This is a genomic window from Streptosporangium sandarakinum, from assembly GCF_050942225.1.
In the GTDB taxonomy this organism is placed as follows: domain Bacteria; phylum Actinomycetota; class Actinomycetes; order Streptosporangiales; family Streptosporangiaceae; genus Streptosporangium; species Streptosporangium nondiastaticum.
In genome coordinates, this window is the sequence record NZ_CP192035.1 from 1 (window position 1) to 55,865 (window position 55,865).

Below are 55,865 nucleotides of genomic sequence, written 5' to 3' on the forward strand. Positions count from 1 at the left end.
ATGCCCGAAAGCGGCGTGTCGAATCCGGGTGATACCCGCCGAGCCATGCCGGACAACTCCATACCCGACCCGTCCCACGAAGGCGGGCATCCCACGCTGACCGCCGCGGCGACATGGGCGCTGTGCGCGCCCCGTCTCGGCGCCCGCGGCCGGGTCCGCCTCGCCGTCCGCGGTAAGAGCCGCGGCTTCGCAGGCCGGCACGAAACCGCGCTGACGGTGCGGCAACCTGCGTACGCCGCGGCGGTGTACGTCTACGACGCCGGCGTGACGCGGCTGCTGGTGGGCGACATGGACCCCAAGCGGGCCGCCGCGAAAGGCGCCGCCCGTCCGGCAGTGCTCGCCGAGGAGGAGACTGCGGACTTCGCGGCGCTCATCGCAGCGTGCGGCGGCGACTGCTTCACCGACGTCTCCCCGGCCACGGGCGGCCGGCACGTGTACGTGCCGTGGGCGGCGGGCATCTCCCTCGGCCCGATGCGGCGCCTCGCCGAAGCGCTCGCCCGCCGCTACCTGTCGTTCGACCCGTCGCCGATGATCAACGCCCCCGAGGGGCTGGTCGCGCCGCCCGGCTCCTGGACCGGCGGCCGGTTCCGCGAGCTGACGGACGACGTCGCTTACGTCGACTGGGTGCTGGGCCACCCGAACGGGCCCGGCGTGTGGTCGGCGCTGCTGGACGCGCTCCTGCCGGAGCTGGAGTCGCTGGAGCGATCCCCCACCCCTGCGGTGGCCACCGCCACCGCCACCGCCTCCTCCGCCGCCCCGTCCCCTGAGGTCGTCCAGGCGGCGGCGTGGGCCGTCGTCGCCGACGAGGACGGCGCGCCGATGTGGCGGCGCCCCGGCGGCGCCCTGCCCGCCCTGTCGCCGCTCATGGACACCATTGCCCGCACCGGCCGCTACGACCGCGGTGCCGGGCCGGGACGGTACGCCTCCGACTCCGAAGCCCGCATGGCCGTCCTCGCCGCCGCCGCGTCCTGCGGGTGGCGTCTCACCGACGTCGCCGCCCGGCTCCACGGTGGCCACTGGCCCGGCCTCGCCGGCTTCTACGCCCGGTACAAGGACGACGCGACCCGGGCCACGCGGCTGCACGCCGACTGGAACAAAGCCGTGCCCTGGGTCGCCGGGCGGGAAACTGGCCGTGAGATCCACACACGTGGGAGAACACACAGCGGGGGAAAGGAGGTCGTCGTTGAAGGGGTGCCGCTCCTGCTGAAACCCCCGGCCTCTCCCATGGATCCGGTGGAAGCGTTGCGGCAGAGCCGCCGCTGGTACTCCGCGGTCCGAGCCGCAGAACGCTACCGGTGGACCGGCCCGGCCGGCATCACGAAACGACGCGTCCTGCGAGCGATGGTGAAGGCCGCCCAGTTGTGCCGGAGCATGGTCGTCGGGTTCGGGGTGCGGGAGACCGCGCTGCTGGCCGGATTGGACCACTCCACCGTCGCCAAGACCCTGCGGGCGCTGCGGGACGAGCCCGACCCGTTCATCGACCTCGTCGCTGAGCACCACTACGACCGGCCCGACATCTACCGCCTCACCATCCCTGTGGCGTACGCGGAGGCGGCGGCGTGGCGGCAGTGGCAGCCCGGCCGTCTCGGCGGGATCCACCCCGTCTTCCGCGACCTCGGCGGCCCGGCCGCGCTCATCTACGAGCACCTCACCACCGAGCCGATCCGCACCTTCGACGTCCCCGGCCTGGCCGGTGTCTCACAGACGGCGGCGAAGACCGCGCTTCGAGCTCTCGCCGAACACGGCCTCGCAGAACGCGTCCCCGGCGGCTGGGTCCGCGGGCCGGCCGACCCGGGTGACGTCGCCGAGCAGCTCGGCGTCCCCGAGCGGGTGGACGCGATCGTCGCCCGCTACCGGAGTGAACGCGCCGCATGGCGGACGTTCCTGGAGATCCTCGAAGCCGGATACGCGCCCAGTCTCGACACCGACCCCGTCGACGATGGCGGGTCCTTCTACGCTGGGCCGCCGCCCTGGGTCGGTGCCCACCCCCACGCTCCGCCTGCCCTGGTCGGCGCGATGCCCGCCAAATCCTAGATCAAATACAGGTGATCGTCCTACCGCTGGGTCATGCCCGCTGGTGAGGCCATGCCGCCTGCCCTGTTCGACGTCCTCGACCCGGTCGACGCTGCCGCGCGCCTGCTCACTGACCACTACGCCACCGGACCCGGCCGAGAAAGGTCAGCTGACGGTCCTGAGCGGGGTACGGCGCAGCAGTCCCGCCCGGTAGATCTCCTCGACGACGGCGCGGACGAGTTCCTCGCGGGAGGAGAGGTCGGGGAGCTGGTCGGCGATGCGTTCACCGAGGTCGAGGGCGAGGCTGAACGCGGCGGCGTCCGCGGGGGCGGGGCGGACGGTGCGAGGTGGTTCGCCGCGGTGGCGGACGGGCCGCTGGAGGCGGTTGTAGGCGTCGACGGCGAGGCGGCGCCCGCAGTTGCGGCATTCGTAGCGGCCGTCTTCCTGCCATTCGACGGGGTGCGCGCATCGGCGTGACATTCGTTCCTCCGTTCGCCTATTGGCACGATTCACGGCTCCTTGTTCGATTGTGAACGGCCAGACAGGGCGTCGTCAACGGGGGTTGACGGATGCGCGGGGCTCTTGAGACGTAAGCGGCGAAGTGTGCTTGTCTCCCCTGCGGCCGGTGGATCACGTAAGCCTCTGGCGACTCATGGTGAACTGGAGCATCTAATAAATCTCCTGTAATATTGAGTCGTCGCCGGGTATTGCGGCCCCGTGTGACGTTCGACGCCCAGGAGAAGGGACATCAATCCGTGACGGTTGACCTGACCATCGACCATCTCAACGAGACCTGCCGCCGGATGCGCGTCCTGGCCGACCGGCTGACCATCGCCGTCCAGCTCGGCGACACCGTCGAGATCGAGGAACTCCTCCTCCCCCTCGATCACGTCGAGCAGCGCGCACTCGCGATCGTGTTCGCCAGCCTCCGGCGGAGATCCCGCCGCCTGGACGACGGGATCATCGACCGCGTCGCGATCGACCGGGTCCTGTCCGGTGAAGGCGACGGGATCGTCCTGACCCGCAGCGAAGAGATCGAGCTGGCCAAAGACCTCATCATGGCGGGCGGCTCCCCCGCCAAGCTGTCCGAGCTGGCCGCCATGAACAGCGCGAGGGCCACCAAGCGGTGGGCGGAAGCTCAGGAAGCGCTCGCCTACGAACGCCACCGCGACGCCGCGACAGGCCAAACGCCCGCCTGGATCGCTGACGACCCCTACCCGGGCGCCCCGGACGGCCCGCACTGGCAGGGGTGCGAGCGCAGTCACCCCCGGTGCGCCTACCTCCTCGGCGTCGCCCACGGCCGCGCCCAATCCACCCCCCGCGAGGACACTATGAGCACCCCTGACGGATACGACTACGGCGCCGTCGACACTCGCGAGCGCACGCAGGAAGCCGAAGACCGGCGCGCCCTGCACGGCGCCGCCGTCGACGAACTGGGCGACGTCCGATGACCACCGTCGACGACCAGCCCGCCACCTACTCCGACACGCTTCCCGCCCTGGACGCGGGTTTCTACCCGAGGGCGTGGACCATGTGGGCGGCCGTCACCGCCCTGTCCTTCGCCGGGCTGGAAGCGGCCGCCCTGCTGTCCGACCCCGGGCCCAAAACCCTGTCCGCGCAGCTTCGCCGGCGACGCCGCATCAGCGGAGCCGCGATCGCCCTCGGCGCCGCCTGGCTGGTCCACCACATCGTGTGGGCCGGAGAGGAAAAGAGCAGATGAGAATCGTCGTTCTCCTCCTGGCCCTCGCCCTGACGGCCGCAGCCGTGCCCCTCACCATCCAAACCGTCCGCTGGCTCATCAACCAGGCCAAGGCCCGGCGTGCCCTGATCCGCTATCAGCGGTTCGTCGATGACCTGCACCTCCTCGCTGACGAACACGCCAAGCTCGACAACCCCTTCGCGGTGATCGTCCTTGACGAGATCCGCATCTTCACCTCCTACGTCCCCTCGAAGGGAAACCGATGAGCACCATCAAGAAGACCCTGGCCATCGCCGCTGTGGCGCTGTTCGCCTCGGCCTGCTCGATTACCACCGACACCAACGAGGTCGGCCTGGACTACGACTACGACTCCTGGTCGGGCGAGAAGGTTCTTGAGGGCTGTGTCCCCCCGGGCAACCGGGCCTGGCAGGACATCAACGACCCCGGCTTCGCCTACCCGGCCGACCAGCGGTCATTCGACTTCTCCGACTCCCAGGGCGCCGAGTCCAAGCCGATCACCGTGGTCTCGAAGGACAACCTGGAGATGAGCGTCGCAGGCGTCGCGACCTTCTACCTCAACCAGGACTGCAAGACGCTCCAGGCGTTCCACGAGAAGATCGGTCAGAAGTTCGCCGCCAACACCGACGAGGGATGGGCGCGTCTGCTCGGCGTCTACATCAAGCAGCCGCTCGATCGGGCGATGGACGCCGCCGCGAAGAAGTACGACTGGAAGCAGCTGTTCGCCGATCCCGCGATCAAGCAGGCGTGGGAGACCGAGGTCGCGACGCTGGCTCAGCAGTTCATCAAGGAGCAGGCGGGCTCGGAGTTCTTCTCCCAGTTCCGGTTCACGTTGCAGCAGCCGCAGCCGCCGCAGAACGTCCGTAACGCTCTAGCTGCCGCGCAGGAAGCGGTCGAGCAGAACGCGGCGCAGAGGAACAAGAACGAGCAGGTGAAGACGGAACTCCAGTCCATCAAGGAGCTGGTGAGCGTGCTCGGCCCCGAGGGCTACGTCCTGTACCAGGCGATGAAGGACGGCAAGGTCCAGATCGTGCCAGTGCCGATCGGCAGCAACATCAACGTCACCCCGAAGAACTGACCCCGGCGTGCCCCGGCCTGGCCGACGCCGGGTCGGGGTACCCACCCCCCGCCCCACCGAGGAAAACACCGTGCTTCGGACCTGCACGGCCGAACCTCGCCCGGAAAGTGAGCCCCTGTGCCCCTCACACCGAACCCCTACAGCCCGTACGCCACCGCGGCCGCCGACGCCCGCCACGTGTTCTTCGGCTTCCTCGGCGCTGACCCGCTGCCGAACGTCCTCGGCGTGACCGCCTGCGACGCCCTGGCCGTCGTCCCCGCCGAGCCGCTCACCCTCACCGACCCGGCCAACCCGTCCGTTGGCCTGTGCCCGGAGTGCGTGGCCGCCATGAGCGGCCGCACTCTGCGCGTCCGCCGCCCTCGGGGTGAGGTCACCGACTGCCGGTTCTGCGAGGCCGCCACCTCCCACGGCGGGGTGTGCGCCTTGTGTCGGCAGGAGCTCCACGACGAGTGGTGGCCGATCCGCCCTGCCTCTGACACGGTGCCCGAGGGCACCGTGCCGACGCGGATCGCCAGGCCACGCCCTGGGGAGATCGAGGCTGGGCAGCGGCTACCGGACGGGGCCCGGCTGGTCGACGACACCACCGTGTTCGCCAACCCGTTCACTGTCGAATGGTCGATCGACACTGGCCTGGCCGCCGATGAGGACGACGCCCGCACCTACGTCGTGAACGTCTTCGAGGAGTGGCTGACCGCGCCGTACGCCGACACTGAGTGGCCGCGCCTGGCTGAGCAGCGCGCGAAGGTCCTGGCGCTGCTGCCGAGCCTGAAGGGGCGGCCCCTGGCGTGCTCGTGCGACCTCGGCAAGCCATGCTGCGGCGACGTCCTGCTGCGGCTCGCCAACCCCTAACCCCTGCACAACCAGCACAAGGAGCACCACACATGTCCCAGCCTGACGAGACCGAGGACTCGCTGAAGACGGTGAAGGAAGTCGCCGCTCAGCTGAGCGTGTCGCCGATGACCGTCTACCGGCTCATCCACTCCGGTGAGCTGCCTGCCGTGCAGCCGACGCCGCGCACGACTCGGATCCGGCAGAGCGCGGTGGACGCGCTCCTCGCGGAGTCGGCGGTCACCACCGATCCAGGCGAGGACGAATAGACCCGGCCGGCCGGGGGCGGCGCGGAGCAACCCCGTCGCCCCCGGCCGGTCACCAACGAAGGAGGGCGTGATGAATCTGCTGGAGGCGATGAACTCCAGGCTGTCGAGCATGTCAGCTGAGGCGCAGGCCAAGCTGGTCAAGACCATGAAGGAGAAGGACCTGCGAGACGACCACATCGTGCCGCGGGCCCGCGCGCTGGGCTACTTGGTCTACTGGACATGGAACAGCAAGCACTCCCCCGCCGGGTTCCCGGACGTGTTCCTGCTGCACCCGGTGACGGGTGCGGTGATCGTTCGGGAGCTGAAGATGGCGCGCAGCGGCGCCAAGCCCACGGCCGAACAGCAGAAGTGGCTGGACGGGTTCGGCGTGGCTGGGCTCAACGTGGCCGTGTGGACCCCGGCGGATCTGTTCTCCGGAGAGATCACCCGTGTCCTGGTCGAGGGCGCGCAGCGGCGGTAAGTTTTCACCCTAAGACGGTAGGCCCCTTCGTAAATAGCCTGTAATATGTGGGAACTGAGCCCCGTTTGGGGCCCCACTCTCCGAGCGATCGGGAGGGTTCCCACATCACAGGAAGGCGCCCCACCGCCATGAGCACAGCCACCACGATCGAGAGCATCCGCGCAGCCCACGAACGCGCCGTCGTCCTACAAGGCCGGCGCAAGACCGAGGCGGCTCCCCGCAACCTGGCCGGCATCGTCCTCATCCGCCGGCACCACCTGGACGCCCTGGACGTGTACGAGCTGATGGGCGTCTCCCGCACCATGGGCGATCAGGAGATCCTCGCGCACGCCCCCGTTGACGAGCTGCTGCCCGAGATGGACGAGCAGCAGGCGAGGGCCATCATCGCCGAGCAGCGGACCGCACTCGACACGGTGGTCACCGAGCAGGAACAGCAGGTGGCCGCCCGCCGGACGGCCATCACCCGGCTGGCGGTCGGCGACGTCGACGGGCGCCAGTGGAAGCCGGGCGAGATCGCCAAGGCGACCGGGCTGACCATCCAGCAAGTCAAGGCCGACATGTGGCGAACCGTCGCGCAAGTCGCCGACCTCGTCTCCTCCACCACCACCCGAGTACAGGACGCCCTGGACACAGCGGCCCGGGACGGCAAGGAGATCCCGCCGCACATGGGCGAGCCCGCCCTGTACGACCCGGCGGCGTTCAAAACGTGGTGGGAGGAAGGCCGGTACGGGTGGCTGTCGGCGTTCGCGCTCTCCTCGGACCTCGGCGCGGACTGGGCCGAGGTTCAGGAGCTGCTGAGCATCGCGGAGGAGATCGGCGACCTACCCGAGCACGAGGACGTCGACGGCACGCGCCTGTTCGAGCCGAAGGCGTTCCGGGCATGGGTGCGCAACCGGCAGGACGACGAAGCTGAGATCACGTCCGGGTGGGCCGGGGCGACTGCGCTCGCCTACGAGCTGCAGGTGCCGACGCTTCGCCTCCTGGGGCTGCTGACGGCCGCGAAGAAGACGCGCACCGTTCCCCGGCACAAGGCGGGGCGGAGGGGGCGCCTGTACGAGGTCGACGCGTTCCGGCAGTGGTGGGCGGCCCGGTCCGGCCCGGCCGCGGTGGATGAGGGATGGCTGCCGTTGGGTAAGGTCGCTGACCAGATCGGCGAGCCGGAGCACGCGGTCACGGCGTGGGTGAAGGACGCCGAGCAGCGCGGCATCCCCCTGGCGCCGAACCGGCCCGGCGCGCGAGGCCGGCTGTTCGATGTCGCGGCGTTCCCGGCCTGGTGGCAGGAGACCCGCACCCGCACCCGGGGCGGCACCCTCGCCACGGTGGCCGAGCTTGCCGGGCTCGCCGGAGTCGACGTCAAGGCCATCACCCGCGGACTGGCCTTCGCCGAAAAGCACGCGATCGAGCTCCCGCCGTACGAGGACGACGCCGAGCACGGCCGCCAGTTCGCCGTGGAGCCGTTCACCATCTGGTGGGTCTGCCTGGCGGCCGCCATGGCCCCTGGCGAACCACGGTTCTTCGGCGTCACCGAGCTGGCCACAGTGGTCGACCAGCCAGTGGATAAGGTCAAGCGGCAGATCAAGGCGGCCGGTGAGCGCGGCCGGGTGCTGCCGCCACACCGCCTCAACGCCCGCGGTCACCGTGAGTTCGAGGCCGAGGCGTACAAGGCGTGGAGGAACCTGATCGAGCGGTGACCGCGTAGAACTACGGCAGGGATCTCACCCGCGAGGATGTGGCTTGCCGGTGATCCGCTCGATCCGCTGCTTCTCAAGCTCATCGGGTAGCTCCGCATACCCGGACGGGTCGGTAGGGGGCAGGTTCCTGAGGGTCACCGGTAGGACATCGACGTTGTTCTGGGCGCACCATCCACGCGCCCACCTCAAGATCGCTCCCCGTCGTAGCCGCCACTCCCCGGAGAACTGGGACATGAAGTCCTGCGCGAAGGCGGCGGTGATTTCCGGAGAAGGCTTTTGCCCGAGCGCATCGGCCAGGACCGCCCATGCTGAGGCGCGAGGCCCGCCACCGACCCAGCCCCACGCGAATTTTTCCCGCTTGAGGGAGGGGCTGTCGGCCGGCGGGAGCACTCGCAGAACGATCACCCCGCTGCGCTGGGTTGGGCCGAACTCTGCCCTTTCGACCTCGATCCGCGTCTCGCCCGTCTCCGGGTCCTCCACTCCGTGATACGTGCGGTCTTCGTCGTACGCCCACTCGGTCATGGGGGCCCCTTCCGATCGCAGGTCTACGAGCAGACAGTACGACTTCTCGGCCCCGGGCGGGCGAACCGCCCAGGGCCGTAAATATGTCACTGGCGCGGTTTGCCGTAGATCCTGAAGTGCCGTTCCTTCTTGAGGGCTTCAGGCAGCTTGCCGTAGTCGGATGGATCGATCGGTGGAAGCTCAGCAACGGCCGCCGGTAGGACATCGATGTTGTGCTCGGCGCACCAGCCGCGTACCCACCTCAGGACTGCCCCGCGCCGCAGTCGCCACTCGTCGTCGGTGAGCTGGGACACCACGTCTGTCCGGAAGGCTTCGAGGAGTTGGGCGGAGGGCTCTTGCCCAAGAGCGTCGGCCAGGATGGCGGATGCCGTGGCGAGAGGGCCGGTACCGCGGTAGCCCCATTCGAGCGCTGATTCCTTAAGGATGCCGACTGGCCTGATCAGCCGTAGAACGATTACTCCCTTGCGCTGTGTCGGGCCGAATTCTGCTCTCTCGGCTTCGATCCGCGTCTTGTCCGTCTCCGGGTCCCTGACTCCGTGATAGGTGCGGTCTTCGTCGTACGCCCACTTGGTCATGGGGTCCCTTCCGATCGCAGGTCTATGGCCTGAGAGTACGACGCGGGGAAACGACTGGCCCGCCCTTTCTTGACCCGGGTGGACGTTAACCGCCCGGGGCAGTTGCATGCGTGGTCGTGGGCTCGCGGACGGGGGGCGTCGAGCGCCTGCCGTTGCGGGCGCTGATCGGCGTACCCGAATGTCACCCCCGCCGGCCCTGCTGGGGTGGACCATGCTGACCCCCGCTCAGGTGCCCGAGGGGGATCAGCGGTCCCTGATCGCCCGGCAGATGTTCCACGACCTGATGGACATCCCTCCGGAGGAGCGGCGGCTTCTGCTGGAGGACCTGACCGAGGACGAGGCGCGGCACCTGTACGCCGCGGCGTTCACCGTGGCCGGCACCTCGTTCGCGATCTGGGTGGACGATCCGGTCGGGTTCTGTGAGCAGGTCCTGGGCGCCGCGGTGTGGTCGACTCCGCGGCGGTTCATGCAGGCCCTCACCACGCACAAGCAGGTCGCCGTCCCGAGCTGTTTTGGGAGCTCAAAGACATTTTCTTGCGGACAATTAGTTCTCTGGGCTTCTCTCGTCCACCCCGTGGGCACGACGACCGTGGTGACGCTCGCGCCGCTATGGCGGCAAGTCGCCCGCCAGCTGTGGCCCGAGGTGCGGGCCGCGCACACCCGCGCCGGCCTGCCGGGCACGATCGACATGGCGCAGTACAAGATGCCCAACGCTCTCGGGCTGGACACGGTGGTGGCGTACGGCATCGCCGCGGCGCCGACAAACGAGGCGGCCGTACAGGGGATACACGCGGCCAACCTGTTGCTGGTGGTCGAGGAGGCCGGCGGCATTGCGCATGCGATTGGTGACAACCTCGCGGGTCTGCTCGTCGGTGACGGCGCCCGGATGGTCGCGATCGGCAACCCGCCGACCGACGAGCCGAACACCTGGTTCGAGAAGCTGTGCCGCGACCCTGAGGTGCTGACCATCCCCATCAGCGCGTACGACACGCCGAACCTGACGGGTGAGTGGTTCGGCGAGTGCGCGTCATGCCCCGGCGGCGGCCACTCCCCCGCCAAGCACATGGTGGACCGGGCGTGGATCGAGCGGACCATCCGCGTCCACGGCCCCCGCAGCAACTACGTGCGCGCGAAGATCGAAGCGAAGTTCCCCAAGGGCTTGGCCAACGTGGTCATTCCCGCGGACTGGGTGGAGCTCGCCGTCCACCAGGAGGAGCCCGAGACCGGCATCCGGCTGTGCGACCTGGGCCTGGCGGATGAGACCGCTGAATGGCGAGTTCATGAAGGCGCCTGGGTGCGGCTCGGCGTCGACGTCGCCGCGGACGGCGGCGATGAGCTCGTCGTCGGCCGGATCGTCGGGGACCTGATGACGATCGAGCACACCAGCAGCGGGCCGGAGAACGCCGACCCCATGCAGGTCGCTGGACTCGTGCTCACCCAGATTCACCGGGCCGAAGCGCTGCGCCTCCGCCTGGGTACGGCCGCCCGGGTGCGGGTGAAGGTCGACGCGATCGGCATCGGGTGGGGTGTGGCCGGCATCCTGGCCGCGTGGGGGCGGGACGGGGTACACGACGCTGAGATCATCGCCGTGGTGGTCAGTGAGGCGACCGGGCGGGAGCCGGACGAGGCGACGATGAGGCCATGGCGTAAGCGGGACGAGATGTGGGTCGCGGGCCGCGTCTTGATCCAGCCGGACGCCGCTACGGGTCTGTGCCGGGTGCGGTTGCGGGTCGATGAGATGACGCAGGCGCAGCTCGCCGGGCCGAAGCTGTCGACCAACAGCAGCGGATATTCGGTGGTGGAGCCGAAGAAGGATCAGAAGGCGCGCGGATTGAGCAGCCCGGACCGGGCGGAGGGCCTGTTGCTGGCGCCGTATGAGCCTGCGGTGGACGAGGACGAAGCGCGACTCCTCGTATAGGTTTACAAGCCATCCGAATTGTTACCTGACGAACAGTTTCCGGCATGTAAAAAGACGCACCTCATGTGGGCTTTACCTCACCGCTGACTGATCGTTACGGTGCTAACCGGGTCCTCCGGGAACGTGAGGCGCCCAAGCTTCTCGTGCTTTCCACGTGCACTGTCTGCTCTGACCACCTCTCATTGGGGCCGCTCATCACTCGCCAGGTGATGCCGGGTGAATGAAGGTGTCAAGCGCGGTACACCCAATGTCTCTCAGGGGAGGAGATACATGCCTGTCGAATATCCGCCTGGCCACGCGTGGCATTACGCGGTGTTCATCCCGGCACCGTCGCCCAGCCACGCCCGCATGACGCACCAGAACCCTTATCTCACGCTCCCTGACGACTACGTCGACACGCCGGACTGGTCGCTCGGCATGGTGTTGGAGATCAAAGAGGTTCTCTGCGTGAAGTGCCGTCTGCCCTACGGCCAAGCGGTGTACGAGCCGGCCTGCGCAGCCGACTCCAACCCTGATTACCTGCGCGGTGGCAAGCGGGACCGGGCCTGGCGGCGTTCCGCGCCGCCTGGGCAGAGCGCGGCTGAGGTCGCCGCGCGGCGCCGCCTTGAAGACCCCGCCCTGATGCAGGGCTCCCGTATCGCGAGCTTCTGAGCCGGTCAGAAGACGTAAGCCTCGTTGGCCCCTACCGTGCCAGCCAGCCAGCCCCGCCGGGCTGGCCCGCACGGATAGGGGCCTTTGCGCATGTACGACGACCTGAACGAGCACCCCGGGCATCCGCAGCTGACGGGGCGGCACCTGATCGAGCTGCTCGGCCTGGTGCTGATGGTGGTCGGCGCGGCCGTGACGACCACCGCGGTGTTCTTCCTCCACCCGGGGGCCGGGTGGGTGGTGCTGGGTGGGTGGCTGTTCGGGGCGGGCGTGTTCGCGGCCAGCGGCCGATAACCGGGGAGTGCGAGGAGAGGGGGCGTTGGTGGCGCGTCGTCGTTTTCTGCCGGGGCTGCGGGGCCTGGTGGAGACCAAACAGTGGGGGTCGTCGGTCGCGCCGCTCGCGGTGTTCTCACCCATGAGCGATGCGGCCCGGCGGGCATGGCCGGTCGAACGTGCGGTGGCCGAGGGCTACGAGCGCACGGTGTGGGTCTACAAGTCGGTGGACGCGATCGCCTCCCACCAGTCCCGGCTGGACTTCCAGCTGCGTGACGGCGACGACGTCATCACCGATCACCCGCTGTGTGACCTGCTCAACGACGGTAAGGCGAACCCGTTGGAGTCGGGCCGTCAGTTCCGTAAACGGCTGTCGATGCAGATTCTGCTGTCACCTGCGGGGGCGTTCGTCGAGGTTACGCCGTCGAACGCGGGGGCGCCGATCCGGCTGGATCTGCTGCCGCCGGGCCGCACGCGGCCGGTGCCGGGCAAGGGCGCCGACCTGCTCAGCCACTTCGAGACGATCGCGCCGGACGGCCGCCGTATCGCCATCGACCCTGAGCGGGTGCGGTGGTTCAGGGACCCGCACCCCTTGGATCCGTTCCGTGGTATCACCCCGCTGGAGGCCGCGGGGCTGAGCGTTGACCTGGACTACCTGTCCCGCCTGTACAACGTGGTGTTCATCCGCTCGGACGGGCGCCCGGCGACGGTCGTGAGCGTCGAGGGCAAACTGTCGCAGCCGGAGGCCGACCGGATCGAGGCCCGGTTCGGGCGCGGCCCGATGGAGGCCGGCAAGGTCAGCGTGATCAACGGCAAGGTGAGCGTCGCCGACCTCGGCGCGCACCCCCGCGACATGGCGTACGGCGAGGCCGCGTCACGGTCCAAGGAGGAGGTGCTGACTGCGTTCGGTGTCGGCGAGTCGGTGTTGGGCAACGCCTCGGGCCGGACGTTCGACAACGCTGAACAGGAGCTTTACAACTTCTGGACGATCACCATGGAAGCGCACATGGGGATTGTCACCTCAGGATTCGACCAGGACTCCGACGATGGGGTCGTGGGCGAGCTCGACACCTCGAAGGTGGAGGTGCTGCGCCGGGTCGCTGCCGCCCGCCGCGCGGAGATGCGCGAGGAGGTAGCCGCCGGTCTGGCATCGCCGGAGGAGTACCGGAAGGTCGCCGAGTACGAAGAGGTCGATCTGCCGCACACCCGTGCCCTCTACATCGCCCAGGGCAAGACACCGATCCCCACCCGGGAAGAGGACGCGGTCGCGCTCGGCCTGGCCGCTCCCGAACAGGAGAATGCGCCGCCGGCCGGGGAGGACGGCGGCCCGTCGGCGGACAGCGACCCGGCCGCAGCGGAGGAGTCGGCGCCGGAAGGTGACCCCGGTGCCGGGCCTGCCGTCGACGGCGACCAGCCGCCGACCCCACCGGCGGGCGGAGAGATGGGGGATGCTCTGGCCCGCCTGCAGAGCCTCCTGGACACCGAAACGAAAGCTCTGCCCGGCGTCGACGGTCCTTCCGCACCGGAGCAGGAGGATCCGCGGGGCCGGTTGGAGGAAGACCTGAGCGAAGCCTTGGCCGCACTGATGCGGCGCCTGGTCAAACGCACCGCCGCCCGCGTCGACTCCCCGAAGGCCCGTAAGGGAACCCGGCACTGGCAGCCGGAATACCCGGCTGACACGAGGGTTGGTGACGCTCCCCTGGATGTGGCTCGGATCGTGGATCCCGCCCAGTGGGAGGCTGAAGCCGAGACCGCGCTCACCGAGACCGCTACGGCTGGGGGCGCCGCCGCCGCGGTGGCGCTCGCCGCGGCCGCCGGCCTGGGAGCGGCGCCGGCCGGAGTGTCGGCGGTGGGGGCTGGAGCCGTTGCCGACGTTGTTACCTGGCTGGCCGCCGGTGCCGCCCAGGCCGCGCAGGCCCTGGGCGCGCGGATCGCCGCCGTGGACGCCGCGAACGGTGACATCGTGTCCATCTCCGCGCAGGTCCATGGGGCGCTCCCCGAGTTGGAGGCGTGGGGGGCGCGTACGGCGGTCGCCGCGGCGGCCAGCATCATGCACGCCGCTGAGACGGCGGCCGCGCTGGAACTCGCCGGCCCGAACGGGGTGGCCACCGCGACCTGGATTACCCGGCGGGACACCTCGGTGCGGCCGACGCACGCGGAGGCGCATGGGCAGACCCAACCGGCCGGTGGCCTGTTCCGGGTCGGCGATGTCCGGCTGCGGTGGCCCGGGGACATCGCGGGCCCGCCGGAGGAGGTGTTCGGGTGCCGGTGCCGGTTGCGGTGGACGATCGTGCGCAGCCGATGACCGGGTGACAGCCCACCACATCGCCCGTACTTGAACGCAGTCGCCGCGGCATTCAGGCGCGCGGCGTGGCCGTGTGCGCCCTGACCTGGGGTCAAAAGACGTAAACCGCCGAAACCTGCACCATCCGCCTCGAACACCAGACGGGGCCAGGGCCAGGGGTAGGGGGCGGCAGGGTGACGAGCACGGGCGGTTGGGAAACCAAGCTGAGGCGAGCCGCGTGGGAAGCCGACGAGCACCCTCGCGACCGTAAGGGCCGGTGGATCGAAACCGGCGCCACGGTCACCGTGTGGGGCGGCGGCCGGGGCACGGTCGTGGGGAACGTCGGCGGCGGCCGGCTGGAAGTGCGGTTCGAGGACGGCTCCACGGCGCGGGTCCACCGTAACTACCTGACGGTCGAGAAGTCCGCGGCCGGGGCGAAGCCGACCGGCCGGGCCGAAGCCCGCCCGAAGCCGCTGAAGGTCACCAAGCCCAGCGCGGACGCGCAGGACTACACCCCTGCCGCGCGAGACAGCCGTACGAAGGTCTCCGACCTGGTCCCGGGCACGGCGGTTCTCCTCTACGGCGAGGACGAAGAGGGCAACGACGTCGCCCGCGTCGGGGTCGTGCGGAGCGTCACCCCTGATCCGGAGCGCGGCCAGCGGGTCGAGCTGGGGGCCGGTGGCGACACCACGACGGTGTACGCCGGGGGTGATGAGGCGACTGCCCGGCCGATCCCCGCCGAGCAGCTGCAGGCGCTGAACGCGGCGATTCGGCAGGGCGACGCGGGCGCCGACCGGATGGCGCGTGACCTGCTCGCCGCGATCGTGGACGCCGACGACCGGGAAGCCGAGGGCGACAGCGACGACCAGGAGGCCGAGCGGCCTGCGCCCGCCGCCAAGACGCCGGCCGCGCCGCAGACCGTCGTTCCCGGCGACCTGGAGCGCGGTGACCGGGTCACGTTCGACGTCCCGGTGACGGCGGCGAACGCCGAACGGTTCGCCGGGACCGGAGCGAAGAACCCGCCCCGGCTCGGCGCGACGGTGACGGTGCGCGGCGTCGTCGAGGGCGTCGAGACCGACATGTTCGGCGGGTCCCGGGTCCACCTGCGCCGCGACGGCGCCCAGTGGCAGAGCACGGGCGGCGGCGGCCGCCTGGACGGCGACGGCCTGGAGTGGCTGCTGGATGAGGACCATGCCGTTCACAAGACCGGCAAGGCCGAAGCGCCCCAGCAGACCCGCCGCGGTGGGTCGGTGCAGACCGCGCCGCAGGGGGGCCTGTTCTCCGACGCGGAGGTGCCTCGCGGGCGTGAGGAGCAGGGCACTGAGGACATGTTCGCCGCGCACGAGCGCGACCAGCAGGCCGAGCAGGACAAGCCGCGGCCGCCCGCCCGGCCGGGCGGCGTCGAGGCGGACATCCGCGCCGCCTACGACCGGCTGGCCTCTCAGCCGGGCGACTGGGTCGGCCTGGCGCGGCTGCGTGCCGAACTGGGCGACACCGGCACGGACGACGCGCGGCGGCGCGAGGTCGACGCCGCCCTGCGGCAGATGATCCACGCACCGGACGTGAGCCTGGTCCCGGAGAACAACCAGAAGGTGCTCACCTCCGAGGCCCGGGACGCGGCACTACGCCGCGGCGACCAGGACATGCATCTGATCGCTATCGGCGACCACGACGCGATCGAGACGGGTCGAGCGGAGCGCAGCCGGAACCGGGCTGCCGAGCACACCCGCCGCGCTCAGGAGGCGCTCGACGCCGGGGACTACCAGGGTGCGCTGGACGCCATGCATGAGGCGGAAATGGCCGACCCCTCCTCGGTGTCGGGCCCGGAGTGGGAGGCCCGCCGCCAGGAGGCATTGCAGGCGCTCGCCGACGCGTCCCGCGCGCACCTGGCCGACCTCACGGATGAGGAGCTGGAGCAGCGTCTCGCTGATGCTCGCCGCCGCCTGGACACGCTGGACGGTGAGGAGTGGGAGAGGGCCCGCGACGACATCGACGACATGGTCGACGAGCAGCACGCCCGGACCAGCAATCCCCGCCGTGCCGCTGGGACCTCCCCGCGGCGCGATGCCGCCCCGGACGGGAACGAGCAGGGGCGGCAGCCCGCCGAGGTCGCACAGCCGGAAGACACCCCCGCCCCAGAGCCGGACCGTGCGGTTCAGGGTGAGGAGCGGGCCAAGGAACTGTCCAAGCAGTCTCGGGAAGCGTTCGACGCCGGCGACTACGGCCGCGCTCTGGCCCTGCACGACGAGGCCGCCGCTGCGTGGCCGGAGATGCGCGGCAGAGCGCGGCAGAGGTTTGACCGCATCAGATCGTTCATCGAGCAGAAGAAGGACGAGAAGGATCGTCAGGAGCAGGCCCGGCTGCTGGTCAACCAGGCGGGTGAGGCGGTCGATGCAGGTGATCTGGACCGCGCTGAGGCGTTGATTCGTGAGGCTGAGCAGGTCGATGGACGGGACCGTAGCGATCTTCGTGACCTCATCGCGGACAAGCGGGTAGAGGCCGAAGCAGCGCCGGACAAGATGATGGGCGAATCTTCGCCTATTGACACAGAACGCGATCAGTCTGCTACTGTTCGTAGTACAATGCGCGCCCCCAAGACTGGGCAGGCGCAGAACGACCCCGACCAGGACGAAGGAGCGCGACCCAGTGAACGAGTACGGGAAGACCGCGATGAGGCACTGGGAGACGTACCGGCCGACCGCCCTGGCCGAGCTGGAGAACCCGACGCAGTTCTTCGAGGAGCTGGGCGAGCGGGTGGCGCAGCGGATCGCGGACCTGTGGCCGGAGATGGCCGGGGACGGGAAGCCGGACGAGAGCTTCCTGGAGACGATGGGCCGCAACCGGATGGCGATGGCCCAAGCCCGCGAACTGGTGATGGCCGAAGAAGTGTTCCTGCCCGCGGAGCCGGGCCGGGAGGACGAGGAACTTCCGCCCCTCGCGTAACGCCCAAGCCCGCGCAGGGCCGGTTCCGCCCCCAGTCTCAGGAGGATCTGGCCCCGCGCGGTGAGCGGGCCAAGGCCCGCGCGAACGTCGAAGCGGTCAAGACCCTCCGCGCGCTGCAGGAGGAAGGGCGCCGCCCCTCCGCCGAGGAGCGGCAGGCGCTGGCCCGCTGGTCCGGGTGGGGCTCGGTGCCGGTCATGTTCGCCGACCGGCCCAAGCGGGCCGGCTATAAGACCGACGCCGCCTACGAGCGGGCGCTGGCCAGGTGGGAGTCGTTCTCCCCGGAGCGGGACGAGCTGCGGTCCCTGCTGGACGACAAGGAGTGGCGGGCCGCCAGCCGCAACACGCTGAACGCCCACTACACCGACGCCTCGATCGTCGACGCGGTGTGGGAGGCCGTGAAGGGTCTCGGGTTCGACGGCGGCAACGTCCTGGAGCCCGGCTCCGGTGTCGGCACGTTCATCGGCCTGGCGCCGCAGCGGGCGCACATGACCGGCATCGAGCTGGACCCGACCACCGCGGCGATCTCCAAGGCCCTGTATCCGCACGCCGAGGTTCGCAACGAGTCGTTCGCCGACACCCGCGCCCCGGAGGGGGCGTTCGACCTGACGGTCGGCAACGTCCCGTTCGGCGACTACAAGCTGACCGACCGCGAGCACAACGCCGGCAAGCACAGCATTCACAACCACTTCATCCTCAAGAGCCTGGCGCTGACCCGGCCGGGCGGCCTGGTCGCCGTTGTGACCTCCCGCTACACCATGGACTCCGAAGGGTCGAAGGCCCGCGAGGAGATGGCCGCCACGGCTGATCTCGTCGGCGCCGTGCGTCTGCCGTCCGGCGCGCATCAGCGGGCCGCCGGTACCGACGTCGTCACCGACCTGCTGATCTTCCGTAAGCGGGCCGAGGGTGAGGAGCCCGGCGACACCTCGTGGGTGGACTCCGTCCCGATCGACGTCAACGGCCACCAGGTCCCCGTCAACGCCTACTTTGCCCAGCACCCGGAGCGGGTCCTGGGTGAGATGACGACCGGGCGCGGCCAGTTCACCGACCACGACCTGATCGTCAAGGGCGACCGGGACGCCGGCCCGGCGATGCGCGAGGCCCTGGCGGCGGTGGTCGCCCAGGCGAACGCGGCGGGGAAGGGCTACACGCCGCAGGGCGCGACGGATGCGGCGAGCAGCGACACCGAGGGGCTGGGGTTCCAGCCGCTCAAGCTCGCCGATCGGGCCCGCGAGCACGAGGGCTACATCAGCGTCACCGACGACGGGACCTTCACCCAGGTCGTCGGCGGCCAGGTCGTGCCCGTCGACGTGCACCCGTCGCAGGCCGAGCAGCTCACCGCCTACGCCGGGCTGCGCGACACCGTGATGCAACTCCTCGACGAGGAGGGCGCCAGCAGCGGGGACACGCCCCGGCTGCGGGCGCTGCGCCAGGAACTGAACACCCGGTACCGGGCCTACACCTCCCGGTGGGAGGCGATCTCCAAGCCGCGTAACCGGATCTTCACGCCGCCGGAAGCCTCGGCGGCCGCGAAGGCCGAAGGCCGCACGGTCGACGACTCCGAGAAGGTCCTCACCGCGACTGCGCTGTTCCGGCAGGACCCGGCGTCGGCGGCGGTATTCGCCCTGGACCGGTGGGATCCCGACACCAAGACCGCCCGGCCGGCCGACATCCTCAAGCAGCGCGTCGTCGCCGTGCGGGAGATGCCGACCAGCGCCGACAGCCCGGCCGATGCGCTGGCGATCGTCATGGACCGCTTCGGCGGTGAGGTCGTCCTGTCGGAGATCGCCCGCCTCCTCGGCGTCGACGAGGACGAAGCGCGGCGCGAGCTCGGCACCAGCGTGTTCGAGGAGCCGCCCCCGCTGGGTAAGCCGCGCACCGGCCGGCTGGTGCCGGCGGCGGCGTACCTGTCGGGCAACGTCCGCGCGAAGTTGGTCGAGGCGAGGGCGGCGGCCGACGACGATCCGGCGCTGGCCGTCAACGTCGCCGCCCTGGAGAAGGTCCTCCCCCGCGACCTGACGCCGGGTGAGATCGACGCCCGGATGGGGGCGCCGTGGATCGGCGAGGGCGTCGTCGCGGAGTTCCTGCGCGACATCCTCGGCACCTCCGACGTGCGGGTCGAGCACGCCGGCGGCTCCACATGGGAGGTGCAGGGCCCCAAGTGGGGTGTCGCGGCGACGTCGACGTGGGGCACCGAGGACCGGCCCGCCCCGGACATCGCTCAGGCGATCCTGCAGCAGCAGACCATCAAGGTCACCCGGACCGTCAAGCTGCCCGACGGCAGCAAGAAGTCGGTTCCCGATCCCGGGGCGACGCTCGAAGCGCAGCAAAAAGCGCAGGAGATGTCGGAGCGGTTCTCCGAGTGGGTGTGGGAGAACCCCGAGCGGGCCGAGCGGCTGGCCCGCATCTACAACGACAAGTTCAACAGCATCGTCCTCAGGTCGTACGACGGCATCGAACCGGCTCTCCCCGGCCTGGCCGCCGGGTGGACGCCGCGCGAACACCAGAAAGCCGCCGTCACCCGCATCCTGTCGGAACCCTCGGTGCTGCTGGCGCACGAGGTCGGCGCCGGCAAGACCGCCGAGATGGTCATGGGCGCGATGGAGCTGCGCCGCACCGGCATGGCGAAGAAACCCGCCATCGTGGTGCCGAACCACATGCTGGAGCAGTTCAGCCGCGAGTTCCTGGAGCTGTACCCGCAGGCGAAGATCCTCGCCGCGGGCTCCAGCGACTTGACCGGCGACAAGCGGCGCGAGTTCGTGGCCCGCGCCGCGACCGGCGACTGGGACGCGGTCATCCTCACGCAGCGCGCGTTCGAGGCGATCGACATGCGGCCCGAAGCGCAAGAGGCGTACATGAACGAGGAGCTGGACAAGCTCCGCGCTCAGATCGCCCGCGCCAAGGAGCGCGAGGGTAAGAGCCTCACCCTCAAGCGGCTGGAGAACGCCCTCCAGAAGGCTGAGGAGAAGCTCAAGGCCAAGCTCGACGGCAAGAAGGACGAGGGCGCGGTCTACTTCGAGCAGACCGGCATCGACTACCTGATGGTCGACGAAGCCCATCACTACAAGAACCTGCGCACCCCCTCCCGCATCGAGGGCGCCGGCATCGACGGGTCGAACCGTGCCAGCGACCTGCACATGAAGCTGCACTACCTGCGCAGCCAGTCGACGTCGGGGCGAGTCGTCACCCTGGCCACCGGCACGCCGATCGCCAACAGCGTGACCGAGGCGTTCACGATGCTGCGGTACCTGCGGCCGGACCTGCTCGAAGCCGCTGACATCGATGACTTCGACTCGTGGGCGGCGACGTTCGGCGACATCGTCACCGACGTCGAGCTCAATCCGGATGGCAATGGGTTCCGGCAGAAGTCGCGGTTCGCGAAGTTCCGCAACGTCCCCGAGCTGCTGCGCCTCTACCGGGTCAGCGCGGATGTGAAGACCGCCGCAGACCTGAAGCTGCCCACCCCGCCGGTGCGGAAGGACGCCAACGGCAACCGCGGCGAAACGATCGTCATCCCCGCCTCGGAGGAGCAGCTCGCCTACATCCAGGCGCTCGGCGTCCGCGCGGAGAAGGTCCGCAACGGCGCGGTGAAGCCCGACGAGGACAACATGCTGAAGATCTCCGGGGACGGCAAACGCGCCGCCCTGGACATGCGGCTCCTCGACCCGAACGCGGACGGCACCGGCGGGAAGATCGACGTCGCCTCCGACAAGATCGCCGAGATCTACGCGGAGACGAAGGACCTCGAATATCCGGTCGCCGGTGGCGGCCCCGACGACGAGATGCACCCGGTCAAGGGCGCGTTGCAGATCGTCTTCATGGACCAGGGCACCCCCAAGCCGAAGGGCAAGGGGAAGAAGAAGCCCGCGGACGGGGAGACTGAGGCGGTCGCCGGGGATGGGGACGTCTCCACGTGGGCCGCCTACGACGAGATGAAGCGGCAGCTCGTCGCCCGGGGTGTGCCCGAGGAGAAGATCCGCTACATCCACGAGGCGAACACCGACCAGCAGAAAGCGAAGCTGTTCGAGGACGCCCGCAACGGCAAGATCGCCGTGCTGATCGGCAGCACGGAGAAGATGGGTGTCGGCACCAACGTGCAGGCCCGCGCCGTGGCCCTGCATCACATGGACTGCCCGTGGCGGCCGGCGGACCTCGCCCAGCGGGATGGCCGTATCGAGCGGCAGGGCAACCTGAACGCGAAGATGCACTCCAAGGACGTGCGGATCCTTCGCTACGTCACCGAGGGAACGTTCGACGGCTACTCCTGGCAGACGGTGGAGCGCAAGGCGAAGTTCATCGCCCAGCTGCAGCGCGGCAACCTCGACGTGCGGGAGATCGAAGACGTCGGCGACGCTGCCTTGTCCTTCGCTGAGGTGAAGGCGCTGGCCACCGGTAACCCGTACCTGCTGGACAAGGCCAAGGCCGACGCTGACCTGAACCGCCTGGAGCGGCTGGACCGGGCATGGGGCCGCAACCAGGGATCCCTGACCCAGCAGGTCGGCACCCTGGAGAGCAACATCTCCATGACCGGCGACTTCATCGGCCAGTGGGAGCGGGCACTCGCCGCCCGGGTCGATACTCGCGGCGACGCCTTCACCATGACCTTCAACGGGCAGGCGGTCAGCAAGCGCGCCGATGCGCACACTCCGCTGGAGCAGGCCGTGCAGGAGTTGCGCGACGCCCGCCCGTTCATCGAAGGGCAGCGGGTCGTCATCGGCCAACTCGGCGGGCACGACGTGATCGCCGAGACCGGGCGGGAGTCCCGCGGCGGCAACAGCTTCCAGGTGGTGCGGGTCGGATTCGACTGGCCACGCGGCACCTCCTCCTACCTCTTCAAGGACCTCGGTGAAGGGTCCGGCCGGCGCCTCCTGTCGCAGCTGGAGAACCGGCTGGGCGCGCTGGAGACGCAGATCGACGCCGGGCACGCCCAGATCGACAACTGGGAGACCGAGCTTGGCCGGGCCCGCGCGGCGATCGGGCAGCCGTTCCCGCAGGCCGACAAGCTCAGCGCGGCGCGCACACGGGCGCGGCTGCTGTCGGACGTGATCAACGCCCAGACCCGCCGGGATGAGCTGAAGGGCAATCCCGACTCCGACGAGTACAAGGCCGCCAGCGCCGAGGTGCAGGTGTTGGAGGCCCGGCTGGAGGAGTCTCGGCCGGCGGAGGTGCGTGACCCGGCGGCCGACCCCGACCCCGATATCGCGCCGGTCGTCGTGGACACCACCCCGGTTCTCGGCAGCGATGGCGAGGCGTTCACCGATCCGGGCGACGACGAGGCGGAGCAGGAGCGCAGGGAGCGGTCCCGGCGGGCGGCGGAGAACCTGTCGCAGCAGGCGCGCACGGCCGTGGATGAGGGCGACTTCGAGGGGGCGCTGGCGCTCATCGACGACGCCGAGGAGCTTGACCCGGATGCCCGCGACTGGGATGCGATCCGCGACATCGTCCGCGAGCAGCAGTCGGCGCCTGCCCGTGATGAGCAGCCCGCCGGGGATGTTCCCGACCCGACCCCGGACGACCAGGACGCCCAGGACGCCCAGGACGACCAGGACGACCGGGATGGGCAGGCGGCCGCGGCACCGGCCAGGGCCGGGCAGCGGCGGCGCTCAGCCCCGCCGCAGCGGCCCGGCGCCCGGCCGGCCAGACCGGGCAGCAGCGGCCGCGCACGAGCGGGTGACCCGGAACCCGATAGCACCGCCCCGGACGAGCGGCCCGGTGGCGACCCAGTCGATGGGGCCGCGCCTGCCGGGCGGCCGGACACCGCACCCCCGGCGCCGACGCCGCTCAGGCCCGTCCCGGCCAGCGAGCGGGAGGCCGCCCCCGAGGGGCAGGTGTACGCCGACCAGGTGCAGGCCGGTGACACGCTCTCCGCGGCGCCTTTGGCGTCGTCGGTGGACCCGGGCCGCCGGGTGGGGTCGCGGGGCACCTACGTGCAGCCGGGCGGCCCGGCCCGCATCCGGCCGCAGGGGGCCGCCACCCGCACCGTCACCGATGTCGTTCCGACGTCGGGCGGACAGCGGGTGAAGATCACCTTCGATGATGGGACGACCCTGTCCCGTCTGGCTGACGAGCTACTGACCCGGGGCGAGCCGGCCGAAGTCCTCGACCAGGACGGCAACCCGATCGGTGAGTGGATGTCGCACAAGCTGATCAAGCGCGGCGACCGGATCAGCTACCAGGTGGCCGGGCAGGACCTGCCGTCCACCATCGACCGCGAGCAGCTCGGCGTCGGCGCCTACGAACGGGTGACCGTGACCGGTCAGGTCGTGCGCCGCCAGCCCGGCATGCCGTCCGGGGAACTCGTCGACATCACGGTGACGCGGGCGGACGGGACCAGCGTGCCGATCGACGGGCAGGCGCGGACCCGGTGGCCGGCCCGCGTCATCCGCCTCCACCCCACTGCTGGCCACGACCAGGACCAGCGGCAGGCCGAGGAGGCGGCGCCGCCGGTCATGCCCGAGGACCTGGCCGAAGGTGACCGGCTGCCCGAGGTGCCGGACGGCCCGGCCGGTGTGGTGGAGGAGACGACCACGACCCCGGACGGGGACACGACGCTGATCACGGTCCGCGGCGACGACGACGCCCGCCACGTCCGCGGTACCCCCGCCGGCGAGCCGGTCGCCGTCGACGACACGGCCCGCCCGGAGCCGGCCGTCGACGAGACCGAACCGGACGGGCTCACGGTCGGCGACTTCTACCTCGACGAGGACGGGCAGACGTTGCGGGTCGCCTCCGAACCGGAGGTCGATGGGGACCGGGTCCGGTTCGACGTGACGAACCTGGATGGGCTCACCACCGAAGTGGAGATGGACCGGCGGGTGCTGCTGACCCGGGTGTCTGGGCCGCAGGCCGCGCCGGAACCTGACCCGGTTGTCGAGGAGCCGCCCGCGCCGGCCGCTCCGCCCGCGCCGACGGTTTACGTGCCGGTGGAGGCGGTTCCGGACGGCACGGCCACGGGCAAGGTACGGCTACGCACCGACCAGCGTAAGCGGACCCTCGGCCTTGATCTGGACGCTGAGGGCGCGGACGTCGATCCGGAAGTGGGGCAGGCGGCGGCCCGGTTGCGGGCCCGTCAGCCGCTCACAGCCTCGCAGATACGGGCTCTGGCCGATCACCTGCGCAGCCTCGCGGCGGATGAGTCGCTGCCGGGGGCGCGGCGCCGCTCCTACGGGCGCACCGCCTCCTGGGTGGATGCCGCCTACGCCCGCGTATCCGGGTTCCCGGCGCCGCCGCACGACCCTGGCCGCGCTGCCCCGGAGAAGGCGTACGCCGGCAACCTGGGCATGGGCGACGTGATCGCTCTACCGGACGACACCAACCCCGACCAGGTGGTGTTCGGCACGGTCACCGTGGTCCGGAAGGTGCGCGGCTTCAACCTCGTCCAGGTGCACGTGCGCCTCGACGACGGCACCGTGGCCCAGAAGGTCCTGCCCGACAAGGTCGACATGTGGGTGATGCCTGACCTGCCCGACGACGTCGACGTGCCCCCGGCCGGCGCGGCCGATCCGGACTTCCCGCCGATGGAGCACATCACCCCGGACCGGTTGGAGGTCGGCGACGCCATCGCCCACCCCATCGACAACGGCCGATACCCGTACTCCAAGGTCGCGTCCATCACCAAGACCTCCCCACCGTTCGCCGACGTCGATGAGTGGCGGGCCGTCCTGGAGGTCCTCGACGATGACGATCAGCCCGTGGCCCGGGAGACGGTCACCCTGTCCTCGCGGGGCCGCCCGTCGGTGGTCCGCACCTGGCGCGGCCCCGCGTCCGAAAGCCAGCCGTGGGACGCGGTCATCGACAACAGCAGCGGCGACGGGATCATCACCTCCGAGCAGCTGCGTGTCGGCGACCGCGTGAGCCTCCGCCGTGCCCAGGGGGAGACCTCCGGAACGGTCGAGATGATCGCGCCCGTCGTGGGAGAGACCGGCCCCGTCGGGGTCACCGCCGTTCTGCGCCTGACGGACGGCGAGATCGACATGGTGCCCCTCATCGATGGGGACGGCACCGAGATCCTGCGCCTGGCCAAGGGAGCCGACAACGCTGAGGCGCTGATCCACGCGCAGATGGACCGCGACCACCAGCGGGAGCGGCAGCGCGCCGTGACCCGAGCCCTGGCGGACGCCGAGACCGGCCTGTACCGGGACGTCGCCACCCGCATCCTCGGCGAGCTCGACACCGTCCCTGTCGCCCCGGCCCGGGACCGCGACGGCGACGAGGTGTATCAGCAGGCGCTGACCCTGCTGGAAGGCGTGTTGGAGCAGCAGCCGGAAGGCCTCGCCGACCGGGCCGCGGCGGCGCTCACCGACGATGCGGGGCAGGCGGCCGTGCTCGCGCGTCGTCTCGCCCCCACCATCGGGGAGATTCGCGACCGCGCCGCGGCGAACATGGTCGCAGCGATCGGTGAGATCGACCCGATGCCCGGGGAGACGTGGGATCGGGCGCTGCGCCGGGTGATGCGGCAGTACCGCGACACCCCGCCGTCTGCGTCGCTCGCGCGGGCGGGCAAGGCGCTGGCTGCGGCTGACCTGGGCGACGTGGACGCGCCGCTTCCTGAGGTGACGGTCGACGCGGCGGACCTGCCGGGGCGGCTGGCCGCCTACCGTAAGGCGCTGCCGGAGGACCTGGCCAACCTCGGCCGTAAGCAGGTCAACCGGTCGGTGTTCCGGCCGGCCAGCCTGGAGGACCTGGAGGCCGGGCGGGTGCCGGAGCGAGACACGATCACCGCGTGGGTGGACGACGTCGCGGCGGACGGCGGCCCCGGCGAGCACGCCATGCGGCACCTGGCCGTGCTGCGCGCCGCCGGCGCGGACCTCGACGCCATCTACCGGGCCCGGTATGAGGCCGCCGACCCCAAGGGGATCGTGGCCGACTTCGACGCGGTCAGCGAGCGGGCCCGCGAACGGATGGCTGAGGCGTTCGTCGCGGACCGCAACCTGCTCGCCGCGAAGAAGGCCACGCGGACGCAGGTGGCCGAGCAGTTCGGCTACCCGTCGATGCGGGCGCTCACGGCGGAGGCGTCACCGCAGGTGAAGCGGAAAGCGCAGAAGGCATGGGAGGAGGCGTACGCCGGCGAGCTGGCGGCGCGTGATGAGGCACTCACCGCCTACCGGGCCGCGGCCGACGACGTCTTGGCCAACCTGCGGGCGCGCCGCGAGGCCCGCCGCCAGGCGGCGATGGAGACGCTTGCGTCGGTGCGTGACCTGGGCGGGGAGGGCCTGACGTACCGGGGCACGGGGACGTCGTTCCCGCTGTCGGAGCAGAACCGGCTCGCGGAGGCCATGCGGATCGCTGAGGCGTCCTACCCGGCCGACTGGCTCACCCTCGCCCGTGAGGCCGGGCCGGTGCGCGTCGAGAGCGGCCGCGGCTACTACAAGCCGAGCGATGGGGTGTTCATCCCGGAGATCGCGCTGCCGTGGGAGGCCACACCGAACGACGTCCCGCGAGACGGCAGGTTCGTTGAGGAAGAAGCGACGGGGTCGCAGTTCGTCGGCGGTAACAACGCCTCCCGGGGATCGGTGCATGAGCTGGGCCACCACATGGAGACGGTCGTGCCGGGCCTGCTCGCCGCCGAGCGGGCGTTCCTGTGGGATCGCACCTCCACCGGCCCGGTCGGGGAGCGGGAGCGCCACCCGCTGAAGGAGACGACGAACGGCACCGAGCCCGTGCACTACCGCGACGGTGGATTCGAGTCGCCGTACTCGGGCCGCGAGTACGGCAGCGACCACTACGAGGTGTTCACGGTCGGTGTGGAGTCGCTGATGGGCGGCTCCCATCACCTGGACGACGACCCGGACTATCGGGCGTTCACCCTCGGCGCGCTGGCGCTGCTCGGCACCGGCCACGATGGGCCGCGCCGCTCCCCGCTGACCGGCGTGAACCTGTCGGAGCTGTCGGAGGAGGAACTTCGGGCGCTGCTGAGCCGCGTGTGGGGCAACCCGGACGAGGTCGCGCAGGTCATGGCCGCCCTGGAGCGGGTCGAGCCCGCCGACGACCCGCTGGCGGGCGTGCAGCTCGAACGGATGGACCTCGATGAGCTGGTGTCGCTGCTCGGCACCGTTGACGACGACTACAGCATCGCCCGGATCAGCGCCGCCATGGAGGCGTGGGAAGCCGAGCGGGCCGAAGCCGACGCCGAAGATCAGGCGTTCGCCGAGCGGTCCGCCCGCGTCGATGAGCTCATCGCGGATGGCATGCCGGAGATGGAGGCGTGGGCGCAGGTTCACGGCCTGTCGTACGAGCAGCTCGAACGCGACCAGCGCGCCGGCGATTCCGACCGGCTGCCCGGGGAGACGCGCGAGCAGATGGCCAGGCGCCACTACGACCTGTGGCTGCACCAGCAGTATCTGCAGGCTGAGGCCGACACCCGCGGCTACATGCTCACCCCGGAAGGGGTCGCCGCGGGCATCGACGAAAAGAGCTTGTTCTCCGGCCGGCGGGACCGGGCCCGCAAGTACGCCACCGAGGAGCTGCGCAACTGGTTCGACGCGAACGGGTGGATGAACTTCACCGAGTTCAAGGCGCAGATGCTGGGGCGGGAACGCGATAAGAAGGCGGCGGCCGCGGGGCGCGGCGCCCGGGACTTCAACCGGTAAGGGAGCTGACCAGATGAGTGAAGGCGTGTCGCGGGTGGCGCTCGGCGCCGCCCGCACCGCGGGCCGGGCGACAGGGCAGGCGGGTGAGCCGATCACCGCATGCCCGTACCCGGCGGGGCCGCTGCGGTTCGCGTTCATCGACGCCTACCTCCAGGCGGCGCCGCCGGCGGCCGGTACGGTCTCCTACGACGACGGTCAGGAGTGAGCGGCATGTTCGAGGTGCACGGGTATTTCGACAACGGCCAGGGCGCCGACGCGGTGGCGTACGCGGTCACGGTCGGCGAACCCCGCGACGATGCGGCGGACACGGTCGGGGTCGTGTCCGGCTCCCCGGGCGTGGTGTCGCTGCTGCGGATCCGTGACGGCGAGCTGGTCGAGGCGCCGCACGGCCAGGGCGGACGGCTGGATGTGAACGATCCGGCCACGGTGCTGGCGGCGCTCACCCAGTGGACTCAGGTGGTCCGGGTCGCCGGTGAGGTGCCCGCCAGGACGTAAGCATCGAAACCCGGCACCATGCGCCCTCGTGAGAATCGAGGGGGTCTGGTGCCGGGTCGGGTTCACGCTCGGCCTGCTGCTCGGCCTGGTGCTGTTCACCGTGGCGTGGGGCGCTTTACCGCAGCGCCCCGGCATCGTGTTCGTGCCCGCCGGGCCGGCGCACGGTTCCCCCTCACCGACCGCCGTTCCAGGGGGAACACCATGACGATCCACAACAGCGCCGGGGTCCGGCTCACCAAGTCCGCCGCGCTGGCGCTGACCACCCCGGTCACCGCCGACCCGGTCATCCAGGTCAACGAGAACATCTACGCCTCCGTCCGCCACGACGGCACCCCGTGGCCGGGTCAGGGCCGGGAGCTGCTGTTCCCCGCCGGGCGGCTGGTGAAGACCTCGGACTTCACCAAGCACTTCCCCGACGCGGCCATCACCTCGGTCACCCCGGCCACCGGCCCCGCGGCGGGCGGCACCCCGATCACCATCAAGGGCAGCGACTTCACCCCCGGCGCGACGGTGACGGTCGGCGGCACCGCCGCCACGTCCGTGGTCGTGGTCGACGACAAGACCATCACCTGCGTCACCCCCGCCAAGGCGGCCGGTGCGCAGGCGGTCGCCGTCACCACCGATGCGGGCACGGCCACCAAGGCCGGCGGCTTCACCACCACCTGATCGTGGAGAAGGTGTCGTGGGTCCGCTGGGGTATCCGGTTCACAGCCACCCCAGCGCAGACCAAGGCGCTCGCCACGCCTGTCCGCCGTGTTCCGTCCGCCGGCCGAACCCCGGGCGGAGCGTGGCAGGCCCGGGACTGGCACGGCCGGTGGATCCGCATGGGCGCCCGCGTGCAGATCATGGGCCGTAACCGGTCGGGAACGGTCACCGGCACTGACGAGCGGCGCGGCGTCACCGTCAGGTGGGACGACGGCGGCTCCGGCACGATCGCGCCGAACCTGCTGCGTGTGGTCGCAGCGCCGACCGGCCCGCCACCCCCACCAGGAGGCAGCGGCGGCCGCGGCCGCGGCGGGGGCGGGGGCGGGGCCGGGCGGGGACGGCCGCCGGGCGGGCCGCCGGGTGGGCCGGAGGGCGGCGGCGGTGGCGAGGAGGAACCGCCGGTGCCGAAGGCCCGCGACCTCATCCCCGTCCCTGGCCAGCCGTGGGACAAGGACAAGGCCGAAGAGGGGATGCGGCAGCTGCTCGAAGGCCGCGACTTCGCGGGCTACACCATCGTGGTCGCCGACGTGTCGGGCAGAGTGATGCCGAACGGAGAGTCCTACCTGTACTTCACGGCCGGCATCCACAAGAACGGCACGCCGGTCGGCACCATGTCCCGCCGGTGGAACCGCGACCCTGACGGCACCCTGTCGGCATACAACGACTACCAGGAGCTGGAGCCCGAGCACCGCGGGAAAGGCTTCGCGCCGGTGTCCGGCCGCTACCTGGAACAGGTGTACAAGGACTCAGGGTTCGACCGCGTCGAGGTGTACGCCTCCCTGCAAGACGGCGGCTACACCTGGGCGTCCTCCGGATTCGACTTCGTCTACGAGCACGAGGCCGAAGAACGGCTGTATGCGTTGCAGGAGGAGATGGAACGCCTGCAGAGGAGGGTGAGCCGGTGGACCGGCCCGACCGATGCCCCCGGGTATGAGCGGATGGTGTCGGAGATCGCCGCCGCCGAGCAGATCATGCAGCGCTGGCAGAGATTCGAGTTCGGCGACCCCGGGTTTCCCACGGCACGGGAAATCAGCCAGGTCGGGCGCCGGCCCGGGGAGAGCATCCGCGAGCGCACATGGTTGGGGCTGCGTGCCATGAGAGGATCGTCATGGGACGGAGTGAAGAAACTATGATCATCGGTAGAGACGCGGATCGCGTCTACAACGAGATGTACGGCCGGTGGGTCGAGGCGCACGGCACCGACCCGGACGACGACCCGGAGTTCCTGCGCGCGTTCCGCCGAGCGGTCGGCCAGGACCCGGAGACGGGTATCTACCTGGAGACCTCACCCTGATCTGAACCGCCGGCAGGGGGCGTGGGCTACGGCTCACGCCCCCTGCTGCGCTTTGCCCGCCAGGACATAAGCGGACCGACCTGGCATCCTCCCGCCGATCACCGCATCGGGGGGAGACCGCTGTGACCGTGACCTACGCCGGGCCTGGGCCGGGCGCGCTGGAGTACAAGGCCGCTACACCGGCAACCGGGGTTATCACTACCGGAGACGAAGGCGTCGTCGAGGCGCTGGTGTCGATCACCGGGGTGGAAGACTCCGTGGGCGACCTGATCGTGCCGGGCGCCTACCGGCGGACCCTGGCCGAGCGCAGGCCGAAGGGCATCTTTTCGCACGACACGAAGGTCTGGACCGCCCGCACGGAGGCGATCGAGGAGCTGCTGCCGGGGGATCCGCGGCTGCCGAAGACCACGAAGGACGGCAAGCCGTGGCCGCGCGACGCCGGCGCGCTGTACGTGAAGTGCCGGTTCAACCTGGCCACCGACGACGGCCGCAACGCCTACGAAAACGTCCGCTTCTTCAGCGAGACGCACGAGTGCGAATGGTCGATCGGCTACACGGTGCCGAAGGGCGGATCCCGTAAGGCCCGCGGCGTCCGGCTGATCCACGACCTGGACCTGTGGGAGTACTCGCCGGTGCTGTTCGGGGCGGCGCCACTGTCGTCCACCCTGAGCGTGAAGGCCGCGCCGATGGGCGACACCACTCCGGAGATCGGAGACGAGTGGGCCGACCTGCTCGCCGACATCGACACCGGCGCCGATGCAGGGGACGACGGTGAAGGGCCGGGCGCGGCGGGCGGCGAGGTGAAGGACGCCCGGCTGAACATGCTCCGCAACGCCGGACTGCCCATCCCGATGTCGTTCGAGGAGGTCCGCGACGCCATCCGCTCGGCGGTCACCGCGTGGCTGCGCGAGCAGGGCATCAAGGGGTGGGTGAGTGTGGAGGCCACGTTCGCCGACCAGGCCATCGTGTGCGTGAGCCGCGAGGATGACACCTCCCTGGCCTACCAGGTGCCCTACACGGTCGACGTGGGATGGGTCGACATCGGCGAACCCGTCGTGGTGACCGTCGAGCGGGCCGGCCACATGGACGAGGACGCAGCGGCCGCCGCCGTTGAGGACGTCGCGTACGCGCTGAAGCAGTCGAGCGAGTGGGAGACCAAGGCCGGGCGGGTCCTGTCGGACGCGAACGCCAAACGACTCATCACCGCCGCGCGGACCCTGCGGGAAGTCCTCGCCGCCGCGGGCATCGAGTGGGACGACCACAAGACCCCGAAGGAACCGCCGCAGGACGAGCAGCCGCCTCAACCGCCGTCGATCATGCCGGACTCCACAGCGCCATCGGCGATGCCGGCGGAGTTGAAGGAGCTCACCCCGGAGGAGATCCTCGCCGGCCTGGAGGTCATGGCGGCCGCGGCGGTGCTGACGTGAACCTCCTCGACATGGTGCGGGGCCGCACCCACCGGCAGAACAGGGTGATCGGCGAGCTTCAGGAGTGCGTGGCCGAGCTGCGCCGCGACCTGCAGACCGCTCACAGGTACGCGGCCCGGTTGGAGGCTCAGGCCCGCGCGGTCAACGCCGACCAGCTCGCGGCGGAGAACGCCGAGCTGCGCGCCGAGGTGGCTGTGCTGCGGGCGCGTAGAGGCGTGGTGAGCCGCGAGGAGCTGCTGCGGCTGCAGGAGACCAACGCCCGCCTCCAGTCGCGCCTGGACGCGCTGGGGGCCGGGCGCGTCACCATGTGACTCCTCAGCGGTTGATGCCGAGTTCGTCCAACGCGGCCAGGACCTTCTTCAGGCCCTGGCCGCCGGACCTCGCCGGGACGGCCCACCGCTGCTGAGTGCCGTCTGCGGACAGGTAGGTCAGGGTGCCGCCCCGCTCGGGGACGTCGAACGTGATGACGTAGGCGGCGTAGTCGCCGGCCTGGATGTCCTGGGAGATGGGGGTGTTCACCCGGCCGACCCATGGCGGCTGCCCGCCCTCGGCGGAGGTGATGGTTTCGCCGCCGCCTTCCCAGCGGAACCCGTGGCCGGTGAACGGCGCCGAGATCTGGTCGGCCTCCCCGGTGGCGGTGACCTTCACGCCGACCGCGAGGAACATGCCGTTCTTGCTCTTGCCGTACTGGGCATCGCCCGGGTGGTAGTAGACCCCGACCGGGGTGATCTCCAGCGGGTTGCCCTTCTCCCCCTGCCCGGTCGCGGGGGTGGCCCATGCGAGGCGGCCCGATTTCGCCGGGGACTTCACGATCGGCGCCGGCGTGGCCGCGCCGGCGGCTTCGCCACCCGGTTCGGCGGAACAACCAGCGACGATCAGCGCCGCCAGCAGCAGCGCGGCGGTACGGCGGACAGCCATCTGCGCCCCTCTCAGGGATCGTTCCAGGCCCCCCGACCACGGCAAACGCCCACCATAGTGGACCTTGAAGGACGTTAGAAGGGAAATCACCTACCTTGCCGCCTTGATCACGGGGCGTCCCGGTGCTGACCGGGCGAGCGGATCACATCCGAATCGAACATCAGCATCAGGGGGAAGGCAGATGACTGCCACCGCATCGCGTGAGCGTGTCCGCGAGCTCAAGTCCGCTCTCCAGACCGCCGCCGCCGAGGTCACCCGGATCGGCTCCACCTTCCGGGAGGAGGCGCCCGGCAAGTTCGTCATCCCGGAGGCGCAGCGCAAGGACTACCTCGCGAAGATCGACGAGGCCAACCAGATCCGCGACCTGCTCAACGCCGAGGAGAAGGCCCTCGGCATCTACGAGTACCTGAACGCGCCGGCCAGCACGCCGGTCGCCGGGATGCTCGCCGCCGGTCAGGGCGGCCCGCAGTACAAGTCCCTGGCGACCGCGTTCCTGGAGTCCCCGGCCTACAAGGCGATGCGGGAGAACAACTTCCACGACCCGCGCGGCCTCGTCAAGATCGACCAGGGCATCTACTCGTTCGAGGGCATGTCCACCAAGGACATCTTCACCCTGTCGGCGGGTCAGCACACCGGGCCGGCGTTCGGCCACGCCCAGGACGTCGGCATCAGTGAGCGGATGCGCCGCCCTAACCGGGTGCGCGACCTGTTCCCGAGCGAGAGCACCACGGCGAACATCCTGCACGGCATCAGGCAGACGGGGTTCATCAACAACGCCGCCCCCGTCCCCGAGCGGCGCGCCGCGGACGGCGTATCGGCGCCGACCGGCGGCCTGACCGACGTGTTCGGCCGCGCCCCCCGCTCCCGGCTGACGTTCGAGCCGTACACCGCGCACATCGCGACGATCACCCACTTCGAGTACGTGCACAACAACACCCTGGCCGACGACTCCAGGATCAGGGGCATCATCGACCGCGACATGATCGACGGCGTCAAGCTCGTCGAGGACTACCAGGTGCTGTTCGGCAACGGCCAGGGCGAGAACCTGCTCGGCATCACCCAGACGCCCGGCATCCAGATGTACAGCGGCGTCTCCGGGGAGAAGAAGACCCGGCAGCTCCGGCGGGCCATGACCCTCGCGATCCTCGCGTACCACGACCCCAACGGCGTCGTGATGCACCCGAACGACTTCGAAGAGATCGAGCTGGAGGAGGACAGCAACGGCGCCTACCGCGTCGCCGTCAGCGTCGCGATCGGCGCCGAGAAGCGGGTGTGGCGACTGAACGTCATCGACACCCCGGCCATGCTGGAGAACCGCTACCTGCTGGGCTCCTACGGCTACGGCGCCAAGCTCTACGACCGCGAGTCCGTGTCAGTGCAGGTTTCCTCGGAAAACGCCACGAATTTCGAGGAGAACGTCTGCACGATCAAGGCGTCCGAGCGGGTGGGCCTCGCGGTGGACAGGCCGGAGTCATTCGTTTTCGGTACCTACGCCGAGTGAGCACCACGGCGATCGGAGGCGGGGCGGCCGACGCTGCCCCGCCTTCCCCGCTTGACGTCGGCGTGCATCGGCTGGAGGTCATGCACCTGAACCGGGCCGGCGTGACCGGGGTGCTCGACTTCGGGTTCGGTGTCACCGCTGCGATGCTGTTGAACGTCGCCGTTCCCGGCCGGCCGGGGATCGGCCCGGTACGGCAGTGGGTCGCCGAGCACGGCAACGTCGTGTTCGTCCGCCCTGACCCGGGCCGGCGCCGGGGCCGACGGGCGGCGACGCTCGTCGAGGCTCCCGCGCCGTCCTACGCCTACCAGGCTGGGCAGGTCCGTGTCGTCGACGGAGACACGCTGGACGTCGATCTCGGTCTGCCCTACGGGTTGCAACTCGCGGTGAAGCTGCGGCTGGCCGGGGTGAACACGCCGGAGCTGGCCACAGCGCCCGGGGCGGCCGCGGCCGCGTGGGTGCGCGACTGGGTGGCCACTCGACGCGGCGGCATCGTGGTGCGGACGGTGAAGGACCGGCGGGAGAAGTACGGCCGCTACCTGGCCGTCGTGGAAGCAGGTGGGGTGAGCCTGAACCAGGAGCTGGTGGCCGCCGGGGTGGCGGCGCCGTACGACGGCGGAAGACGTTAACTCAATCCCCCGTCATACTCCGCGCCATGTCTACCTCTCCCCCAGACGGCACTGCCCTGGCCAGGGAATATGCCGCCGGAAAGAGCATCCGTGACCTGGCGCGGACCTACGGCTGCTCCCAGCGGGTCATCTTCGACCGGCTGGCCGCCGCCGACGCTGTGCGCATGCCGCGGAGGTCGCGGCGCTTGTCCGCCGGGGAACGCCGAGCGGTCGCCGCCGGCTACCGCTCCGGTGAGCCGCTAGCAGACATCGCGGCCAGATTCGGCGTGAACGTCGGTACCGTCCGCCATGTCGCGGCGGCGGCCGGAACCCCGGGACGTTCGGTTGGAAGTCCTCGCGAGCTTGACTACCGGCGAATCCAGGCGCTCGCCGCGAAGGGTATGTCCGCTGAGGAGATCGCGGCCAAGGTCGGGTCCACTCCGGGCACCATCAAGCAGCTGTTGCGGCGCCTGCGCAACGCCGACCCTGCGTACCTGTCCGGTCCCAGGAAGGGTGTTAAGCGGCGCCGCGGCCCGCGCTCCCCCTTGGACCTTGACGTGGGGGCGATGGCGGCCCAGTACGCGGCTGGCACGCTGGTCGAGGAGATCGCTCGGACTCACGGCTGTTCGGTGTCTCTGGTCTACCAGCGGCTTCGCCGAGCCGGTGTCCAGCCCAACAGGCAGGGCAAGCCGCGCGTCGGCAACCGCGAGGAGATCGCGGCCGCGTATGCGGCTGGGCGGTCCATGCTGGATATCTGCGCCACCTTCGGGGTGAACAAGACCACTGCGGGGCGGCTGGTGTCAGAGGCGGAGGTGGAGCAGCGCCCTGCCGGCGCGCCCCGGGTGACGGACTGGGCCACCATCACCCAGATGGCTGACGCAGGGCACTCCTCGAAGGAGATCGCCTCCGCGGTGGGCTGCTCGACGCGGAATGTGACCCGCGTGCTTGGAGCGTGCGGATACGCCTGGATCGGGCGGCAATGGCGTCCTCCTGCCGATGCGACAGCAGCTCCGGGACGTAAGCCCGCGGAGTTGGCACCATGCGCGCCGTGACAGCATCCGTGAAGGTTCGCGCCCATGCCGCGACCATCGACATCGTCGACTCCCGTACTCCGCCGGCCGATCGCCGGGAAGGCGGCGGCTCGATCGTCGTGCCGAACGAGGTCTACGTCGACGGGGTACCGCTGTACCTGCCGCGCGGGTCGCAGATCAGCATGGACATCGGTGGCGTTATGGAGTCGGCGGTCGAGGTGACCATGACGTTCTTCGTCCGCCGGGTACGGGTCGGGTACGCCGACGAGCTCGACGGGCCACCCGGCGAGCTGCCGGACGTCGCGATGCCTGAGCAGGACAGCGACCAGGCACCCGGCGGGGAACCTTCCGCGTAGCCGAGCGCGCATGGAACGTCGGGGAGCCCCGGACCGGATCGGTTCGGGGCTCCCCTGCGTGTCAGAAGAGGGCGTCGGTGGCGGCTTCGAGGTTGACCACGATCCGCGCCTTCGGGTGCCGGTGACGGGCCCGCGCGATCCACGCCTCGCCGCGCCGGCGGGTGTTCTCGATCGCCTGGTCCAGGCCGACGCCGTGGTTCACTCCCGCGCAAATGCAGTCGCATTCGGTTTCGTGGGCGTCGTAGCAGCGCGCGTCACATCGTCTGATGCGTCCGCCGACGCCGATGATCGCGATCAGGAGCATCGGCGTCAGAACAGGGTCGGACGGCTGTAGGGCACCTCACGCCAGTCGGCGCCGTCGATCGTGTCGTAGATGATGACTTCACCGCAGGCGGCGCACCGGTAGGCGTACAGGCGCCGCACCGGCCACGCCGGGCGCTCGCGCAGCGGGCCCGGCAGCGGCCCGTCACTGGTCGGGATGAGGAACACCTCGCCTTCCAGGGGGTGGACGGTGCCGACGCTCAGCCACGGCTCCCCCGCCTTCTCACAGGCGGTGCACACGTGCGTGATGTGCGAGGTCGGCGCGAGCATGCGCCAGGCGTCCCAGACGACGCGGCGGCCGTCGTGCTCGGGGTAGTCCAAGGCGGTGGGCGTGGCGTGCGCGAGCCGCAGCACGGCCGGCGTGCTCGGGCTCATCGGGCGGCCGTGCTCTGGTCGGCGCGGTCGTCGAGGATGCACCGCCCGGAGTGCTCGGGCTCGGCGGATCGGGTGATCCACTGCCAGAACTGGCGGCCCCGGTAGGCGGGCCAGCAGGACGCTCCGAGCACGGTGGCGACGACCGGCCCCGCGCTGCCCATCAGCGCTGCGTAATCCTCCAGGCACGCGCTCCACCTTCGGCGGTCCGTGCGGCAGGTCGCGCACAGCTCGATCGGATCGGCTCCCAGCACCTCGTCGATCTCGCCTACGAGGGCACGCCACTCCCACAGGGTGACCGCGAGAAACGCGGCGATGCTCAGCGAGAAGGCCATGGCGACGGTCATGATGCTCCGTTCAGGTGGCGGAAAGGGGTCAGAACAGGGGGGCCATGCCTTCGGTGCGGCGGGCCCACCGGGTGCGGGCGGCGGTGGCCGCGTGGAGGGCGGCGTCGTAGGCCAGATGGCAGCGCTGGCACCAGGCGGCCAGGTTCTCCGGGCGGACGTCTTCGGGCTGGTGGTTGCGGTGCCCGGCGGTGAGGACGACCACCGAGCCGGTATCGGGGTGCTCCTCGCCGTGCCGGGCCAGGCACCGGCCGGGGTGCTTGCCGCACTCGCCGGCGCATTCGCATACGCCCTGCGCCCGGCCGAACCGGATGCCGTCGCTGATGGCTTTCCAGTCGGCCGGGTATCGGGCGAGATTCTCGGGGCGGATGGGCACGGCCCTACTCCGCAGGTTTGTCGTTGTCGAGCGGGAGGGACAGGTCGCCGTGGGCGGCCACGATCCGGTCGCGGCGTTCCTTCCACGCGGCGTCGACCAGGCTCCGGTCCCATCCGCTGATCTGGACCTGCCACGGATCGTCGGTGGTCTGGCCGGGCCACCAATCGATGTCGAGCGCGTCGGCGTTGCCGTCGTAGTCGCGCACCTCGGAGTAGCCATCCGGGTCGTAGTAGTTGATGGTGTCGAACAGGTGCGCGGGGGCGGCGGGGTCGCGGATGTTCCAGAGGGCGCGGATCCAGGTGCGGGTTTCCACGGGGGTGGTGTCGACCCGCCACTCCTCCACCGTGTCGGCCCGCTTGTACTGGTCTGCGTGCTCACGGTGGGCGAACACGCGGCGCACGCCGTAGGCGTCGTAGTCGCCGCCGAACGCGAGGAACACCGTGGCCGGGGCAGGGGCCGGGAGCTGCGCGAGTTCCAAGGCCGCTTCGGCGGTCTGCATGATGCGGGCGCTTTCCCGCTCGACGGCGGCCACTGCGGACTGCGCGTACAGCACGAGCTGGCTCGCAATCACCTCGGGTCCGCGGTCGGCCAAGTCGGTGATGGTCTCAGCGAACACCCTCCGAAGCCGCGCCATGTGGTCGGCGTTGTGGACGTCCGGCGGCGCCTTCAGCGTGGCCAACTCCGCCCGCAGCCGTTCGACTTCGTGGGCGAGCTCCTCGGCCTTCTCCTCAGCCGCGTGCCGCGCCTGGTGCGGGGAGAGCTTGCCGACGCGCTGCACGATCAGCGCGAACCGCTCGTACTCCCCGGCGAGTTTCACCTCCATGGACGCGGTCGGCAGTTCGACGAGGGTCTCGGAGTAGTTCGGGGACTCACCCAGCATGCCCCGGGCGCAGTGGACCCACAGGAGCGCGAGTTCATGCGGAGGGACCAGGTCCAGATTGATGCCGCCGTCCTTGGCGGTGAGGGACCGGATCATGGTCTGGTCGGCGAGGGCCTCGGCGGCGCGCTGCGCCCGCTGCTCCTCGTGCTCGGCGAGCGCGTCGAGCACGGCGTCGACCTGGCCGTCGCCGGCGTCGCAGTCGAGGGCGTGGGCGAGGGCCTGGCGTAGTTCGGTGAGGTCGTCGAGGGAGGTCTGGTCGTTATCGGTGGTCACCGGTGGACTCCGTTTCGAGGTCGGTAGCCCGCCCCCTTGGCGGGGGCGGGCGGGAAGACGGCGGGGTCAGACCGCGATGGGCAGCGGCTTGGCGCGGCGGGAGCCGCCCGAGATGGTGCGGGACGCGGGGGCGGCTGCGGGGGCGCCGGGCACGTAGTCGTCGATCCAGGCCAGCGAGCCCCGGTCGAGGACCTTCTGGGCGCGGGTGACGGTGACGTAGTTGAGCATCAACTCTTCCCGGTTGACCGGGGCGTCGCCGGACCTGGTGGTGTCGGGGTTGGGCTGGCGGAAGTCGCCCGCGACGCGGACGTTGTTCCACTCCAGGCCCTTGGACCTGTGGGCGGTGGAGATCACGATGTCGCCGGGCCGGGCCTTGGAGGCGTCCTTGACCTGCAAGGCGGCGCGGCGGATCTCGTCGGCGCCGTACTCGTTGACCAGGTCGACGAAGACCTTGAGGTCCTGGCCGAGCGGGTCCTGCTCGACGTAGTCCTGAACCTCTCCCCAGTTGGCGAAGCCGCACAGGTCGGGGTGGTCGGTCAGGCGGCCGTCCTGGAGCTGCTCAGCGGCCATGGCCAGGGACACGATCTCGGAGCCGCCGCCGACCATGGCGGGGGTGCCGTTGGCCTTGAGGATGCTGAACACCTCGCCCATGGCGGCGGCGTTGGTGCGGCACAGGACGGCGTCGGGGGCAGGGACAGGGCCGATGGTGGAGCCGACCGGCGGGTGCCCTTCGAGGCGGAGAGGGGCCTTGAGCAGTTCCAGCCACTTGTTCGCCTCCGCCGCGATGGCCGGGCCGAAGCGGAAGCTCTTGGACAGGAACAGCAGCTCATCGGCGGGGAAGGTGCGGAGGATGTCGACGGCGCCATTCCAGCCGTTGATGGCCTGGCAGTTGTGGGTGAAGATCCCATCGCCGACGTAGGTGTGATCGCGCTCGACCGTCATGGAGTAGATCCACCCCTGGTAGGGCTCGCGGGCGACGGAGATGCGGGACCACTGGCGGGCGGGGGCTTCCGTCCGGCGGGTGAGCATGGTGTTGCTGAGGGGCAGGACTTCCATGCCGTCGATCAGGTTGCAGGCGCGGATCACGGTCGGTCGGCGGGTCTGGAGATAGCGCTCACTGCTGTTCCACAGGGGAAAATCGATCCACCGGCCGTGGGCGTTGAGAACGCGCTCGGCGGCGTCGCGGTTGCCTCCGCACTTGGACCAGAAGTAATCGAGGTAGACCTGCGACATAGTGCTGTTGTTGGAGACGCGGAACGTCAGCGTCGGGATGCCGTACGTCCAGGCGGTGACCATCTCGGCGAGCGCCGCATCCTGGCGGGTGTCGTGGACACTGAGGATCCACGCGGCATCGGCCTTCTCCTGAGTGGCGCGCCACATCACGCCGATACGCTTGTTCTGGCTCTGGACTCGGCCGCTGGTGATGCCGATGCGGTAGTCGTCGCCGCGCTTCATCAGGTAGACGATGTGCTTGTCCACCAGCTCCTCGCCGAAGCGGACCACACAGTGATGGTCGGGGGTGTAGCGGGAGATCACCCCCTCGGATGTCTCGATCTTGATCATGTCGCCCTCGTACGGCTGGGCGGACACCCCGGACACCGGCGAGCCGTTGCGGTGAATGAAGCTCTTTTCGACGTTCATCGACACGACCATGTCGCCGGGTTTGATCTGCTCGATCGGTACCTGAGCGGTCTGCGCAGGAGTGCCGCTGCCGTTACGGCCCTTCTTCGCCGGAGCGGTGACGACCGTGACGAGCGTGCCAGCGGGCTGGCAGGAGTCGCCGACGATGATGCGCTGGGCGTGGGTCTGCATGTCGAGGTAGAGGGATGCCGCGACGGGGTTCACGTCCTGGCACTCGTCCATCATGATCACGTCGAACGGGAGGGCCTGAGAGCCGCCGGAACGGGCCAGCTTGAGCTGGGCCATCTTCAGGTAGTAGTCGTGCTGCCAGGTCAGGCTGCCCCGGGGGGAGCGGATGTCGGCGCGGGCGGCGTTGGCGATCGGCAGGATCACCTCGCGCAGGCGGGCGACGTCGGCCTCAGCGGTGATGCTGCGGGGCGGGGTGATGTGGTGCGGCTGCAGATCGACGTCCTCGCTCTTGCACCAGGCCAGGATCGCGCCCATGGCGAGGCGGGCCCGCGCGGCGGGGCTGAGGACGGTGTGGTCGTTGATCCGGGCCGGGCCGGACAGGCTGAGGATGGTCGCCTGGGTCTTGCCGCTCTGGCGGGGGCCGTTGATCCGGTCCAGCATGCTGCCCCACTGGTTGCGGATGATCTGCATCGCGAACGAGTGGTTGGTGTGGCAGGCGACGTTCTGCGGCATCCTGCGCTGCAGTTCGAGGCGGACGCTGCGGTTGTAGACGACGCACAGGACCCGCTTGCCGGTCAGGGCCTGCTCGGCGGTCGCCTGCAGAGTGCTGGTCTTGCCGCATCCGGCTCCGGCCTGGACGGTGATGGTCTTCCCGGCGCGGGCCGCGTCGATGATGGCCTGCTGCTCGGTGGTGGGGCGCATGTGAAATCTCCTGGGTATCCGATGCTTTAGGGGCCGCATCCCCTTCCGCTGATGTAAATATTACAGGAGATTTAACGAGTTGGGTAGTCCGGGAGATGCGTGCGGGGATGCGCTCCCAACCGGCCGCCCAAGACACAAGCAGAGATCTGTGCTTACGTCCTTCCAGCACTCGCCCGAGCAGGACCCGATCAGGGAAGGTGGTGGCCCGGTGGCCGCTCGTAAGCCCCGCACGACCGCCGCTGACCAGGCAACATCCAGCGAGGGGGCCGCTCCGCTGACGCCCCCGGAGGTGGATCAGCCGGTTGTCACCCCCAGCGGTGACACCCCGGCCGTCCCGGAGCAGGCGCCCATGGTCAGCCAGGCCGCGCCGCTCGCGCCGCCGGCCGGGCCGGCCGCGCCGCCGCCGCCGGTCAGCCCGCCCCTGCGGGTTCAGATGATCGCCACGCCGGGTGCGGAGTTCGTTGACCTGCTGTGGGACAACGGCGAGCTCGCCGACCCCGACGCCCTGTTCGAGGACCCGGGCGCCCAGTACGGCTACGTCATCGTCGCCAAGCCGCTGATCCGCGCCTACCACCAGCCCGGCACCACCAGGACGACCAAGCAGCTATGGCGGCCGCAGGGGTGGAAGGTGCCGCGTGACAACGCCGAGCAGATCAAGGCCGACCTGACGGCCATCCGCGCCGCCGCCGCGGCGGACTGAAGACTCGCGGCCCGCCGCACGCTCACAGCGCTCGCGCCGGCCGACGCCCCTGGGGGGAGGCGCCGGGCCGGCCGCTGGAGCCGGAACGCGCGGCGGGCCGCGTGAAGACCCTGGTCTGGCCGAACTGAGGAACCCGGAAGGCGGACGTGGACGGTGGGGACCCTAACGCCCTCCCCTGGGCGTCCCCGGGACGGCCAGACCAGGTCACATCCGTGAACGAGCGAGAGGGGCATGGCGGTGAGCGCTACGGTGAGACCCGAGCAGGTCGCCATGCGCGCGGGCCTGCCGCTGGAGCTGGACGCCGACGACCGGGCGGTCATCGAGGAAGCGATCGAAGACGCCTACGGCGACGTCGCCGCGCACCTGGACTACTCGCCCGTACCGGCCACGTTCACCGAGCGGGGTCTGCGGCCGAATCCGGGCGGCGCCTGGCAGTTGCAGCATGATCCGGTGATCGAGGTCGTCTCGGCGACCGCGGAGGCCGATCCGGTGAGCGGGCAGCCGACCGGCCTGTTCACGGTCGTCTACCGGGCCGGTCTCGACCCGGTGGCGGATCCGGTGTACGGGCGGGCGTTGAAGCGCTACGTCCTGGCGGCCGCCGCGGCGTCGCCGATGGTGCGCCGGCTCGCGCAACGGGTGCCCGGCGCCCGGCTGGTGGCGTCGGTCAACGTCGAGGGCCAGGGCGTCACCTACGAATCCTCAGGAGCCGGGGCTCCAGGGTCGGGGGCAGCGGGGGCGCCTCCGACCCTGGAATCCCTCGACGGGTGGCAGCGCCGCGCGGTGTCGCAGCGGCCGGGTATCGGCCCGCACCCGATGCAGACCGGTGCGGCGTGGCTGTTGTAGCGCCCAACACCCGGATAGGGATGCGGTTGCCGGTCGTCGAGCTTGACGGGCACGGCACGCCGGTCACGTCCGGCCACGGGCCCGCGCGGGACCCGCGGCCCGCCCGTGTCGTGTCCGAGCCGGGCAGCGACAACGACCTGGAGACGGGGCCCGGCCTGTGGGTGCTGGCGGTCGATCCGGAGTTCTGGCCTTTGCCCGCCGGCGCCCAGCTCGTCGAGGACGGCGGCGCCGGCCGGGTGTGGACGGTGACCTCGGCGGCACACCGGCCGTCCGACTTCGACCCTGACATCGCCTACGTCAGGGCCGAGGCGTCGCTGAGCGTCTCCTGAAGCACCTCGACCCAGACCCGGTGTACGGGGTGGGTTTCGACCTTGCCGGTGACGGTGCCGTCCGAGAAGCGGCCGAGGGCGGCCAGGAGGTACCACTCGGCTTCGGGGGCAAGGTCGATGACGAGCTGACTCCGTTCGTTGGCGTAGGGGTTGGAGACTGCCCTCAGATCGTGCCGCCAACGGCCGTGGCAGGTGAGCAGGATGACCCGCTCCCCCGTCGAGCTGGTCTGCTGGTCCACGGGCTGGGGCTCTCGGTAGGGAGGCTGCGGTGTGGTTGCCGGTCGGTTCCGCCTGATGGTGGTCATGGGGCTGAGTGTCCGTTGAGGTACTGACAGAACGAGGCTGTGGGGGAGCGGATCGGCTCAGGTGCTGGGTACGTACGCGGGTACGCGCGTACCCGCGCGCGATTGTAGAGACCATCGGAGCGGATGGGCTGGAACGACACGGTGGAAAGGGGCTGACCCCCAGGCATCCACGCTGAGGGGAGAAAAAGGAAGGGCCCCGCCACCAGGAGGAGTGGCGGGGCCTCGATGCCTGCTGGGGGGCTTACAGGTAGCGCTCGGGCTCCTCGATCCCGGCGTCCATCAGGGCGACCAGCAGCATGGTGTGGGGGACGCCGGCTTCACGCGCGTTGGCCACCAGGCGCTCCCATCGGTCGGCGGCCTCGTCCAGGGCACTCTCGGCGGCATGGAGCTTTCCGCTCATGGAGCGCAGCCGCCATCGCCAGTCGTCGCGGTCGGCCTTGGACAGCTGCGGCGCCGCGGTAGGGGAGGCCGATCGTTGCCGTCCCCGCCCCACGCTACGCGTCGTGTCCGCTTTCGCCCGATTCGATGCCTGAGGGTGCTGCGGCTCCTCGTCGTCGAACGACCAGTCACCCTCTGGGCGGCCCTGAGTGGCCGCCTGGTCGCCGTTCAGTCCCACACGGGCACCGTTGGATACCCCAGGCGTCTCAAGCGCCTCAGGGGACGCTTGAGACGCTTCGGCGGGGACGGCTCCCTTGTCGAGCTTCACGCCCGCCGCGGCGGGCGGCAGTTCACGGTTGCGACGCTGGTTCGACGTCGTCATGCGGCCACCGCCTTCAGGTAGGAGTCGCCCATCATGGAGGCGATCATCGTCAGGTCGGCGCCGGCCTTCTGCGGCGGCTCGGCGAACTCCGAGGTGTCCTGCAGACGGACGGTCAGCGGGATGGGCGGCGCCCACACCAGCGGCCCCCACGTCGTGCGGATCTCGGCGGCACGTGTCTCGTGCGTGACGACCCGGGCCCGGAAGGTGTTGATGATGACCCCGGCCACCGACGCGGTGACGCCGAGCGCCTTGCCCTCCTCCTCGGAGTCGAGGAACTCCTGCAGCCGGTAGACGCCCTGGATGGAGTCGAGCTCCGGCTCGGTCGGGATGATGATGTGGTCGCTGGCGACGAGCGCGTTGTGCAGCAGGTGGCCCAGCTGCGGCGGGGTGTCGATCAGGATGTCGTCGTAGATGTCGCGGGCCTGCGCCAGCGCGGCGTTCAGCCGCCGCCACGACCCGGTTCCCGCACCCTCGGAGGCGCGCTGCTCAAGCTCCTTGCGTGCCGGGACGACGAAGATGCGGTCGGCGAACTCGTCCTCCCACTGACAGGGCAGGGTCGCGGCGGCGAGCAGCTCGGGGCTCTTGTCGCGGATCACCTCGGCGGTGGAGAGCCGTTCAGCGAGCTCGGCCTTGGTGTAGCCGCATCGGCGCGACAGGTTGCCCTGAGGGTCGCAGTCGACCAGCAGCACCCGGCGGCCGCGCTGGGCGAGTTCCGCGGCGATGAGCAGGGCGAGCATGGTCTTGCCTACGCCGCCCTTGTGGTTGGCGACGGTTGTGACAGGCATTAGGGGTAGCCTCTCAGATCGGACGGTTGTTTTCCGCCCACCCCTTGGCCGTCGAACCGAAGGGGTGGGCGTCCGAAACCGTATCCATCTCCAGGCGCAAGGGTGAGGACGACACCCCAAATCGGGCGCAGGAAGCCGGCTGATTCTCCTGGATTCCGCCGCGCCGACCGTTGCACCATAAGAAACATGAGCATCGCGTTGGAGTCCTCACCGCTCGCGCTGGCCGCACCAGGCGTCGGCGTGCGCTGGCTGTCCAACGTCGACATGGCCGGCCCGATCCCCGCCCACGACAAGAGCTTGGGCCGGTGCTGGCCCTGGCGCGGCCGCAAGAACCCCCGCGGGTACGCGGTCATCGCGATCGGCCGGGCCCGGCCGCTGCTGCATCGCGCCCTGTACCCGATCATCCACGGGCCGATCCCGGACGGGTGGGAGGTCGACCACCTGTGCCACGACTACCGGGTCTGCACGCTCGGCGACGCCTGCCCGCACCGCTCGTGCGGCAACCCGGCGCACTGGCGGGCCGTACCGAAGACGGTCAACAACGCCCGGTCCGGCTCCCCCACGGCGGTCAACGCCCGTAAGACGCACTGCTGGCGTGGCCACCCGCTCGCCGGGGCGAACCTGCGGCTGAGAGCGGATCGGCCCAAGCACCGCGAGTGCGGCACCTGCCGGCGGATCCGCCGGTACGCCGCCCAGGCGGAGCTGATCGCGACCGGCGGCGGCCACGGCGAGCAGGGCAGCCTGTTCTAAGGCGTGTAGGGGGCGTGAGCGGCCACCATGACGGTGGCGACGTAGCGGGGGCGGCCGTCGGCCAGCGGCACATACCCGCCCGCGACGGAGGAGCCGACGTCGGTGATGACGACGTCGTCGGGTCCGACGGGCAGGGCGGGCAGCTCGGCGAGCACGCCCAGGGCGACGTACAGGATGCGGCGCAGCCGGGCTTTGCCGAGCGTGCCGTCGAGGGGGCCGAGCGCCTCCAGCCGGACGGGGACGCCGAGCAGGCCGGCCTGAAGGTTCTCGCTGCCGCCGGGTGCGTCGCTGACCAGCAGCCGCGGGTAGGGGGGTTTGTTGTCGGGGCCGACCCGCTCGGGACCGCCCAGCTCGGCGGTCACCGCAGGGTGGCCGCCAAGGTAGGGGATGATCCTTCCAAGCGGGTCGGCGTCCGCCAAGCGGCTGGTCACTCCTGTTCGGCCTTCGCGGGCTTCTTCGGCGAGGCTCCCGCCACGACCGGCGCCGACGCCGGGGCGGGCGCCGAGGCAGGGGTGGGCGGCGTGACCGGCTTGAGCGCGGCGTGGACGGTGGCCGGATTCTGCGGCTCGGCACCCTCGACGTAGCCGGCGCCGGCCAGGCGCAGCGCGTAGGGGCGCGGCAGCTCGATCTCGGCGCCGGTCGGGTAGGTGCGGGGCTCCAGGCCCAGCTCCTCGGCGTCCTCGGTGCGCAGCGGATTGGCCAGCTTGACCCTCACACGGTTCGACATGCGGTTCCCCCAGGTTGATCGGCATCGACCGGGACATGGTGCCCGAATCGGATGCTTACGTCCTGGCGAGGGGACTACCGGTGGCGGGCGGCGACGATGCGGGCCGCGCGGGCGAGCCACCCGCCGCCGTCCGGCTCGAACTCCGACTCGGCGATGCGGGGAAATCGCACGTGGACGGTGGCGCGGGCGCTGGTGCGGGTGACGAGCACCGGGATGCGGCCGACGTGAGCGGCGATCATGCCGGGCATGGGCAGGGACTCGCACCGGCAGTTGATCGTCTGGTGTTCGGGCAGGCGGGGGTCGCGCGGCGCGTCGGCCAGGTCCCACCCGCCGGGGACGATCTTCCACCCGCCGGCGGCGTTCACCGCCTTGCCGTTCTCACCGCGGCCCTTCCGCACGTACACCTGCTTAGGGAGCCGGTAGAGCAGGTTCGCCGGGATCGTCTGCCCGTGCGTCTCATCGTGGGACGGCCGCACTCGTTCGTCTTCGGCGGTCTCCCAGGACTTGGCGTCCGGAACCTGGTCGCGGACCTCCCGCACGGCCTGGTCGGCGACCTTGTCCACCACTCGGCGGACGTGGCCGGCGGCGAGCTTGGCGATCAGGTCCCCGCGGATTCTGCTGCGCGTCACAGCGGGGCACCGTAGCCACCTGAGCGGGTTGCGTCCCGCCAGGACGTAAGCACCCGAACTCGCCACCATGCGCCTCGTGAACGATTCCTCGCGCCGGCCGGTCGACCGGCAACTCGTGCGCCGCCTGTATGTCGAAGAGAAGCTGACGGTCCGGCAGGTCGCCGCCAAGGTGGGCGTCTCCCATACCCGGGTGCATCGGCTGCTGACGCGGATGGGCGTGCAGCTGCGTCCCCGGGGGACGACCAGGCGGCAGATCCCCGGGGAGAAACGCGCCGCGATCCTGGCGGAGTACCGGGCGGGCACGCCGATCGAGGAGATCGTCGAAAACCAGCGGGTGGCCAGCACGACGGTGATGCGCGTCGCCGAGGAGGCCGGGGAGCCTCGCCGGCCGCGCGGCGGCCGTCGCGTCCTGGACTGGGATGTGATCGAGGGCCTGTACCTGAAGGGGTGGCCGGCCGACGCGATCGCGCTGCTGGTGGATGCGAGCGAGAGCCATATCCGGGCAGTGCTGCGGAACCTGGGGTATGGGCGGCCGCCACTGCCCGACGTGAAGACGCTCGCACAGCTGTACGCGGAGCTGGGCTCTTTGCGGAAGGTCGCTCGTCAGGTGAGGTCGTCAGCCAAGCGGGTTCAGACGGTGCTGGAGGGGGCGGGGGTGCCGGTGAAGCACCGGAGGCGCCGGGTCGACCTGGCGGCGTAGAGACGACGAGAGGGGCCGGCGACCATCAATGTCGCCGGCCCCTCGTGTTCGTGGGTTAGTTGGGATCACCACTCCCCACGGTGGCGTACTGCTTGGACACGTCGTTCACCGCGTGATGGCCGTTGCCGTGAGGAGGGGGGATCACCTCCTCTGCCGATGAGGGGTAGCCGTGCTCCTCGCGGTACTCGTCGACGCGCCGGCTCAGTGTGGCCGGGGCAACGCCGAGTTGTCTGGCGAGGGGGCGGACGGGTACCTCTCCGGTTGGGCTGATCTGTTGGGCGATGGCGGCGTAGATCTCCTCTCTGGTCGGCTTGCCGCCGTCGTTCCGGGGTGGTTCTTCGGTGTTCCGGCCGTTCGCTCTGCTGGTGTTCCGGTTGGGCGTTTCGCCGTTCCGGTGGGACGTTCCGTTGGTGTTCCGGCTGTCCTTGGCAGGGCGTTCCACGGGCTTGCGGAACACGATCCGGGTGGTCCGCACAGGGCGTTCCACGGGCTGTTCCACGACCTGCTTGTGGAACAGGATGCGGGTGTTCCGCACCGGCTGTTCCGCAGGCTGGTGGAACACGATGCGGGTGTTCCGTGCAGGCTGTTCCACAGGCTGTTCCATTTCGGGAAGGCCCAGGTCAGTACGGGTGACACCCGCGAGGGTCGCGAGAAGGACCGCGTCGCTGCGGGACTCAATGATCTGTTCCAGCAGGGCGCGCCGGTCGGCGTTCCGGGTCAGGTCCAGGTCGCGTTCCGCGGCCCGGTACACCCGTTCCATCCGCCACCGGCAGTAGCTGCTCCACCGGGTGTTCCACGCGGTGTTCCGCTGGGTGTTCCGCATGACGGCGCGGGCGTAGCGGATCACCGCGTCGGCGACCTTCGTGAGCCGCATGTGGACCTCGGCGTCCTCGGTCTGCGCGGCGCGCGCGGTCACCAAACCGAGCCGGGTGGCGATGTACTCGGGCGTCCACTTCCACCGCGACTGCGACTTCGGGCGGCCGGCTTTGCTCTGCTCGATCTTGAGGGCGTGGTGCCACAGGATCGCGCCGACGATGGGCGTGATGGCGCGTAGGAAGAACACGCCCGGGTTGCCGGCGGTGAAGGTCGAGGTCGCGGTGATCAGCGACGAGAGGCTGGCGAGCACCCAGGTCATGCGGATGTCCGGCGCTGAGTCGCGGTTGGCGGCGATGGCTTCCTTCGCTCGCAGGGCGAACGCCAGCAGGGGGCCTTCGAGCAGGCCGACGCCCAGCCAGGGCAGCCACCACACGCCGGGGGCGGCCTGCTGGATGACCTCGAAGACACCCTCGCCGGAGATCACGACGGCCGCGGTGGCGCATATCCAGGTCACGATGTCGGCGAGTGACCGGCGCGGTCGGCTCGTCTGCTGCCGCTTGGGGAAGATCAGGCGTTTGACCAGCAGAAACAGCGCCAGCAGCAGGACGACAGCGCTCGCGCCGGCCGCGGCCCAGTGGTGCGGGGCGAGGTCCGGCACCAGCGTCAACCAGTCCACTTCAGTCACTTTCCGTCACTTTCTATGTCCAACGGGATGTCCACGGGATGTCCACGGGCGATGTCCAACCGACGCGGTTTGGACACCGACCCCCCTACGCGCGTGCGCGTGCGCGTGTGGAGTCAGGGGGAGGGAGGGGGCGGGCCAGGGTCGGCAGAGACGTCACAGACAGTGAGAGGAGGAGAGGAGGGGTGGGCCACTCCCCCACCGAATCCCTCCCCTGGAGCAGGGGGCACGGCGGGAATCCCCAGGTCGGAGGACGGGGCTTCGAGGGGTATCCCCAGATCAGACCGGGTGTGGCCTGGGCGTGTGTCGGGTGCCTCTCCCCCGCCTGCGCGTCCGGCCCGGATGTCGGTCTCGGCGGCCAGAACCCCGGCGACGAAGTCGCTCTCCCCCGCCGCGACGGTTCGCCACTTGCCCCGGCCGTCGCGCTCGACGATCCCCCGGGCCTCCCACGCGGTGCGGCGGTCGGTCGCCCATTGCCGGACCCGCGGTTCGGCGGCCTTGTTGGACTCGGCCGTCGTGACGATGGGGGAGGAGAGGTGGCAGCGGGCCATCTCACGCAGCGGCGCGTCGGTGATGTCGGCCAGCGTCAGCACGTGGTCGGCGTCGGCGGGCGCCTCCTCGGCCGGGGCGTCGAGGTGCTCGACGACGACCAGGCGCCGCGGCCGGTCGTTGGCGGCCGCCGTACGGGAGGCGGCGGGCTTGGCCGCGGCGTGCTGGCGGGTGGTCTCCAGGCGGGTTCTCGCTTCCAGCACCATGCGGCGCTGCTCCTCGCTGGCGTAGTGGTGCAGGAGGTGGTCGGGCAGGTAGGCCCACCGGTCGGCGTAGTGCGGCAGCCGGGACGCGGTGGACTCCTCCAAGGTGGGGGAGAGGTGGGCGGTGTTGATGGCGACCTCGGCGAGCATGGCGTCGGTGACCTCGGGAGTGAACAGCAGGGTTGTGGCATCGCTGCCGGACGTCTGGAAGTAGAACGCGCCGGCCGGGAGCATGGTGGTGTCCAGGCGGTGCCAGTTGCGCAGCACGTGCTGGGAGTCGGCCTTGGTGCGGGTCCGCCCGCACACCGACCGGTCGAAGTTCGGCAGCAGGCTCGGGTGCATGGAGTCTTGTGACATGTACTGGGAGGCGGCCTCCATGCCGATGGCCAGGGCCCGCCCCTCGGAGGTGATCTTCGCGGTGGCGTCGATCGCCGCGGCGTTGGCGGGTTTCTTGCCCAGCGCGGTGCGGACCTCGTCGGCGATGATGACGATGCCGGGCCAGCGCGGGGTGACGGGCAGGACCTGGTTGTGCTCGGGCAGCAGGAGCTCGCCGCGCAGAGGGATGATCGCGGCGGCGTCTTCGAGCATGCGGATGAACTGGGCGCGGTCGGTGGCCAGGTAGTCGATGCGCGGCAGGAGACTGGCGAAGGTCTTGCCGCCGGACTTCAGGTCGGCCGCCCAGATGAGGGTGTCGGGGCAGTTGGCGCGCAGCCACGCGATGAGCCGCAGCAGGTTCGACTTCGTCGAGCCGGTGGCGCCCGCGTACAGGCCACGGGTGGTTCCGTACCCCTTGACGCAGGTCACCACGAGCACGCTGTTGCCGTCGTCGTCGCCGCCGAGCCACAGCTCGTCGTAGAACGACGTGGGGATCTGCGGCGGCGCGAACCTCACCACGCGGGCCTGGATCTTGCCCTCGGACCAGGACATGACCACCCGGGACGCCGCCGCGTGGCGGGGGTCTTGGGCGACTTCGCGGATGCTGCTCTCGGGCCAGTGCATGCCGACCTCGATCCCAGCGCGGAGCTTGTCGAGTTTGGCCCGGGTGATGTTCGGCGGCAGTCGCAGCGGGAAGTCCACCCGGCCGCCCGGGTGCACGGCGGGGCGGGCGGCCAGGACGACGCCGGCGGCGCCGAGCTCGGCGAGCACGGCGGGTAGGGCCGCCGTCCAGTGCCGTACCCGGATGCGCAGGTGTCGCCACGCGCGGGCCGGGCGCGAGATGCCCCATCCGGCCAGTAGGCCGATGGTGGTGATCGCCCATGTGATCGCGATCGGCGCGTTGATCGGGCCCGCCGCGGTGGTGGCGGTGACCCACGCGGCGGCGGTCCCTGCGGCCGCGGTGACGGTGCGCCGGTCGAGGGGGAGGCGGCTGTCGTTGCCGAGCTGCTGGTACAGGCCGGCCACGAGGGCGATGCCGAGGATGCCGACGATCCACCAGGCGGCGCCGAGCAGGTAGAGGATGCTCGCCAGGAGGTAGAGGGCGAGCGCGGCCCACCAGATGACGTGCAGGTCGCGGTGCCGCCATAGGCGCCGGCCGAGCTTCTTGAGCACCCACACGAGTCCCGCCAGGGCGAGGCGGCCCGCCTTGCGCGCGGCCCACCGCAGGGCCCGCATGAGCAGACCCGGCTTGGCGGGTTCCCGGACGGCGGGCAACGCCGCGTCCGTGGGCGGTGACTGCGACACGCTGGCTACTCCTTCCTGGCGGCGTCGGCGGGTGGGCTACTTCGTGAAGAGGCGTTGCAGGAGCGGCTTCTTGGCGGGTTCGCGGAGGGCCTTCCGATGGGCGGCGGCGTGGATGGCCGCGCAGTGGTCACAGGTGCATCTGTCGTGGCTGGTGCAGTGGCAGGTGAGGTCACCGGCGGCCATTGGCGTCTCCTCGATCAGTCGCGGTGGTCGGGGATGGAGGGGGAGGAGAAGGAGGGGAGGGGGCCGAACGCCTGCTCCATCTCGGCGCGGGCGGCGCGGGCGCGCCGGACGGCGATCAGGACCACGGTGGCGATGAGGGGCGGGGCGGCGATGGCGATGACGGTGAGCATGGGATCTCCGGACGTCAGGGGGCGGCGGTGATTTCGGCAGGGGTCGTGTCGCGCTGGGGGAGGGTCAGGCGGTCGATGCGCCAGGCGAACGCGATGGTGACGATGGCCAGGACCTTGAGGGCCTGGGCGGTGGCCCATAGCCCCCAGGCCGTGACGATGAGGCTCACGACGACGGCGGCGCAGGCGGCGGTGATCAGGGCCCAGCCGTAGCCGAAGTCCCTCACGGCGGCCCGGATGTCGTCCATGTCGTAGGCGTCGTCGAACTCGCGGACGGGCCGGCCGGACGCGATGACGATGATCAGCAGCCCGGCGAGGTCGAGCAGGAGTGTGTTCACCGGCAGCCTCCTTGGCGGTCGCAGGTGCACGGCTGGATGAGGTCGTTGCGGATCGAGGTGCCGGGGCCGTCGCCGTTGTCGGCGAGGTAGCGGACGAGGGTGAACCCGTCGCCGGGGGCCAGGACGTGCGCGGGGTGGCCGTTGGCGCAAACCACCTCGGGGGAGGGGGCGGCGCCGTCGCTGGAGCGCTGTCCTCGCCAGATCCTCACGGCCTGCCCTCCTTGTCCCTGTCTTGTCTAACCGGTATAACCGGTCTAACCAGACTGAATCATGGAGGACGAATCCGTGTCAACTGCGATGCTTACTGGCACACTGGCGGGCGACCGTAGTGATGATCCGCTGAGCAGCGGTGTGATGGAGGTGTGCCCGGTGGCGCAGGGGGCTCGGGTATTCGAGCGGATCGCCGACGATCTGCGTCGGCAGATCCACACCGGGCAGCTGGAAGCCGGCGAGGAACTCCCGAGTGAGGCCGCCCTCGCCGAACAGCACGATGTCGCGCGCGGCACCGTCCGGCAGGCGTTCACCCTGCTGGAGATGGAAGGCCTGATCACGGTAGTGCCGTCCATCGGGCGGGTCGTCCGCTCGTGGAACCCGAAGCCTCTCGGCGTGACGTTGACCGCCGGACGCGAGAAGGCCGGGCATGTGCACGTCGGTGTGCAGCAGCCCCCGGGCTACATCGCCGAACTGATCGACGAAGAGGGCGAACTGGTACGGCGCCTCCTCACGGGTGACCTGTCGAGCGTCACCGACACCTGGTATCCGGCGTGGGTCGTCGAGCGAGTGCCCGCCCTGGAGTCGTCCCGCCCTCTGGATGATGGCGACCTGGCGGTGATCGAGCGGGCCGGCGTATCGGCGGTCGGCCGGCCGCGGGTGCAGGTGCGCGCGGTGATGGCCGATCCGGAGTACCGCGGGCTCTTGGGGGTGACCGTGGGCACCCCGCTGCTGGTGCAGCTCACGGCGCCGACCGGTGTGGACGGGCGGCCGCTGCTGGTGCGGCGCCGGACGATGGCCGCCGACCGGAGCTTCGTGGAGTTCGACCTCGGCTGAGCCCGCGCAGCTTCACGTCGGCGGGGGCGGATATGACGGAGCCCCCGCCCGGCAGGCGGGGGCTCGGCTATGGTCTGAGGTTAGGCGCGGGCTCTGAACTGCACCAGCACGCCAGCTGAAGGCGACTCTGCTGGCGGGGGAGTCGTTTTATGCGCTTGCCATGATGGCGCGTCCGCGTACCGCCCCACTATCCGATTCAGCTCGGCCGTATACAGGGGGAACGCCTCGGCCAACTGCCGGATGTCAATCGGATCCCCGTACAGCAGCTCCATCATCTTGCGCAACGCTCTTGGCCGTTCCGGCTCCCGGGCATCAGCACCGGGCTCCTGCTTTCGCCATCCGCGAGCCCCCAGCTGCACCTGAAGACTGGTCTTCTGCTTCTGGTCGATCGCGCCCACCTCGAACGCGCGGAAGATCAGCGACGCGATCGACATGCCCCACTTCAGCTTCAACGGAGCCAGACGGCTCAGCGTCACCGTCTTGGTGAACTCCTTCTCGGCGTCCTCACGAGGGAACAGGAACTCGCTGGCGAAGTGGTCAGCCTCCTTCTCCATCGCGTTCAGATCGCCGCCGGGGGCCCGGTGCAGGACCAGGTGCCCCAGTTCGTGGCTGGAGGTGAAGCGGATCCGGTCCCAAGGAGCACCCTCGCCGATCGACACCAGAGGAAGGTCTAGCTCTGGGCCGTCCCAGGTGCTGAACGCATCCAGTTTGCCGTCCACCCATGTTTCCAGAGCGATCACAATGACCCCGGAGCGTTCTAGGGTGTGCAGCACGCGGGGAATCGGCCCGTGGGGAGGCAGCCCCAAGGCCGATCGGGTGAGTTGCGCGGCCTCCTCGATATCGTCGATGCCGCGCAAGTCGGGCACCCGTAGTGAGGGGGCCTGAAGCTGGCTCAGCATGTGCCGGGCGATCTCGCGGGCGATTTCGGCCTCGCGACGCGCCCGGCGCAGTACGCCTGCGGGCAAGGACTTGCGGGCCCGAAACTGCATGGACCCCTCGGCCAAATCCTCAATCGGTGGCCGCTGGAGGAAGGCGGCAGGTACCTTCAGGGTCTGCGCCAGGCGTTCAAGGTGATCGTCGCCGATGTCCACCGATGAGGTGAGCTCGATCTGCGCGATACGGCCTTGTGTGAGCCCAGCGCCTTGCGCGGTCCCGGTTTGCGTCAGGCCACGTAGTTCGCGGGCTTGCCGAACCCGTGCGCCGTAGATCATGAAGATTCGCCACTTTCTTCTTTGACGTCCTGCTTGGGCAGAGCGTATTCGTCCAGGTCTTGACCTGCTGTGATGTCGACCACGCCAGTGTCGGCGCTGACCATATCGAGCGCCTCGGCCGGGTGTGGAATCGGCACGCCCCAGTGGATGGGGGCGTTCTTGCGCTTCTCGCCGGCGGCCTTGGGGTAGACGAGTTCCATCTCGATGCCCTTGCTGGTGATCTCCCACAGCAGGACGAGGGTCAGGACCGTCGGGGCGACAGGGAAGAGCGGTTGGGTGTACTCGCGGGCGCGTCTTCGGGAAGAAGCGCGCGGGAGCATGCCGTCCCTGGAACGCAAGCAGCGGATGCGAACAGAGTGGTAGCGCAGGGAGAGGCTGTTGCGGTTGCCCGCCCTGATCTCAACGGTGTTCTTCTCTTCGCCGTCATCGGCGAGGATGCCACGGAAGGTGAGCTCCTCGACGAGGTAGAAGCGGAAGAAGTCGGCGAATGCCTGCTTCTGGCGCTTGCGCGTGCTGACAGAGCCGTCGAGCTCCTGAGCGGTTCGGGTCGCCGCGGCTTCGACGGCTTCCCGGAAGCCGGGGAAGGCGGTGATGAACTGCTGGGCAACCGTCTCCGGGTCTAACCACCCCTGTATGATCATGACTAATAATATTAGCCATGATCATACATTTCGTGTAGGCGTTCGAGGAAACTTTCGAAAGAACACCTCGCCGCTCTCGGGGGCGCGGGCGCCCTCATGATGGCTTTCGTTTCCCCTACCCAGCCTGCGTTGGGCGGAGGCTCCTCGCGGCGTACGGCTACCGCTCACCCAGCCGGATCGCTTCCACCTCCTCCCCCGGAGCACCAGGGTCGGAAGCACAAAATTCCCAAGTTCCGGGCGGCTGCAGTTGAAAGTCGGGCGCGCCCATGCGAGCAGAGTTGGAAGTGCCGAGCGCCTCGGCTCGCCGGGCCTCCACGAGCAGATGGTCGAGGTAGGAGGCGTTCGTGATGGCGGCACCGAGCTCAGGATCCATGCCGCCCATGCTCTCCGCCCGGGTGATCGTCCGCAGCCGGACAACGAGACGCCCCCACCCGAGGAGCATGGGCGCCAGGATCAGCGTTCAGCGCCGATCCGCCGTGCCCCCGCGCGGACGGCGGCGGCGCGCTACCGAACCCCAGTGACATCAGACGCACTCGGGGTACCCTTCAGGGCATGGACGCCGAGCAGGAGCCGATCACCTCCCCCGAGGAAGAAGCGATCGCCTAC

The 55,865-nt window shown here is 70.3% G+C and carries 57 protein-coding genes (1 of these 57 running past the window's edge); 32 read left to right on the plus strand and 25 right to left on the minus strand.

The genetic code is table 11. The features are described from left to right. Positions 1-45 precede the first annotated feature (45 nt). Entirely contained in the window at positions 46-2,034 is a 1,989-nt protein-coding gene (locus tag ACQP10_RS37815; protein WP_433542048.1) for a hypothetical protein, read from the plus strand. A 144-nt stretch (positions 2,035-2,178) separates the two neighbouring features. Here the strand turns inward: ACQP10_RS37815 and ACQP10_RS37820 are convergent, their stop codons facing one another. Next, positions 2,179-2,493, minus strand: a complete 315-nt coding sequence (locus ACQP10_RS37820) for a hypothetical protein (RefSeq protein WP_433542049.1) — start codon at positions 2,491-2,493, stop codon at positions 2,179-2,181. A gap of 275 nt (positions 2,494-2,768) precedes the next feature. On the opposite strand from ACQP10_RS37820, the gene ACQP10_RS37825 reads away from it, so the two are divergent. The 8 genes from ACQP10_RS37825 (at position 2,769) to ACQP10_RS37860 (ending at position 8,056) form a co-directional block, all read left to right on the plus strand. Then, positions 2,769-3,464: a hypothetical protein gene (locus ACQP10_RS37825; protein ID WP_433542050.1), complete on the plus strand. Its 696-nt coding sequence runs from the start codon at positions 2,769-2,771 to the stop codon at positions 3,462-3,464. Then, positions 3,461-3,733 (plus strand): hypothetical protein, encoded by a 273-nt coding sequence (locus ACQP10_RS37830; RefSeq protein ID WP_433542051.1) that lies wholly within the window; start codon positions 3,461-3,463, stop codon positions 3,731-3,733. Before ACQP10_RS37825 ends, ACQP10_RS37830 begins: the two co-directional genes overlap by 4 nt. Further along, entirely contained in the window at positions 3,730-3,978 is a 249-nt protein-coding gene (locus tag ACQP10_RS37835) for a hypothetical protein (RefSeq protein WP_433542052.1), read from the plus strand. The genes ACQP10_RS37830 and ACQP10_RS37835 overlap by 4 nt, the downstream gene beginning before the upstream one ends. After that, a complete protein-coding gene (locus tag ACQP10_RS37840; protein ID WP_433542053.1) occupies positions 3,975-4,808 on the plus strand; it encodes an SPFH domain-containing protein in 834 nt (277 codons plus the stop codon). Before ACQP10_RS37835 ends, ACQP10_RS37840 begins: the two co-directional genes overlap by 4 nt. 117 nt (positions 4,809-4,925) lie before the next feature. Next, positions 4,926-5,657, plus strand: coding sequence for a DUF4326 domain-containing protein (locus ACQP10_RS37845; protein WP_433542054.1), 732 nt, complete (start codon positions 4,926-4,928; stop codon positions 5,655-5,657). Positions 5,658-5,689: 32 nt separating this feature from the next. Continuing rightward, a complete protein-coding gene (locus tag ACQP10_RS37850) occupies positions 5,690-5,905 on the plus strand; it encodes a helix-turn-helix transcriptional regulator (RefSeq protein WP_433542055.1) in 216 nt (71 codons plus the stop codon). Between the two features lie 70 nt (positions 5,906-5,975). Next, positions 5,976-6,365: a hypothetical protein gene (locus tag ACQP10_RS37855; protein ID WP_433542056.1), complete on the plus strand. Its 390-nt coding sequence runs from the start codon at positions 5,976-5,978 to the stop codon at positions 6,363-6,365. A gap of 128 nt (positions 6,366-6,493) precedes the next feature. Further along, on the plus strand, positions 6,494-8,056 hold the full coding sequence (locus ACQP10_RS37860) for a hypothetical protein (RefSeq protein ID WP_433542057.1): 1,563 nt from the start codon (positions 6,494-6,496) through the stop codon (positions 8,054-8,056). Positions 8,057-8,080: 24 nt separating this feature from the next. Here ACQP10_RS37860 and ACQP10_RS37865 read toward each other — a convergent pair whose 3' ends face one another. Next, complete coding sequence (locus ACQP10_RS37865; RefSeq protein WP_433542058.1) at positions 8,081-8,578, minus strand: DUF6166 domain-containing protein; 498 nt, start codon at positions 8,576-8,578, stop codon at positions 8,081-8,083. An 86-nt stretch (positions 8,579-8,664) separates the two neighbouring features. After that, positions 8,665-9,153, minus strand: coding sequence for a DUF6166 domain-containing protein (locus tag ACQP10_RS37870; protein ID WP_433542059.1), 489 nt, complete (start codon positions 9,151-9,153; stop codon positions 8,665-8,667). 211 nt (positions 9,154-9,364) lie between these two features. Here ACQP10_RS37870 and ACQP10_RS37875 point away from each other — a divergent pair, with 211 nt between their 5' ends. From ACQP10_RS37875 to ACQP10_RS37930, 12 genes are all read left to right on the plus strand, one after another. After that, complete coding sequence (locus ACQP10_RS37875) at positions 9,365-11,071, plus strand: hypothetical protein (RefSeq protein WP_433542060.1); 1,707 nt, start codon at positions 9,365-9,367, stop codon at positions 11,069-11,071. A 270-nt stretch (positions 11,072-11,341) separates the two neighbouring features. After that, entirely contained in the window at positions 11,342-11,722 is a 381-nt protein-coding gene (locus ACQP10_RS37880) for a hypothetical protein (RefSeq protein ID WP_433542061.1), read from the plus strand. Between the two features lie 90 nt (positions 11,723-11,812). Continuing rightward, on the plus strand, positions 11,813-12,013 hold the full coding sequence (locus ACQP10_RS37885; RefSeq protein WP_433542062.1) for a hypothetical protein: 201 nt from the start codon (positions 11,813-11,815) through the stop codon (positions 12,011-12,013). Positions 12,014-12,041: 28 nt separating this feature from the next. Beyond that, on the plus strand, positions 12,042-14,297 hold the full coding sequence (locus ACQP10_RS37890) for a phage portal protein (protein ID WP_433542111.1): 2,256 nt from the start codon (positions 12,042-12,044) through the stop codon (positions 14,295-14,297). Positions 14,298-14,470: 173 nt separating this feature from the next. Beyond that, positions 14,471-27,805, plus strand: coding sequence for an SNF2-related protein (locus ACQP10_RS37895; RefSeq protein WP_433542063.1), 13,335 nt, complete (start codon positions 14,471-14,473; stop codon positions 27,803-27,805). Positions 27,806-27,818: 13 nt separating this feature from the next. After that, a complete protein-coding gene (locus tag ACQP10_RS37900; RefSeq protein ID WP_433542064.1) occupies positions 27,819-28,010 on the plus strand; it encodes an Rmf/CrpP family protein in 192 nt (63 codons plus the stop codon). Between the two features lie 5 nt (positions 28,011-28,015). After that, positions 28,016-28,300, plus strand: coding sequence for a hypothetical protein (locus ACQP10_RS37905; RefSeq protein ID WP_433542065.1), 285 nt, complete (start codon positions 28,016-28,018; stop codon positions 28,298-28,300). A 201-nt stretch (positions 28,301-28,501) separates the two neighbouring features. Next, complete coding sequence (locus tag ACQP10_RS37910) at positions 28,502-28,966, plus strand: IPT/TIG domain-containing protein (RefSeq protein WP_433542066.1); 465 nt, start codon at positions 28,502-28,504, stop codon at positions 28,964-28,966. A gap of 158 nt (positions 28,967-29,124) precedes the next feature. After that, a complete protein-coding gene (locus tag ACQP10_RS37915; RefSeq protein ID WP_433542067.1) occupies positions 29,125-30,138 on the plus strand; it encodes a hypothetical protein in 1,014 nt (337 codons plus the stop codon). After that, complete coding sequence (locus tag ACQP10_RS37920) at positions 30,135-30,299, plus strand: hypothetical protein (RefSeq protein ID WP_433542068.1); 165 nt, start codon at positions 30,135-30,137, stop codon at positions 30,297-30,299. The genes ACQP10_RS37915 and ACQP10_RS37920 overlap by 4 nt, the downstream gene beginning before the upstream one ends. 122 nt (positions 30,300-30,421) lie before the next feature. Further along, on the plus strand, positions 30,422-31,726 hold the full coding sequence (locus ACQP10_RS37925) for a hypothetical protein (RefSeq protein WP_433542069.1): 1,305 nt from the start codon (positions 30,422-30,424) through the stop codon (positions 31,724-31,726). Next, positions 31,723-32,037, plus strand: a complete 315-nt coding sequence (locus ACQP10_RS37930; protein WP_433542070.1) for a hypothetical protein — start codon at positions 31,723-31,725, stop codon at positions 32,035-32,037. Before ACQP10_RS37925 ends, ACQP10_RS37930 begins: the two co-directional genes overlap by 4 nt. Positions 32,038-32,041: 4 nt before the next feature. On the opposite strand, the gene ACQP10_RS37935 is transcribed toward ACQP10_RS37930, so the two are convergent. Beyond that, a complete protein-coding gene (locus ACQP10_RS37935) occupies positions 32,042-32,644 on the minus strand; it encodes a hypothetical protein (protein WP_433542071.1) in 603 nt (200 codons plus the stop codon). Positions 32,645-32,825: 181 nt separating this feature from the next. On the opposite strand from ACQP10_RS37935, the gene ACQP10_RS37940 reads away from it, so the two are divergent. From ACQP10_RS37940 to ACQP10_RS37955, 4 genes are read left to right on the plus strand one after another with little or no spacing between them, the layout of a single operon-like run. Further along, positions 32,826-34,145, plus strand: a complete 1,320-nt coding sequence (locus ACQP10_RS37940) for a phage major capsid protein (protein WP_433542072.1) — start codon at positions 32,826-32,828, stop codon at positions 34,143-34,145. Next, positions 34,142-34,771 carry a thermonuclease family protein gene (locus ACQP10_RS37945; RefSeq protein ID WP_433542073.1) on the plus strand — a complete coding sequence of 210 codons (630 nt, stop codon included), beginning with the start codon at positions 34,142-34,144 and terminating at the stop codon, positions 34,769-34,771. The genes ACQP10_RS37940 and ACQP10_RS37945 overlap by 4 nt, the downstream gene beginning before the upstream one ends. 26 nt (positions 34,772-34,797) lie before the next feature. After that, positions 34,798-35,802 carry a hypothetical protein gene (locus tag ACQP10_RS37950; RefSeq protein ID WP_433542074.1) on the plus strand — a complete coding sequence of 335 codons (1,005 nt, stop codon included), beginning with the start codon at positions 34,798-34,800 and terminating at the stop codon, positions 35,800-35,802. Next, entirely contained in the window at positions 35,799-36,137 is a 339-nt protein-coding gene (locus ACQP10_RS37955) for a hypothetical protein (RefSeq protein WP_433542075.1), read from the plus strand. Before ACQP10_RS37950 ends, ACQP10_RS37955 begins: the two co-directional genes overlap by 4 nt. A 61-nt stretch (positions 36,138-36,198) precedes the next feature. Here ACQP10_RS37955 and ACQP10_RS37960 read toward each other — a convergent pair whose 3' ends face one another. The 6 genes from ACQP10_RS37960 to ACQP10_RS37985 all read right to left on the minus strand — a co-directional run bounded on the left by ACQP10_RS37960 (position 36,199) and on the right by ACQP10_RS37985 (position 41,214). Continuing rightward, positions 36,199-36,441 carry a hypothetical protein gene (locus ACQP10_RS37960; RefSeq protein WP_433542076.1) on the minus strand — a complete coding sequence of 81 codons (243 nt, stop codon included), beginning with the start codon at positions 36,439-36,441 and terminating at the stop codon, positions 36,199-36,201. Between the two features lie 5 nt (positions 36,442-36,446). After that, positions 36,447-36,833 (minus strand): hypothetical protein, encoded by a 387-nt coding sequence (locus tag ACQP10_RS37965; RefSeq protein WP_433542077.1) that lies wholly within the window; start codon positions 36,831-36,833, stop codon positions 36,447-36,449. Beyond that, positions 36,830-37,177: a hypothetical protein gene (locus ACQP10_RS37970; RefSeq protein WP_433542078.1), complete on the minus strand. Its 348-nt coding sequence runs from the start codon at positions 37,175-37,177 to the stop codon at positions 36,830-36,832. The genes ACQP10_RS37965 and ACQP10_RS37970 overlap by 4 nt, the downstream gene beginning before the upstream one ends. A gap of 28 nt (positions 37,178-37,205) precedes the next feature. Beyond that, positions 37,206-37,550 carry a hypothetical protein gene (locus ACQP10_RS37975; RefSeq protein WP_433542079.1) on the minus strand — a complete coding sequence of 115 codons (345 nt, stop codon included), beginning with the start codon at positions 37,548-37,550 and terminating at the stop codon, positions 37,206-37,208. Positions 37,551-37,554: 4 nt separating this feature from the next. Beyond that, complete coding sequence (locus ACQP10_RS37980; RefSeq protein WP_433542080.1) at positions 37,555-38,703, minus strand: hypothetical protein; 1,149 nt, start codon at positions 38,701-38,703, stop codon at positions 37,555-37,557. A gap of 66 nt (positions 38,704-38,769) precedes the next feature. Then, positions 38,770-41,214: an AAA family ATPase gene (locus ACQP10_RS37985; protein WP_433542081.1), complete on the minus strand. Its 2,445-nt coding sequence runs from the start codon at positions 41,212-41,214 to the stop codon at positions 38,770-38,772. A gap of 289 nt (positions 41,215-41,503) precedes the next feature. Between ACQP10_RS37985 and ACQP10_RS37990 the strand changes: the two genes are divergently transcribed. From ACQP10_RS37990 to ACQP10_RS38000, 3 genes are all read left to right on the plus strand, one after another. Next, positions 41,504-41,914 (plus strand): hypothetical protein, encoded by a 411-nt coding sequence (locus ACQP10_RS37990; RefSeq protein ID WP_433542082.1) that lies wholly within the window; start codon positions 41,504-41,506, stop codon positions 41,912-41,914. A gap of 237 nt (positions 41,915-42,151) precedes the next feature. Next, on the plus strand, positions 42,152-42,757 hold the full coding sequence (locus ACQP10_RS37995) for a hypothetical protein (RefSeq protein ID WP_433542083.1): 606 nt from the start codon (positions 42,152-42,154) through the stop codon (positions 42,755-42,757). Further along, entirely contained in the window at positions 42,745-43,086 is a 342-nt protein-coding gene (locus ACQP10_RS38000) for a hypothetical protein (RefSeq protein ID WP_433542084.1), read from the plus strand. Before ACQP10_RS37995 ends, ACQP10_RS38000 begins: the two co-directional genes overlap by 13 nt. On the opposite strand, the gene ACQP10_RS38005 is transcribed toward ACQP10_RS38000, so the two are convergent. The 3 genes from ACQP10_RS38005 to ACQP10_RS38015 all read right to left on the minus strand — a co-directional run bounded on the left by ACQP10_RS38005 (position 43,050) and on the right by ACQP10_RS38015 (position 44,936). Further along, positions 43,050-43,325, minus strand: coding sequence for a hypothetical protein (locus ACQP10_RS38005; RefSeq protein WP_433542085.1), 276 nt, complete (start codon positions 43,323-43,325; stop codon positions 43,050-43,052). The genes ACQP10_RS38000 and ACQP10_RS38005 overlap by 37 nt on opposite strands. 307 nt (positions 43,326-43,632) lie before the next feature. Next, entirely contained in the window at positions 43,633-44,151 is a 519-nt protein-coding gene (locus tag ACQP10_RS38010; protein WP_433542086.1) for a hypothetical protein, read from the minus strand. Further along, on the minus strand, positions 44,148-44,936 hold the full coding sequence (locus ACQP10_RS38015) for a ParA family protein (RefSeq protein WP_433542087.1): 789 nt from the start codon (positions 44,934-44,936) through the stop codon (positions 44,148-44,150). Before ACQP10_RS38015 ends, ACQP10_RS38010 begins: the two co-directional genes overlap by 4 nt. A gap of 186 nt (positions 44,937-45,122) precedes the next feature. Between ACQP10_RS38015 and ACQP10_RS38020 the strand changes: the two genes are divergently transcribed. Next, positions 45,123-45,686, plus strand: coding sequence for a hypothetical protein (locus ACQP10_RS38020; RefSeq protein ID WP_433542088.1), 564 nt, complete (start codon positions 45,123-45,125; stop codon positions 45,684-45,686). Here the strand turns inward: ACQP10_RS38020 and ACQP10_RS38025 are convergent. The 3 genes from ACQP10_RS38025 to ACQP10_RS38035 all read right to left on the minus strand — a co-directional run bounded on the left by ACQP10_RS38025 (position 45,683) and on the right by ACQP10_RS38035 (position 47,042). Continuing rightward, the gene (locus ACQP10_RS38025; protein ID WP_433542089.1) at positions 45,683-46,117 is read right to left on the minus strand and encodes a hypothetical protein; all 435 of its coding nucleotides are present in this window, start codon (positions 46,115-46,117) and stop codon (positions 45,683-45,685) included. The genes ACQP10_RS38020 and ACQP10_RS38025 overlap by 4 nt on opposite strands. Further along, on the minus strand, positions 46,114-46,413 hold the full coding sequence (locus ACQP10_RS38030) for a hypothetical protein (protein WP_433542090.1): 300 nt from the start codon (positions 46,411-46,413) through the stop codon (positions 46,114-46,116). Before ACQP10_RS38030 ends, ACQP10_RS38025 begins: the two co-directional genes overlap by 4 nt. Before the next feature lie 74 nt (positions 46,414-46,487). Further along, positions 46,488-47,042: a hypothetical protein gene (locus ACQP10_RS38035; protein ID WP_433542091.1), complete on the minus strand. Its 555-nt coding sequence runs from the start codon at positions 47,040-47,042 to the stop codon at positions 46,488-46,490. 76 nt (positions 47,043-47,118) lie between these two features. Here ACQP10_RS38035 and ACQP10_RS38040 point away from each other — a divergent pair, with 76 nt between their 5' ends. Next, positions 47,119-47,742 carry a helix-turn-helix domain-containing protein gene (locus ACQP10_RS38040; protein ID WP_433542092.1) on the plus strand — a complete coding sequence of 208 codons (624 nt, stop codon included), beginning with the start codon at positions 47,119-47,121 and terminating at the stop codon, positions 47,740-47,742. 55 nt (positions 47,743-47,797) lie between these two features. Here ACQP10_RS38040 and ACQP10_RS38045 read toward each other — a convergent pair whose 3' ends face one another. The 6 genes from ACQP10_RS38045 to ACQP10_RS38070 form a co-directional block, all read right to left on the minus strand. Next, a complete protein-coding gene (locus ACQP10_RS38045; protein WP_433542093.1) occupies positions 47,798-49,234 on the minus strand; it encodes a hypothetical protein in 1,437 nt (478 codons plus the stop codon). Between the two features lie 122 nt (positions 49,235-49,356). After that, positions 49,357-51,672: a hypothetical protein gene (locus ACQP10_RS38050; RefSeq protein ID WP_433542094.1), complete on the minus strand. Its 2,316-nt coding sequence runs from the start codon at positions 51,670-51,672 to the stop codon at positions 49,357-49,359. Between the two features lie 36 nt (positions 51,673-51,708). Next, positions 51,709-51,855 (minus strand): hypothetical protein, encoded by a 147-nt coding sequence (locus tag ACQP10_RS38055; RefSeq protein WP_433542095.1) that lies wholly within the window; start codon positions 51,853-51,855, stop codon positions 51,709-51,711. Positions 51,856-51,869: 14 nt separating this feature from the next. Then, positions 51,870-52,025: a hypothetical protein gene (locus ACQP10_RS38060; RefSeq protein WP_433542096.1), complete on the minus strand. Its 156-nt coding sequence runs from the start codon at positions 52,023-52,025 to the stop codon at positions 51,870-51,872. Positions 52,026-52,039: 14 nt separating this feature from the next. Next, the gene (locus ACQP10_RS38065; protein WP_433542097.1) at positions 52,040-52,360 is read right to left on the minus strand and encodes a hypothetical protein; all 321 of its coding nucleotides are present in this window, start codon (positions 52,358-52,360) and stop codon (positions 52,040-52,042) included. Beyond that, on the minus strand, positions 52,357-52,569 hold the full coding sequence (locus tag ACQP10_RS38070) for a hypothetical protein (RefSeq protein ID WP_433542098.1): 213 nt from the start codon (positions 52,567-52,569) through the stop codon (positions 52,357-52,359). The genes ACQP10_RS38065 and ACQP10_RS38070 overlap by 4 nt, the downstream gene beginning before the upstream one ends. A gap of 61 nt (positions 52,570-52,630) precedes the next feature. On the opposite strand from ACQP10_RS38070, the gene ACQP10_RS38075 reads away from it, so the two are divergent. Continuing rightward, on the plus strand, positions 52,631-53,407 hold the full coding sequence (locus ACQP10_RS38075) for a GntR family transcriptional regulator (protein WP_433542099.1): 777 nt from the start codon (positions 52,631-52,633) through the stop codon (positions 53,405-53,407). Between the two features lie 80 nt (positions 53,408-53,487). Here the strand turns inward: ACQP10_RS38075 and ACQP10_RS38080 are convergent, their stop codons facing one another. The 3 genes from ACQP10_RS38080 to ACQP10_RS38090 form a co-directional block, all read right to left on the minus strand. Further along, positions 53,488-54,618 (minus strand): helix-turn-helix domain-containing protein, encoded by a 1,131-nt coding sequence (locus ACQP10_RS38080; RefSeq protein ID WP_433542100.1) that lies wholly within the window; start codon positions 54,616-54,618, stop codon positions 53,488-53,490. Then, positions 54,615-55,259: a hypothetical protein gene (locus tag ACQP10_RS38085; RefSeq protein WP_433542101.1), complete on the minus strand. Its 645-nt coding sequence runs from the start codon at positions 55,257-55,259 to the stop codon at positions 54,615-54,617. Before ACQP10_RS38085 ends, ACQP10_RS38080 begins: the two co-directional genes overlap by 4 nt. Before the next feature lie 157 nt (positions 55,260-55,416). Continuing rightward, on the minus strand, positions 55,417-55,632 hold the full coding sequence (locus tag ACQP10_RS38090) for a hypothetical protein (protein WP_433542102.1): 216 nt from the start codon (positions 55,630-55,632) through the stop codon (positions 55,417-55,419). A 179-nt stretch (positions 55,633-55,811) separates the two neighbouring features. Between ACQP10_RS38090 and ACQP10_RS38095 the strand changes: the two genes are divergently transcribed. Further along, on the plus strand, positions 55,812-55,865 hold the start of the coding sequence (locus ACQP10_RS38095) for a hypothetical protein (RefSeq protein ID WP_433542103.1). It continues 132 nt past the right edge of the window; the window shows 54 of its 186 coding nt (coding positions 1-54); it begins with the start codon at positions 55,812-55,814; the stop codon falls past the right edge of the window.

Bases quoted from the DNA above. Each gene is read 5' to 3' on its own strand.
- ACQP10_RS37815 (WP_433542048.1), top strand. From the start codon at position 46: ATGCCGGACAACTCCATACCCGACCCGTCCCACGAAGGCGGGCATCCC.
- ACQP10_RS37820 (WP_433542049.1), bottom strand. From the start codon at position 2,493: ATGTCACGCCGATGCGCGCACCCCGTCGAATGGCAGGAAGACGGCCGC.
- ACQP10_RS37830 (WP_433542051.1), top strand. From the start codon at position 3,461: ATGACCACCGTCGACGACCAGCCCGCCACCTACTCCGACACGCTTCCC.
- ACQP10_RS37835 (WP_433542052.1), top strand. From the start codon at position 3,730: ATGAGAATCGTCGTTCTCCTCCTGGCCCTCGCCCTGACGGCCGCAGCC.
- ACQP10_RS37840 (WP_433542053.1), top strand. From the start codon at position 3,975: ATGAGCACCATCAAGAAGACCCTGGCCATCGCCGCTGTGGCGCTGTTC.
- ACQP10_RS37850 (WP_433542055.1), top strand. From the start codon at position 5,690: ATGTCCCAGCCTGACGAGACCGAGGACTCGCTGAAGACGGTGAAGGAA.
- ACQP10_RS37855 (WP_433542056.1), top strand. From the start codon at position 5,976: ATGAATCTGCTGGAGGCGATGAACTCCAGGCTGTCGAGCATGTCAGCT.
- ACQP10_RS37860 (WP_433542057.1), top strand. From the start codon at position 6,494: ATGAGCACAGCCACCACGATCGAGAGCATCCGCGCAGCCCACGAACGC.
- ACQP10_RS37865 (WP_433542058.1), bottom strand. From the start codon at position 8,578: ATGACCGAGTGGGCGTACGACGAAGACCGCACGTATCACGGAGTGGAG.
- ACQP10_RS37870 (WP_433542059.1), bottom strand. From the start codon at position 9,153: ATGACCAAGTGGGCGTACGACGAAGACCGCACCTATCACGGAGTCAGG.
- ACQP10_RS37875 (WP_433542060.1), top strand. From the start codon at position 9,365: ATGCTGACCCCCGCTCAGGTGCCCGAGGGGGATCAGCGGTCCCTGATC.
- ACQP10_RS37880 (WP_433542061.1), top strand. From the start codon at position 11,342: ATGCCTGTCGAATATCCGCCTGGCCACGCGTGGCATTACGCGGTGTTC.
- ACQP10_RS37885 (WP_433542062.1), top strand. From the start codon at position 11,813: ATGTACGACGACCTGAACGAGCACCCCGGGCATCCGCAGCTGACGGGG.
- ACQP10_RS37900 (WP_433542064.1), top strand. From the start codon at position 27,819: ATGAGTGAAGGCGTGTCGCGGGTGGCGCTCGGCGCCGCCCGCACCGCG.
- ACQP10_RS37905 (WP_433542065.1), top strand. From the start codon at position 28,016: ATGTTCGAGGTGCACGGGTATTTCGACAACGGCCAGGGCGCCGACGCG.
- ACQP10_RS37910 (WP_433542066.1), top strand. From the start codon at position 28,502: ATGACGATCCACAACAGCGCCGGGGTCCGGCTCACCAAGTCCGCCGCG.
- ACQP10_RS37915 (WP_433542067.1), top strand. From the start codon at position 29,125: ATGGGCGCCCGCGTGCAGATCATGGGCCGTAACCGGTCGGGAACGGTC.
- ACQP10_RS37920 (WP_433542068.1), top strand. From the start codon at position 30,135: ATGATCATCGGTAGAGACGCGGATCGCGTCTACAACGAGATGTACGGC.
- ACQP10_RS37935 (WP_433542071.1), bottom strand. From the start codon at position 32,644: ATGGCTGTCCGCCGTACCGCCGCGCTGCTGCTGGCGGCGCTGATCGTC.
- ACQP10_RS37940 (WP_433542072.1), top strand. From the start codon at position 32,826: ATGACTGCCACCGCATCGCGTGAGCGTGTCCGCGAGCTCAAGTCCGCT.
- ACQP10_RS37950 (WP_433542074.1), top strand. From the start codon at position 34,798: ATGTCTACCTCTCCCCCAGACGGCACTGCCCTGGCCAGGGAATATGCC.
- ACQP10_RS37960 (WP_433542076.1), bottom strand. From the start codon at position 36,441: ATGCTCCTGATCGCGATCATCGGCGTCGGCGGACGCATCAGACGATGT.
- ACQP10_RS37965 (WP_433542077.1), bottom strand. From the start codon at position 36,833: ATGAGCCCGAGCACGCCGGCCGTGCTGCGGCTCGCGCACGCCACGCCC.
- ACQP10_RS37970 (WP_433542078.1), bottom strand. From the start codon at position 37,177: ATGACCGTCGCCATGGCCTTCTCGCTGAGCATCGCCGCGTTTCTCGCG.
- ACQP10_RS37985 (WP_433542081.1), bottom strand. From the start codon at position 41,214: ATGCGCCCCACCACCGAGCAGCAGGCCATCATCGACGCGGCCCGCGCC.
- ACQP10_RS38010 (WP_433542086.1), bottom strand. From the start codon at position 44,151: ATGACGACGTCGAACCAGCGTCGCAACCGTGAACTGCCGCCCGCCGCG.
- ACQP10_RS38015 (WP_433542087.1), bottom strand. From the start codon at position 44,936: ATGCCTGTCACAACCGTCGCCAACCACAAGGGCGGCGTAGGCAAGACC.
- ACQP10_RS38020 (WP_433542088.1), top strand. From the start codon at position 45,123: ATGAGCATCGCGTTGGAGTCCTCACCGCTCGCGCTGGCCGCACCAGGC.
- ACQP10_RS38030 (WP_433542090.1), bottom strand. From the start codon at position 46,413: ATGTCGAACCGTGTGAGGGTCAAGCTGGCCAATCCGCTGCGCACCGAG.
- ACQP10_RS38055 (WP_433542095.1), bottom strand. From the start codon at position 51,855: ATGGCCGCCGGTGACCTCACCTGCCACTGCACCAGCCACGACAGATGC.
- ACQP10_RS38060 (WP_433542096.1), bottom strand. From the start codon at position 52,025: ATGCTCACCGTCATCGCCATCGCCGCCCCGCCCCTCATCGCCACCGTG.
- ACQP10_RS38075 (WP_433542099.1), top strand. From the start codon at position 52,631: ATGGAGGACGAATCCGTGTCAACTGCGATGCTTACTGGCACACTGGCG.
- ACQP10_RS38080 (WP_433542100.1), bottom strand. From the start codon at position 54,618: ATGATCTACGGCGCACGGGTTCGGCAAGCCCGCGAACTACGTGGCCTG.
- ACQP10_RS38085 (WP_433542101.1), bottom strand. From the start codon at position 55,259: ATGATCATACAGGGGTGGTTAGACCCGGAGACGGTTGCCCAGCAGTTC.
- ACQP10_RS38090 (WP_433542102.1), bottom strand. From the start codon at position 55,632: ATGGATCCTGAGCTCGGTGCCGCCATCACGAACGCCTCCTACCTCGAC.